68 protein-coding genes (1 of these 68 cut by a window edge) are annotated in these 56509 nt (G+C 41.8%); 16 read left to right on the top strand and 52 right to left on the bottom strand.

Translation table 11 applies throughout. From position 1 onward, the window contains the following. Nucleotides 1-141, bottom strand: the start of a protein-coding gene (gene dbpA, locus R7Z47_RS20695; RefSeq protein WP_262606785.1) for an ATP-dependent RNA helicase DbpA. Its footprint begins 1239 nt before the window's first position; the window shows 141 of its 1380 coding nt (coding positions 1-141); the start codon lies at nt 139-141; its stop codon lies beyond the left edge, outside the window. 142 nt (nt 142-283) lie between these two features. Here dbpA and R7Z47_RS20690 point away from each other — a divergent pair, with 142 nt between their 5' ends. Then, the gene (locus R7Z47_RS20690; RefSeq protein WP_017820295.1) at nt 284-745 is read left to right on the top strand and encodes a GNAT family N-acetyltransferase; all 462 of its coding nucleotides are present in this window, start codon (nt 284-286) and stop codon (nt 743-745) included. A 91-nt stretch (nt 746-836) separates the two neighbouring features. On the opposite strand, the gene R7Z47_RS20685 is transcribed toward R7Z47_RS20690, so the two are convergent. Further along, nucleotides 837-1433 (bottom strand): LysM-like peptidoglycan-binding domain-containing protein, encoded by a 597-nt coding sequence (locus R7Z47_RS20685; RefSeq protein WP_017820296.1) that lies wholly within the window; start codon nt 1431-1433, stop codon nt 837-839. 232 nt (nt 1434-1665) lie between these two features. Between R7Z47_RS20685 and R7Z47_RS20680 the strand changes: the two genes are divergently transcribed. Next, nucleotides 1666-2286 carry an FKBP-type peptidyl-prolyl cis-trans isomerase gene (locus R7Z47_RS20680; RefSeq protein WP_005383137.1) on the top strand — a complete coding sequence of 207 codons (621 nt, stop codon included), beginning with the start codon at nt 1666-1668 and terminating at the stop codon, nt 2284-2286. 153 nt (nt 2287-2439) lie between these two features. Further along, entirely contained in the window at nt 2440-2919 is a 480-nt protein-coding gene (locus tag R7Z47_RS20675) for a DUF2780 domain-containing protein (protein WP_017820297.1), read from the top strand. A gap of 135 nt (nt 2920-3054) precedes the next feature. Here the strand turns inward: R7Z47_RS20675 and rplQ are convergent, their stop codons facing one another. The 29 genes from rplQ to rpmE all read right to left on the bottom strand — a co-directional run bounded on the left by rplQ (nt 3055) and on the right by rpmE (nt 17392). Next, complete coding sequence (gene rplQ, locus R7Z47_RS20670; RefSeq protein WP_005383141.1) at nt 3055-3435, bottom strand: 50S ribosomal protein L17; 381 nt, start codon at nt 3433-3435, stop codon at nt 3055-3057. Between the two features lie 26 nt (nt 3436-3461). Then, the gene (locus R7Z47_RS20665) at nt 3462-4454 is read right to left on the bottom strand and encodes a DNA-directed RNA polymerase subunit alpha (protein ID WP_005383143.1); all 993 of its coding nucleotides are present in this window, start codon (nt 4452-4454) and stop codon (nt 3462-3464) included. 24 nt (nt 4455-4478) lie between these two features. Next, complete coding sequence (gene rpsD / locus R7Z47_RS20660; RefSeq protein WP_005383146.1) at nt 4479-5099, bottom strand: 30S ribosomal protein S4; 621 nt, start codon at nt 5097-5099, stop codon at nt 4479-4481. Nucleotides 5100-5126: 27 nt separating this feature from the next. Next, on the bottom strand, nt 5127-5516 hold the full coding sequence (gene rpsK / locus R7Z47_RS20655) for a 30S ribosomal protein S11 (protein ID WP_001118870.1): 390 nt from the start codon (nt 5514-5516) through the stop codon (nt 5127-5129). Nucleotides 5517-5534: 18 nt separating this feature from the next. After that, a complete protein-coding gene (gene rpsM / locus R7Z47_RS20650; RefSeq protein ID WP_005383154.1) occupies nt 5535-5891 on the bottom strand; it encodes a 30S ribosomal protein S13 in 357 nt (118 codons plus the stop codon). A gap of 149 nt (nt 5892-6040) precedes the next feature. Then, nucleotides 6041-6154: a 50S ribosomal protein L36 gene (rpmJ, locus tag R7Z47_RS20645; RefSeq protein ID WP_000868186.1), complete on the bottom strand. Its 114-nt coding sequence runs from the start codon at nt 6152-6154 to the stop codon at nt 6041-6043. A gap of 38 nt (nt 6155-6192) precedes the next feature. Next, nucleotides 6193-7527, bottom strand: coding sequence for a preprotein translocase subunit SecY (gene secY, locus R7Z47_RS20640; RefSeq protein WP_005379562.1), 1335 nt, complete (start codon nt 7525-7527; stop codon nt 6193-6195). 20 nt (nt 7528-7547) lie between these two features. Then, nucleotides 7548-7982 carry a 50S ribosomal protein L15 gene (gene rplO, locus R7Z47_RS20635; protein WP_005383155.1) on the bottom strand — a complete coding sequence of 145 codons (435 nt, stop codon included), beginning with the start codon at nt 7980-7982 and terminating at the stop codon, nt 7548-7550. 5 nt (nt 7983-7987) lie between these two features. Further along, on the bottom strand, nt 7988-8164 hold the full coding sequence (gene rpmD, locus R7Z47_RS20630) for a 50S ribosomal protein L30 (protein WP_005379565.1): 177 nt from the start codon (nt 8162-8164) through the stop codon (nt 7988-7990). Between the two features lie 7 nt (nt 8165-8171). After that, nucleotides 8172-8675, bottom strand: coding sequence for a 30S ribosomal protein S5 (rpsE, locus tag R7Z47_RS20625; protein ID WP_004745894.1), 504 nt, complete (start codon nt 8673-8675; stop codon nt 8172-8174). Between the two features lie 14 nt (nt 8676-8689). Next, complete coding sequence (rplR, locus tag R7Z47_RS20620; RefSeq protein WP_005379568.1) at nt 8690-9043, bottom strand: 50S ribosomal protein L18; 354 nt, start codon at nt 9041-9043, stop codon at nt 8690-8692. 9 nt (nt 9044-9052) lie between these two features. Next, a complete protein-coding gene (rplF, locus tag R7Z47_RS20615) occupies nt 9053-9586 on the bottom strand; it encodes a 50S ribosomal protein L6 (RefSeq protein WP_005379570.1) in 534 nt (177 codons plus the stop codon). Nucleotides 9587-9599: 13 nt separating this feature from the next. After that, nucleotides 9600-9992 (bottom strand): 30S ribosomal protein S8, encoded by a 393-nt coding sequence (gene rpsH, locus R7Z47_RS20610; RefSeq protein ID WP_005379572.1) that lies wholly within the window; start codon nt 9990-9992, stop codon nt 9600-9602. Nucleotides 9993-10021: 29 nt separating this feature from the next. Then, entirely contained in the window at nt 10022-10327 is a 306-nt protein-coding gene (gene rpsN, locus R7Z47_RS20605; protein WP_004410442.1) for a 30S ribosomal protein S14, read from the bottom strand. Nucleotides 10328-10344: 17 nt separating this feature from the next. Then, nucleotides 10345-10884 (bottom strand): 50S ribosomal protein L5, encoded by a 540-nt coding sequence (rplE, locus tag R7Z47_RS20600; protein ID WP_005379573.1) that lies wholly within the window; start codon nt 10882-10884, stop codon nt 10345-10347. A gap of 23 nt (nt 10885-10907) precedes the next feature. Continuing rightward, a complete protein-coding gene (rplX, locus tag R7Z47_RS20595) occupies nt 10908-11225 on the bottom strand; it encodes a 50S ribosomal protein L24 (RefSeq protein WP_005379574.1) in 318 nt (105 codons plus the stop codon). A 13-nt stretch (nt 11226-11238) separates the two neighbouring features. After that, entirely contained in the window at nt 11239-11610 is a 372-nt protein-coding gene (rplN, locus tag R7Z47_RS20590; RefSeq protein WP_004410450.1) for a 50S ribosomal protein L14, read from the bottom strand. A 162-nt stretch (nt 11611-11772) separates the two neighbouring features. Further along, nucleotides 11773-12027: a 30S ribosomal protein S17 gene (rpsQ, locus tag R7Z47_RS20585; protein ID WP_005379575.1), complete on the bottom strand. Its 255-nt coding sequence runs from the start codon at nt 12025-12027 to the stop codon at nt 11773-11775. Then, a complete protein-coding gene (gene rpmC, locus R7Z47_RS20580; protein ID WP_005379576.1) occupies nt 12027-12218 on the bottom strand; it encodes a 50S ribosomal protein L29 in 192 nt (63 codons plus the stop codon). Before rpmC ends, rpsQ begins: the two co-directional genes overlap by 1 nt. Continuing rightward, nucleotides 12218-12628, bottom strand: a complete 411-nt coding sequence (rplP, locus tag R7Z47_RS20575; RefSeq protein WP_005379577.1) for a 50S ribosomal protein L16 — start codon at nt 12626-12628, stop codon at nt 12218-12220. The genes rpmC and rplP overlap by 1 nt, the downstream gene beginning before the upstream one ends. A gap of 11 nt (nt 12629-12639) precedes the next feature. After that, the gene (gene rpsC, locus R7Z47_RS20570; protein WP_005383161.1) at nt 12640-13338 is read right to left on the bottom strand and encodes a 30S ribosomal protein S3; all 699 of its coding nucleotides are present in this window, start codon (nt 13336-13338) and stop codon (nt 12640-12642) included. A gap of 18 nt (nt 13339-13356) precedes the next feature. Continuing rightward, nucleotides 13357-13689, bottom strand: a complete 333-nt coding sequence (gene rplV, locus R7Z47_RS20565) for a 50S ribosomal protein L22 (protein ID WP_005383164.1) — start codon at nt 13687-13689, stop codon at nt 13357-13359. Between the two features lie 10 nt (nt 13690-13699). Continuing rightward, nucleotides 13700-13978 (bottom strand): 30S ribosomal protein S19, encoded by a 279-nt coding sequence (gene rpsS / locus R7Z47_RS20560; RefSeq protein WP_004394525.1) that lies wholly within the window; start codon nt 13976-13978, stop codon nt 13700-13702. 21 nt (nt 13979-13999) lie between these two features. After that, nucleotides 14000-14824: a 50S ribosomal protein L2 gene (gene rplB, locus R7Z47_RS20555; RefSeq protein ID WP_005383168.1), complete on the bottom strand. Its 825-nt coding sequence runs from the start codon at nt 14822-14824 to the stop codon at nt 14000-14002. Between the two features lie 15 nt (nt 14825-14839). Further along, a complete protein-coding gene (rplW, locus tag R7Z47_RS20550) occupies nt 14840-15142 on the bottom strand; it encodes a 50S ribosomal protein L23 (RefSeq protein ID WP_004398471.1) in 303 nt (100 codons plus the stop codon). Further along, on the bottom strand, nt 15139-15741 hold the full coding sequence (gene rplD, locus R7Z47_RS20545; RefSeq protein WP_005379556.1) for a 50S ribosomal protein L4: 603 nt from the start codon (nt 15739-15741) through the stop codon (nt 15139-15141). The genes rplW and rplD overlap by 4 nt, the downstream gene beginning before the upstream one ends. 17 nt (nt 15742-15758) lie before the next feature. Further along, complete coding sequence (gene rplC / locus R7Z47_RS20540; protein WP_005379555.1) at nt 15759-16388, bottom strand: 50S ribosomal protein L3; 630 nt, start codon at nt 16386-16388, stop codon at nt 15759-15761. A 14-nt stretch (nt 16389-16402) separates the two neighbouring features. Next, nucleotides 16403-16714: a 30S ribosomal protein S10 gene (gene rpsJ, locus R7Z47_RS20535; protein ID WP_004410492.1), complete on the bottom strand. Its 312-nt coding sequence runs from the start codon at nt 16712-16714 to the stop codon at nt 16403-16405. A gap of 456 nt (nt 16715-17170) precedes the next feature. Then, nucleotides 17171-17392, bottom strand: a complete 222-nt coding sequence (rpmE, locus tag R7Z47_RS20530) for a 50S ribosomal protein L31 (protein WP_005379546.1) — start codon at nt 17390-17392, stop codon at nt 17171-17173. A 296-nt stretch (nt 17393-17688) separates the two neighbouring features. Between rpmE and priA the strand changes: the two genes are divergently transcribed. The 7 genes from priA to rraA all read left to right on the top strand — a co-directional run bounded on the left by priA (nt 17689) and on the right by rraA (nt 25813). After that, nucleotides 17689-19893 carry a primosomal protein N' gene (priA, locus tag R7Z47_RS20525; protein WP_262606784.1) on the top strand — a complete coding sequence of 735 codons (2205 nt, stop codon included), beginning with the start codon at nt 17689-17691 and terminating at the stop codon, nt 19891-19893. Nucleotides 19894-20196: 303 nt separating this feature from the next. After that, nucleotides 20197-21225 (top strand): DNA-binding transcriptional regulator CytR, encoded by a 1029-nt coding sequence (gene cytR, locus R7Z47_RS20520; RefSeq protein WP_254901949.1) that lies wholly within the window; start codon nt 20197-20199, stop codon nt 21223-21225. Nucleotides 21226-21450: 225 nt separating this feature from the next. Continuing rightward, on the top strand, nt 21451-21999 hold the full coding sequence (gene ftsN / locus R7Z47_RS20515; protein WP_017820300.1) for a cell division protein FtsN: 549 nt from the start codon (nt 21451-21453) through the stop codon (nt 21997-21999). A 115-nt stretch (nt 22000-22114) separates the two neighbouring features. Next, entirely contained in the window at nt 22115-22666 is a 552-nt protein-coding gene (hslV, locus tag R7Z47_RS20510) for an ATP-dependent protease subunit HslV (RefSeq protein ID WP_005383176.1), read from the top strand. Nucleotides 22667-22689: 23 nt separating this feature from the next. Beyond that, on the top strand, nt 22690-24021 hold the full coding sequence (hslU, locus tag R7Z47_RS20505) for an HslU--HslV peptidase ATPase subunit (protein ID WP_047101881.1): 1332 nt from the start codon (nt 22690-22692) through the stop codon (nt 24019-24021). A 291-nt stretch (nt 24022-24312) separates the two neighbouring features. After that, entirely contained in the window at nt 24313-25230 is a 918-nt protein-coding gene (locus tag R7Z47_RS20500; RefSeq protein ID WP_005383178.1) for a 1,4-dihydroxy-2-naphthoate polyprenyltransferase, read from the top strand. 76 nt (nt 25231-25306) lie between these two features. Then, complete coding sequence (gene rraA, locus R7Z47_RS20495; RefSeq protein ID WP_005379537.1) at nt 25307-25813, top strand: ribonuclease E activity regulator RraA; 507 nt, start codon at nt 25307-25309, stop codon at nt 25811-25813. A 135-nt stretch (nt 25814-25948) separates the two neighbouring features. Here the strand turns inward: rraA and zapB are convergent, their stop codons facing one another. Continuing rightward, the gene (gene zapB, locus R7Z47_RS20490; RefSeq protein ID WP_005379536.1) at nt 25949-26191 is read right to left on the bottom strand and encodes a cell division protein ZapB; all 243 of its coding nucleotides are present in this window, start codon (nt 26189-26191) and stop codon (nt 25949-25951) included. Nucleotides 26192-26539: 348 nt separating this feature from the next. Here zapB and glpX point away from each other — a divergent pair, with 348 nt between their 5' ends. The 3 genes from glpX (at nt 26540) to R7Z47_RS20475 (ending at nt 29396) form a co-directional block, all read left to right on the top strand. Next, entirely contained in the window at nt 26540-27547 is a 1008-nt protein-coding gene (gene glpX, locus R7Z47_RS20485) for a class II fructose-bisphosphatase (RefSeq protein ID WP_262606783.1), read from the top strand. A 717-nt stretch (nt 27548-28264) separates the two neighbouring features. Beyond that, the gene (locus R7Z47_RS20480) at nt 28265-28885 is read left to right on the top strand and encodes a helix-turn-helix transcriptional regulator (RefSeq protein WP_005379532.1); all 621 of its coding nucleotides are present in this window, start codon (nt 28265-28267) and stop codon (nt 28883-28885) included. A gap of 160 nt (nt 28886-29045) precedes the next feature. Then, nucleotides 29046-29396: a DUF3135 domain-containing protein gene (locus R7Z47_RS20475; protein ID WP_262606782.1), complete on the top strand. Its 351-nt coding sequence runs from the start codon at nt 29046-29048 to the stop codon at nt 29394-29396. Here R7Z47_RS20475 and R7Z47_RS20470 read toward each other — a convergent pair. The 3 genes from R7Z47_RS20470 to R7Z47_RS20460 all read right to left on the bottom strand — a co-directional run bounded on the left by R7Z47_RS20470 (nt 29390) and on the right by R7Z47_RS20460 (nt 32007). Further along, complete coding sequence (locus R7Z47_RS20470; protein ID WP_395234884.1) at nt 29390-29656, bottom strand: GIY-YIG nuclease family protein; 267 nt, start codon at nt 29654-29656, stop codon at nt 29390-29392. The genes R7Z47_RS20475 and R7Z47_RS20470 overlap by 7 nt on opposite strands. Before the next feature lie 1418 nt (nt 29657-31074). After that, complete coding sequence (locus tag R7Z47_RS20465) at nt 31075-31497, bottom strand: DUF805 domain-containing protein (protein ID WP_213874569.1); 423 nt, start codon at nt 31495-31497, stop codon at nt 31075-31077. 162 nt (nt 31498-31659) lie between these two features. Beyond that, nucleotides 31660-32007, bottom strand: a complete 348-nt coding sequence (locus R7Z47_RS20460; RefSeq protein ID WP_017820736.1) for a 5-carboxymethyl-2-hydroxymuconate Delta-isomerase — start codon at nt 32005-32007, stop codon at nt 31660-31662. Between the two features lie 269 nt (nt 32008-32276). Between R7Z47_RS20460 and tpiA the strand changes: the two genes are divergently transcribed. Next, nucleotides 32277-33047 (top strand): triose-phosphate isomerase, encoded by a 771-nt coding sequence (gene tpiA, locus R7Z47_RS20455; protein ID WP_005384863.1) that lies wholly within the window; start codon nt 32277-32279, stop codon nt 33045-33047. Between the two features lie 95 nt (nt 33048-33142). Here the strand turns inward: tpiA and R7Z47_RS20450 are convergent, their stop codons facing one another. The 10 genes from R7Z47_RS20450 to wecA form a co-directional block, all read right to left on the bottom strand. Continuing rightward, the gene (locus R7Z47_RS20450) at nt 33143-34309 is read right to left on the bottom strand and encodes a nucleotide sugar dehydrogenase (RefSeq protein WP_262606873.1); all 1167 of its coding nucleotides are present in this window, start codon (nt 34307-34309) and stop codon (nt 33143-33145) included. A 145-nt stretch (nt 34310-34454) separates the two neighbouring features. Next, the gene (locus tag R7Z47_RS20445) at nt 34455-36560 is read right to left on the bottom strand and encodes a YjbH domain-containing protein (RefSeq protein ID WP_318130596.1); all 2106 of its coding nucleotides are present in this window, start codon (nt 36558-36560) and stop codon (nt 34455-34457) included. Between the two features lie 78 nt (nt 36561-36638). Further along, nucleotides 36639-37349: a WecB/TagA/CpsF family glycosyltransferase gene (locus tag R7Z47_RS20440; RefSeq protein ID WP_262606871.1), complete on the bottom strand. Its 711-nt coding sequence runs from the start codon at nt 37347-37349 to the stop codon at nt 36639-36641. Nucleotides 37350-37366: 17 nt separating this feature from the next. After that, nucleotides 37367-38410, bottom strand: coding sequence for a glycosyltransferase family 4 protein (locus R7Z47_RS20435; protein WP_262606869.1), 1044 nt, complete (start codon nt 38408-38410; stop codon nt 37367-37369). Continuing rightward, nucleotides 38403-39545 (bottom strand): hypothetical protein, encoded by a 1143-nt coding sequence (locus tag R7Z47_RS20430; protein ID WP_262606867.1) that lies wholly within the window; start codon nt 39543-39545, stop codon nt 38403-38405. Before R7Z47_RS20430 ends, R7Z47_RS20435 begins: the two co-directional genes overlap by 8 nt. Then, nucleotides 39542-40726, bottom strand: coding sequence for a hypothetical protein (locus R7Z47_RS20425; protein ID WP_262606866.1), 1185 nt, complete (start codon nt 40724-40726; stop codon nt 39542-39544). Before R7Z47_RS20425 ends, R7Z47_RS20430 begins: the two co-directional genes overlap by 4 nt. After that, nucleotides 40719-42008 (bottom strand): O-antigen polymerase, encoded by a 1290-nt coding sequence (locus R7Z47_RS20420; RefSeq protein ID WP_318130592.1) that lies wholly within the window; start codon nt 42006-42008, stop codon nt 40719-40721. The genes R7Z47_RS20425 and R7Z47_RS20420 overlap by 8 nt, the downstream gene beginning before the upstream one ends. 79 nt (nt 42009-42087) lie before the next feature. Then, nucleotides 42088-43353, bottom strand: a complete 1266-nt coding sequence (gene wecC / locus R7Z47_RS20415; RefSeq protein ID WP_262606864.1) for a UDP-N-acetyl-D-mannosamine dehydrogenase — start codon at nt 43351-43353, stop codon at nt 42088-42090. Nucleotides 43354-43374: 21 nt separating this feature from the next. Continuing rightward, the gene (gene wecB, locus R7Z47_RS20410; protein WP_318130590.1) at nt 43375-44499 is read right to left on the bottom strand and encodes a non-hydrolyzing UDP-N-acetylglucosamine 2-epimerase; all 1125 of its coding nucleotides are present in this window, start codon (nt 44497-44499) and stop codon (nt 43375-43377) included. A gap of 50 nt (nt 44500-44549) precedes the next feature. Then, nucleotides 44550-45629, bottom strand: coding sequence for a UDP-N-acetylglucosamine--undecaprenyl-phosphate N-acetylglucosaminephosphotransferase (gene wecA / locus R7Z47_RS20405; RefSeq protein WP_262606861.1), 1080 nt, complete (start codon nt 45627-45629; stop codon nt 44550-44552). Between the two features lie 1147 nt (nt 45630-46776). On the opposite strand from wecA, the gene R7Z47_RS20400 reads away from it, so the two are divergent. Beyond that, the gene (locus tag R7Z47_RS20400) at nt 46777-48093 is read left to right on the top strand and encodes an MBL fold metallo-hydrolase (protein ID WP_262606860.1); all 1317 of its coding nucleotides are present in this window, start codon (nt 46777-46779) and stop codon (nt 48091-48093) included. 239 nt (nt 48094-48332) lie between these two features. After that, on the top strand, nt 48333-49340 hold the full coding sequence (locus R7Z47_RS20395; RefSeq protein ID WP_318130587.1) for a sugar transferase: 1008 nt from the start codon (nt 48333-48335) through the stop codon (nt 49338-49340). A 111-nt stretch (nt 49341-49451) separates the two neighbouring features. Here R7Z47_RS20395 and R7Z47_RS20390 read toward each other — a convergent pair whose 3' ends face one another. The 7 genes from R7Z47_RS20390 to R7Z47_RS20360 form a co-directional block, all read right to left on the bottom strand. Then, nucleotides 49452-50198, bottom strand: coding sequence for a glycosyltransferase family 2 protein (locus R7Z47_RS20390; protein WP_318130613.1), 747 nt, complete (start codon nt 50196-50198; stop codon nt 49452-49454). Nucleotides 50199-50208: 10 nt separating this feature from the next. Next, the gene (locus R7Z47_RS20385) at nt 50209-50718 is read right to left on the bottom strand and encodes an acyltransferase (RefSeq protein ID WP_238844115.1); all 510 of its coding nucleotides are present in this window, start codon (nt 50716-50718) and stop codon (nt 50209-50211) included. A gap of 9 nt (nt 50719-50727) precedes the next feature. Further along, complete coding sequence (locus tag R7Z47_RS20380) at nt 50728-51882, bottom strand: glycosyltransferase (protein ID WP_256903163.1); 1155 nt, start codon at nt 51880-51882, stop codon at nt 50728-50730. 15 nt (nt 51883-51897) lie between these two features. Beyond that, nucleotides 51898-52929 carry a polysaccharide pyruvyl transferase family protein gene (locus tag R7Z47_RS20375; protein WP_262606858.1) on the bottom strand — a complete coding sequence of 344 codons (1032 nt, stop codon included), beginning with the start codon at nt 52927-52929 and terminating at the stop codon, nt 51898-51900. A 14-nt stretch (nt 52930-52943) separates the two neighbouring features. After that, nucleotides 52944-54050, bottom strand: coding sequence for an EpsG family protein (locus R7Z47_RS20370; RefSeq protein WP_262606857.1), 1107 nt, complete (start codon nt 54048-54050; stop codon nt 52944-52946). A gap of 146 nt (nt 54051-54196) precedes the next feature. Further along, entirely contained in the window at nt 54197-55075 is an 879-nt protein-coding gene (locus tag R7Z47_RS20365; RefSeq protein ID WP_238844111.1) for a glycosyltransferase family 2 protein, read from the bottom strand. A gap of 19 nt (nt 55076-55094) precedes the next feature. Then, nucleotides 55095-56348 (bottom strand): O-antigen translocase, encoded by a 1254-nt coding sequence (locus tag R7Z47_RS20360; protein WP_262606856.1) that lies wholly within the window; start codon nt 56346-56348, stop codon nt 55095-55097. Nucleotides 56349-56509: the final 161 nt, after the last annotated feature.

Here is a 56509-nt window from a genome sequence, read left to right as displayed (position 1 = left end):
CTGCCCGATGACATCACGATGTTTTAGGATTGCAGGCAAGCTCAAAGCTTGAATTGGCGTCATGTGGGTATAGTTCAGGGAATCAAGTGTGGCGAGTAACGCTGGATTCAGCCCAACTTGATCGAATGTTTGTTTGCTCACGGGGATATCCTCAGGTGAGATGGAAAGAGGGCACATTATCACCAGATTTGGTGGGAAAACCAGTGCTAATTAACCTTTGTTAATGAGTATGAGCTCAAAACAAAGTAAAGTCAGTCACTCTATTCTCATTACGGATGACAACATGCTCACTTGGATTACTTTGCCCTTTGCTCAGCTAACAACCACACAGCTGTATGAAATGATGAAATTGCGTGTGGATGTATTCGTTGTTGAACAAACCTGCCCTTATCCTGAACTTGATGGTAAGGACACACTCGAAGGCGTTTATCATCTAATAGGCTATCACGGTGATGAACTGGTTGCTTGCGCACGATTACTGCCCGCAGGCACTACGTATGACAATGTGAGTATTGGTCGAGTGGTGACAAAGCAGACCGCGCGAGGCGGTGGCTTAGGTCATAAGTTATTGGACAAGGCATTGGCACAATGCGAAACATTATGGCCAGGGCAGACAATAGATATAGGTGCTCAAGAACACCTCATCCAGTTTTATGCAAGTCATGGATTCAAGGTTATCTCAGAGTGCTACCTTGAAGATGGTATCCCTCATGTGGATATGCGGAAAGAATCCGTAGCGCTATAAGTTTCAATTCGATTGGTTACTATGAAAACTAATCGAATTAAAAAACTAACTAAAAAGACGCGATATATTCGCGTCTTTTCATTTGAAGCGTTTACTTGTTACGCCCAAAGGTCCCATCCGACAAACGGAAAAACATAACGGACCGCCCGCTTTTTTCCAGCTGTAGCATATCTAACTCGCCTTCGTCACTAAGCTTAAAGCGAATCAACTGTCCCTGCTTTATTTGGCTTAGCGGCTTATCACTGCCTTCTATTTTGACCAGAGCGCTAAGATCCGCCATAGAGAGCTGATTACTTCTGAAAACCTGCGCTAATGTATCACCATTTTTAACCGTGTACTCTTTCCAGTCTTCAGATTTCGGTCCAGAGTTCTGAGAGGTTCTCTGCTGGCTTAAACTCTGCGCGTTCAGCTCAATCGCTACGCGTTGATGATCGACCTCAGTCTGCTCAACTGGTTGATCTGTTTTATTTGGCAAAGGAATAACAAGGAGTACCAGAATCAATGGCACTAAGACCATCAAAGCACGCTGATGAAATTTAGGCAGACGCAACCAAAACTGCTTAACAGGCTGTATACGCTCCAACCATTGCTCTTTGTTGAACGGCTGCTTCCAGTCGATAGCAGCGAATTTTTGTTTAACCAATTCGACATAGTCGACTTGCTGCTTTTTCTTTCTGCGACGATTCATTGTAATGAGTCCCTTAATACTTCTACGGTCAGTATAAAAATACCGACGCGGAGAGTATATGTTTTTCACCAAACTAAAATGGAATTGGGATTAAATTAGCAGAAATTTCACTTGGAGTAAGAGATAAGTCACAACCTGGCCGCCTCAATTAAGCATTCAGTCGCAATCATTTAAACCTAAGCTCGAAACTGATATCCTGTTACCTTTATCACTCCTAATAAGAGCGACATTCATGTCTGAAATTAAATTTGAAACTGCAGAACAAAAAGCAAGCTACGGCATTGGTCTGCAAATGGGTCAGCAACTTGCAGGCTCTGGTCTTGAAGGTCTTAGCGTTGATGCTATCGCAGCGGGTATTGCAACAGCACTAACTGGTGACATGCCATCAATCGAAATTGATGAAATCAACAAAGCACTACAAGAACTTCACACTCGTGCAGAAACAGCTCGCCAAGAAGCAGCAAAAATTGCGGCAGCAGAAGGCGAAGCGTTCCTAAAAGACAACGCTCTACGACCTGAAGTTAACGTTCTAGACTCTGGTCTTCAGTACGAAATCATTTCTGAAGGTACTGGTGCAGTTCCTACAGCAGAAAGCTCAGTTCGCGTTCACTACCACGGTGAGCTAACTGACGGTACTGTATTCGATAGCTCTGTATCTCGCGGTCAACCTGCTGAATTCCCTGTTACAGGTGTAATCAAAGGTTGGGTAGAGGCACTACAACTAATGCCTGTTGGCTCTAAGTGGAAGCTATACGTACCACAAGATCTTGCGTACGGTGAGCGTGGCGCTGGTGCGGCTATCCCTCCATTTGCAGCTTTAGTTTTCGAAGTAGAACTGTTAGATATTATCTAATTGAAACCATTTTCAATTATGATTAAATAAAACGGCGCACTAGCGCCGTTTTTTTGTCTAAACTGAATAGACTTTCTCACCTCTGAACCTTTCACTCTGATAGCCTTTAAAAATAAAATCACTTTTAAAAAACGCTCAACCTTTGGAGGTACTATGCGTAAAACACTCCTAACTCTAGCACTCCTATCAATCAACATTGGTAGTGCGCACGCATTCTTAGATTCAGTCACTCAAAAAAGTAAAGAAAGTGGCCTGATGGACATGGTCGGCAGCAGCTTGAACACCGAGTCATCTCCATTAACAGACATGCTAACTAGCCAATTACCAGTATCCACTGAGCAAGCAGCCGGAGGCAGTGGTGCGCTACTCGCTTTGGCTCAAAGCCAGCTTTCGCAAGAAAATAGTAGTGAATTACAGTCTTTGATTCCTGGACTTTCAAACTTGCAAGGGGCACAAAGCTTACTAGGAAATATTGAGAATATCAGTGCAGTAAAAAGTGCATTCGATACGTTAGGTTTAGACCCATCTATGATCAGTCAGTTTGCTCCAGTAATCTTGGATTACTTGAACAAGCAAGGCGCTAGCGAAGGGCTTCTAAGTTCGTTGGGCGGGTTGTGGAATACTAGTAAATAAGCGCAAGTGATAATCACTTTTTAAATTGCCAGTCTGCATGGGTTGAAATAAATGCAGGCTGGATATAAAGGTTTACTGAATTACAGATACAAAAAAGCCGAGCTAATGCTCGGCTTTCTCGTTCTTACGAACTGATTACTCAGCAGCTTCTTCAGCAGCTGGGCGATCTACAAGCTCAATGTAAGCCATTGGAGCTTTATCACCAGCACGGAAGCCAGCTTTTAGGATACGAGTGTAACCGCCCTGACGAGCAGCAAAACGTGGACCTAGTTCGTTAAATAGTTTTGCAACTACTTCGTTGTCACGAGTACGTGCAAATGCTAGACGACGGTTAGCAACACTGTCAGTCTTAGCTAGTGTAATCAAAGGCTCAACTACGCGACGTAGCTCTTTTGCTTTTGGCAAAGTAGTCTTGATAACTTCATGACGTACTAGAGAGCTAGCCATGTTGCTGAACATCGCTTTGCGATGTGAGCTGTTGCGGTTGAGTTGACGACCACTCTTACGATGGCGCATGACCTAATCCTTCTAACTAGTATCGATTAATCTTCAGCGATTGATGCAGGTGGCCAGTTTTCTAAGCGCATGCCCAGAGACAGACCACGTGACGCAAGTACGTCTTTAATCTCAGTAAGAGATTTTTTACCAAGGTTAGGCGTTTTAAGTAGCTCAACCTCAGTACGTTGTACTAGATCACCGATGTAGTGAATCGCTTCTGCTTTCAGACAGTTAGCAGAGCGAACTGTTAGTTCAAGATCGTCTACAGGACGCAGTAGGATCGGATCGAATTCTGGCTTCTCTTCCTTCTCCTCAGGAACTCGTACATCACGAAGATCTACGAATGCATCCAATTGTTCAGCTAGGATTGTAGCTGCACGACGGATTGCTTCCTCAGGTTCTAGAGTACCGTTTGTTTCCATATCGATAACAAGCTTGTCTAGATCAGTACGCTGTTCTACACGAGCTGCTTCTACAGCGTAGGCAATTTTGTCTACTGGGCTGTAAGTAGCATCTACTAGTAGGCGACCGATAGGACGCTCGTCTTCTTCGTTATGGATACGCGCAGAAGCTGGAACATAACCACGACCACGTTCAACTTTGATACGCATTGCGATCTCAGCGTTGTCATCCGTTAGGTGACAAATTACGTGTTCAGGGTTAGCGATCTCTACATCACCATCATGGGTGATGTCACCTGCAACCACAGGGCCCGAGCCTGATTTGTTCAAAGTAATGAACACTTCATCTTTGCCTTCGGCAACGCGCACAGCCAAACCTTTAAGGTTTAGAAGAATTTCAAGAATATCTTCTTGAACGCCTTCTTTCGTGCTGTACTCATGAAGTACGCCTTCAATTTCTACTTCTGTTACAGCACAACCTGGCATAGAAGATAGAAGGATGCGGCGAAGTGCATTACCCAGAGTATGACCAAAGCCACGCTCTAATGGCTCAAGAGTTACTTTTGCGTGAGTCGAGCTGATTTGTTCGATGTCAACTAGACGTGGCTTAAGAAATTCTGTTACAGAACCCTGCATTGTGTCCTCTCTTTAGTTTAAACCTTACTTAGAGTAAAGCTCGACGATCAATTGTTCGTTGATGTCAGCTGATAGATCAGAACGCTCAGGCATACGCTTGAATGTACCTTCCATCTTGCCACCATCTACTTCAATCCAAGTTGGTTTTTCACGTTGTTCAGCAACTTCTAGAGCTGCTTTGATACGAGCTTGCTGTTTAGCTTTCTCGCGAATAGAAACAACGTCATTAGCCGCTACTTTGAAAGAAGGAACGTTTACAACTTTACCGTTTACTAGGATAGCTTTGTGGCTAACTAGCTGACGTGCTTCTGCGCGAGTTGCGCCAAAGCCCATGCGGTAAACTACGTTATCAAGACGACCTTCAAGAAGCTGAAGTAGGTTTTCACCAGTGTTGCCTTTTAGGCGAGCAGCTTCTTTGTAGTAGTTACGGAATTGTTTTTCTAGAACGCCGTACATACGACGTACTTTTTGCTTCTCACGAAGCTGAACGCCATACTCAGATAGACGACCGCGACGAGCGCCGTGTACACCTGGTGCGTTATCAATTTTACACTTGGTATCGATCGCGCGAACACCAGACTTAAGGAATAAGTCAGTGCCTTCACGACGGCTAAGCTTCAGCTTAGGACCCAAATATCTTGCCATGATTCTTCTCCAATTGTCCTAGAAACGTTATACGCGACGTTTCTTAGGTGGACGACAACCGTTATGAGGGATTGGTGTAGCATCAACGATGTTTGTGATGCGGAAACCAGCGGCGTTTAGTGCACGAACAGTAGATTCGCGACCTGGACCAGGACCCTTAACCATAACTTCCAAGTTCTTTAGGCCGTATTCTTTAGCCATTTCAGCACAACGCTCAGCAGCAACCTGTGCAGCGAACGGAGTAGACTTACGAGAACCACGGAAACCAGAACCACCTGCAGTAGCCCATGCAAGAGCGTTACCTTGACGGTCAGTAATGGTTACGATTGTGTTATTGAAAGAAGCATGGATGTGCGCAACGCCATCTGCAACTTGCTTGCGTACGCGCTTACGAGCGCGAGTTGGTTGTTTAGCCATTGTACTCTACCTTCCCGATTATTTCTTGATCGGCTTACGCGGACCCTTACGGGTGCGAGCGTTGGTTTTAGTACGCTGTCCACGTAGTGGTAGACTGCGACGATGACGAAGACCACGGTAACAGCCAAGGTCCATAAGACGCTTGATGTTCATAGATACTTCACGACGTAGATCACCTTCTACAGTGTACTTAGCTACACCATCACGCAGTTGATCGATCTGCTCTTCAGTTAGTTCACTGATCTTAACATTTTCAGCAATACCCACTTCAGCTAGGATAGCTTGAGAGCGAGTTTTACCGATGCCGTAGATCGCTGTTAGAGCGATTACTGCATGTTTCTGATCAGGAATGTTAATGCCTGCTATACGGGCCATTATTCACTCCTAAGTGTTTCTATAAAAGAATTAGCCGCAGCAAAGCCCGTTATGGATACGCTGCGGAATACTACTTCTTTTGCACGCAAAAGGTAGGCCGAGGAATATACTCGACCCAACCTTCATTTTCAAGTAAAAATTTCTGCTAATTAGCCTTGGCGCTGTTTGTGCTTTGGCTCACTGCAAATCACGCGAACGACACCGTTACGCTTGATTACTTTACAGTTACGGCAGATTTTTTTAACGGAAGCACGAACTTTCATTGCTAAACTCCGTAAATGAAACTGAGTCTACCGCCGGATTAACGGCCGTAGCCTTTCAGATTCGCTTTCTTCAACACAGAATCATACTGTTGAGACATCAGATGAGTCTGTACCTGTGCCATAAAGTCCATAATTACAACAACTACGATTAGTAGCGATGTACCGCCGAAGTAGAAACGTACGTTCCACGCGACCATCATGAACTCGGGAATCAGACAGATAAAGGTAATGTACAGTGCACCAGCAAGGGTTAAACGTGTCATTACTTTATCAATGTATTTCGCTGTCTGCTCACCTGGGCGGATACCGGGTACGAATGCACCAGACTTCTTCAAGTTATCTGCTGTTTCACGCGGGTTGAAAACCAACGCCGTGTAGAAGAAACAGAAGAAGATAATTGCTGCTGCATAAAGCATTACATACAACGGTTGACCTGGGCTAAGAGCCAAAGACACGTCAGTTAACCAACCGAACGCGCTGCTCTCACCGTTTTGACCAAACCACTGAGCCAATGTTCCTGGGAACAAGATAATACTTGATGCAAAAATCGCTGGAATTACACCTGCCATGTTAATTTTAAGAGGCAAATGCGAGCTTTGCGCAGCAAATACTTTACGACCTTGTTGACGTTTCGCATAGTTAACGACGATTCGGCGTTGACCACGTTCCATGAAAACAACGAAGTAAATTACTGCAAAAGCTAATACCGCGATTAGCAACAGAAGAAGTACATGCAATTCACCTTGACGCGCTTGCTCGATTGTTTGACCGATTGCAGAAGGCAATCCAGCAACAATACCTGCAAAAATCAGTATCGAAATACCGTTACCAATTCCGCGCTCTGTAATTTGTTCACCTAACCACATCAAGAACATGGTACCGGTTACTAAACTTACGGTAGCAATTAGCGTAAACATGGTTTGGTTGATAACAACCAGATTGTCGACCATGTTTGGTAGGCCAGTTGCAATACCTATAGCTTGGAAGGTTGCAAGTACAAGCGTGCCGTAGCGTGTGTATTGGCTTATCTTACGACGGCCTGCTTCACCCTCTTTTTTGAGTTCAGCTAACGCTGGATGAACTACAGTTAGCAATTGGACAACAATAGATGCCGAAATATACGGCATGATGCCCAATGCTAATATAGATGCACGCTCAAGAGCACCACCGGAGAACATGTTAAACATTTCAACGATGGTACCTTTTTGCTGTTCGAACAAATCGGCAAGTACAGCAGCGTCAATACCAGGAATCGGCACAAAAGAGCCGGCTCGGAATACTAAAAGTGCACCAATTACGAATAACAAGCGCGACTTTAGTTCACTTAAGCCGCTCTGAGCACTACGAAAATCTTGTCCTGGTTTCTTAGCCATCTGTACCTCGTTCCTCGAGATTATTCCTCGATTTTACCGCCTGCAGCTTCGATTGCAGCTTTAGCGCCTTTAGTCACACGTAGACCTTTAACAGTCACTGCTTTGTTGATTTCACCAGAAAGAACAACTTTTACAAATTCGATGTTCTTAGTGATGATGTTAGCAGCTTTAAGACTGTTTAGATCAACTACGTCACCAGAAACTTTCGCTAGCTCAGCTAGACGAACTTCAGCAGACACTAGGCTCTTACGAGAAGTGAAACCGAATTTTGGTAGACGTTGTTTCAGAGGCATCTGACCGCCTTCGAAACCTGGACGAACACTGCCGCCAGAACGTGATTTTTGACCTTTGTGACCACGGCCACCAGTTTTACCTAGGCCTGAACCGATACCACGACCTACTCGCTTCGCAGAAGTTTTCGCGCCAGCAGCCGGTGCTAGAGTATTCAAACGCATTCTGATTACTCCTCAACTTTAACCATGTAGTAAACCTTGTTGATCATACCGCGAATACACGGAGTATCTTCAAGTTCTACTGTGTGGTTGATTTTACGAAGACCTAGACCGCGCAAAGTAGCTTTGTGCTTTGGCAGACGACCAATTGAGCTTTTAGTTTGAGTTACTTTAATAGTTGCCATGGTGTTCTTACTCCGAAATAGATTCAACAGTTAGACCACGTTTAGCAGCAACCATTTCTGGTGACTTCATGCTACCTAGTGCATCGATCGTTGCACGAACGATGTTGATAGGGTTCGTAGAACCGTACGCTTTAGATAGTACGTTGTGTACACCAGCAACTTCTAGTACTGCACGCATCGCACCACCTGCGATAACACCAGTACCTTCTGCAGCAGGCTGCATGTAAACTTTAGAGCCCGAATGGCGACCTTTCACTGGGTGGTGAAGAGTGCCTTCGTTTAGAGCGATCGTAGTCATGTTACGACGCGCTTTTTCCATTGCTTTTTGAATCGCTGCAGGTACTTCACGAGCTTTGCCGTAACCGAAACCTACACGACCGTTACCGTCACCAACTACTGTTAGTGCAGTGAAGCTCATGATTCGACCACCTTTAACCGTTTTAGAAACACGGTTAACTGCGATTAGCTTTTCTTGCAAATCATTCGCTTGAACTTGTTGTTCTTTAGCCATCTTCCAACCCTACCTTAGAATTTCAGACCAGCTTCGCGAGCAGATTCTGCTAGCGCCGCTACTCGACCGTGGTATTGGAAACCAGAACGATCAAATGCAACTGCAGTTACGCCCTTCTCTAGAGCGCGCTCAGCAATAGCTTTACCCACTGCTTTAGCTGCATCAACGTTACCAGTGTATTTCACTTGCTCACGGATCGCTTTTTCTACAGTAGAAGCTGCTGCGATAACCTCAGAGCCGTTAGCCGCGATAACCTGTGCGTACACGTGACGAGGAGTACGGTGTACAACTAGGCGAGTCGCACCCAGTTCTGCAATCTTACGACGTGCACGTGTAGCACGACGGATGCGAGATGCTTTCTTATCCATAGTGTTACCTTACTTCTTCTTAGCTTCTTTAGTACGCACATTTTCATCTGCGTAACGAACACCTTTGCCTTTGTATGGCTCAGGCTCACGGTAAGAACGAATGTCAGCCGCAACTTGACCAACTAGTTGCTTGTCAGCACCAGTGATCACGATTTCAGTTTGGCTTGGACATTCAGCTTTAATACCCGCTGGCAACTCGTGCTCAACTGGGTGTGAGAAGCCTAGTGTTAGACCTACAGCGTTGCCTTTGATAGCAGCACGGTAACCTACACCTTTAAGAGTTAGCTTCTTAGTAAAGCCTTCAGTAACACCAACAACCATGTTGTTAACTAGAGCGCGAGCAGTACCTGCTTGAGCCCATGCGTTAGCAACACCTTCTTTAGGACCGAAAGTCAGGTTATTTTCTTCCTGAGCGATTACAACTGCGTTGTTAAGAACGCGAGTTAGTTCGCCTTTCGCACCTTTTACAGTGATTTCTTGGCCGTTTAGTTTCACCTCTACGCCAGCTGGAATAGCGACAGGTGCTTTTGCAACACGAGACATAGTCTACTCCTTATTAAGCTACGTAAGCGATGATTTCACCACCAAGACCTGCTTTACGTGCAGCGCGGTCTGACATAAGACCCTTGGAAGTAGAAACGATAGCAATACCAAGACCACCCATTACAGAAGGAAGTTCATCTTTCTTCTTGTAAACACGTAGACCTGGACGAGAAACACGTTTAAGTTGCTCGATTACTGGTTTAGCTTGGAAGTACTTAAGTGTAACTTCTAGCTCAGGTTTTGCTTCGCCTTCAACAGCGAAGTCAACGATGTAACCTTCAGCTTTTAGTAGTGCAGCAATTGCAACTTTAAGCTTTGAAGAAGGCATTTTTACAGCAACTTTGTTTGCTGCCTGACCGTTACGAACACGGGTCAGCATATCCGAAATCGGATCTTGCATGCTCATATGATTTACTCCAAATGATTAAGTGGCAATTACCAGCTAGCCTTACGAAGACCCGGAATCTCGCCTTTCATGCAAGCTTCACGAACCTTAATACGGCTTAGACCGAACTTACGTAGGTAACCGTGTGGACGACCAGTTTGGTTGCAACGGTTGCGCTGACGTGATGCACTTGAATCACGTGGAAGAGATTGCAGTGTAAGAACCGCGTTCCAACGATCTTCTTCAGATGCGTTTACATCGCTGATGATAGCTTTTAGCGCAGCACGCTTTTCAGCGAACTTAGCTACTAGCTTCGCACGTTTTGCTTCACGTGCTTTCATTGAATTTTTAGCCATAACAGTAACCCTTCACCTTACTTACGGAATGGGAAGTTAAAGGCAGCCAGCAGAGCACGGCCTTCCTCATCAGTACCAGCAGACGTCGTAATAGTGATGTCTAGACCGCGTACTCGATCAACTTTATCAAAGTCGATTTCCGGGAAGATGATTTGCTCGCGAACGCCCATGCTGTAGTTACCGCGACCGTCAAAAGACTTAGCGCTAACACCACGGAAGTCACGTACACGTGGAAGAGCGATGTTAATTAAACGCTCAAGAAAATCCCACATACGTTCGCCACGCAAGGTTACTTTACAACCGATAGGGTAGCCTTCACGGATTTTGAAACCTGCAACAGATTTGCGCGCTTTTGTGATAAGTGGCTTTTGACCAGAGATCGTTGCCATATCAGACGCTGCATTTTCTAGCAGTTTCTTATCGTTGATTGCTTCACCAACACCCATGTTTAGGGTGATTTTCTCGATTCTAGGGACTTGCATGACGCTTGTGTAACCGAACTGTTTGGTCAGTTCAGCGACTACAGACGACTTGTAGTAATCATGCAGTTTCGCCATAGTAGAACTCCAAATTACTTCTATTAGTTAGAAACGGTTTCGCCGTTAGACTTGAAGAAACGAACTTTTTTGCCGTCTTCAAAACGGAAACCGATACGGTCAGCTTTACCAGTAGCTGCGTTAAAGATAGCCACGTTAGAAACGTCGATAGCTGCTTCTTGCTCTACGATACCGCCTTGGATACCCATAGCTGGAACAGGTTTCTGATGTTTCTTAACTAGGTTGATACCTTCAACGATAACTTTACCAGTTGCTAGAACCTTAGTTACTTTACCTTTCTTGCCTTTGTCTTTACCAGCAAGAACGATTACTTCGTCATTACGACGGATTTTAGCTGCCATTTCTACGTGCTCCTTACAGAACTTCTGGAGCCAGTGAAACGATCTTCATGAACTTATCGCCACGAAGTTCGCGTGTCACAGGACCAAAGATACGTGTACCGATTGGTTGCTCAGTATTGTCGTTTAGCAATACGCAAGCATTTCGGTCGAAGCGAATGACAGAACCGTCAGGACGACGTACGCCTTTACGGGTGCGCACTACCACCGCCTTCAGAACATCACCTTTTTTAACTTTACCGCGAGGGATTGCTTCCTTCACAGTAACTTTGATGACGTCACCGATATGTGCATAACGGCGGTGAGAGCCACCCAGAACCTTAATACACATTACGCTGCGTGCGCCTGAGTTATCAGCTGCGTCCAGCATACTTTGCATTTGGATCATGTTAGTGCTCCGCTAAATATTAATAACTAGACCCATCACGGGTCGGGCTGCCTCTTTAAAAGGGACGCGAATTGTACCACCCTTTTTTGTGATTGGGTAGTCAAAAAATAAACGGCTCCAAAAATATTTTGGAGCCGCTTTAGTTTCATAGAATTAACGAGATTAAATCTTCGCCTTTTCTAGAACTTTTACCAAAGTCCAAGACTTAGTCTTAGACAGTGGACGACACTCTGCGATTTCAACTGTGTCGCCTAGGCCACACTCGTTGTTCTCGTCATGTGCGTGTACTTTAGTCGTACGTTTTACGTATTTACCGTAGATTGGGTGTTTTACGAAACGTTCGATAGCAACAGTGATAGACTTGTCCATCTTGTCGCTAACAACACGACCTTGTTGAGTACGTTTTACTTCGCTCATTATGCGCCTGCCTTCTCAGTCAAAACAGTTTTCACACGTGCGATATCACGGCGTACAGCTTTCAGAGTATGAGTTTGCTGTAGTTGACCAGTCGCAGCTTGCATGCGCAAGTTGAACTGTTCGCGTAGCAAATTCATTAGCTCAGCGTTAAGCTCTTCAACGCTTTTCTCGCGTAGATCTTGTGCTTTCATCACATCACCTGCTTAGTTACAAATGTAGTTTTGAAAGGCAGTTTACGTGCCGCAAGACGGAACGCTTCACGTGCCAATTCTTCAGGTACACCACCCATTTCGTACATAACCTTACCAGGTTGGATTTGGGCTACCCAGTACTCAACGTTACCTTTACCCTTACCTTGACGAACTTCAAGTGGTTTTTCTGTGATTGGTTTGTCTGGGAACACACGGATCCAGATTTTACCTTGACGCTTAACGTGACGTGTCATTGCACGACGTGCCGCTTCGATTTGACGAGCAGTTAGACGACCACGGCCAACAGCTTTAAGACCGAATTCGCCGAAGCTTACATCAGTACCTTTAGCTAGACCACGGTTACGACCAGTCTGAACCTTACGGAACTTAGTACGTTTAGGTTGTAGCATCTGTCGACTCCTTACTTACGGCCTTTACGCTGCTTCTTAGGCTTGTCGCCTTTAGGCTCTACAGCGTTAGCTGCTGGCATACCACCTAGGATTTCACCTTTGAAGATCCAAGTTTTAATGCCGATCACACCGTATTGAGTGTGAGCCGAAGAAGTTGCGTAATCAATGTCAGCACGTAGAGTGTGTAGAGGCACACGGCCTTCACGGTACCACTCTGAACGTGCGATTTCAGCGCCGCCTAGACGACCGCTTACTTCCACTTTGATACCTTTAGCGCCTAGGCGCATTGCGTTTTGTACTGCGCGCTTCATAGCACGACGGAACATAACACGACGCTCTAGCTGAGACGCGATGCTGTCACCAACAAGTTGTGCATCTAGTTCAGGCTTACGTACTTCAGCGATGTTAATTTGCGCTGGTACACCTGCAATTTTAGCTACAGCTGCGCGTAGCTTCTCAACGTCTTCACCTTTCTTACCGATAACAACGCCTGGACGAGCAGTGTGAATAGTCACACGGATGCTCTTAGCAGGACGCTCGATAACGATACGTGATAGAGACGCTTTTTTCAGTTCACTTGTAAGGAACTGACGTACCTTGAAGTCGCCGTCTAGGTTGTCAGCGAAATCTTTGGTGTTAGCAAACCATGTAGCATTCCAAGGCTTAACGATGCCTAGACGAATACCATTTGGATGTACTTTTTGACCCATTGCTTACTCTCCTAGTCTCTAGCGATCTGCTACAACAACAGTGATGTGGCTTGAACGCTTCAAGATACGATCCGCACGACCTTTAGCACGAGGCATAATACGCTTCATGGTTGGGCCTTCATCTACAAAGATTTTTGCGACATTCAGATCGTCAATATCTGCACCTTCGTTGTGCTCCGCGTTAGCGATAGCAGACTCTAGAACTTTCTTAACTAGTGCAGCAGCTTTTTTGTTGCTGAACGTTAGGATTTCTAGAGCTTGGTCAACAGATTTACCACGGATTAGATCCGCAACTAAGCGAGCTTTCTGAGGCGAAATGCGAGCAAAGTTATGTTTAGCAATTGCTTCCATTATCTACTCCTTAGCGCTTCTTAGCTTTCTTATCCGCAGCGTGACCGCGGTAAGTACGTGTTGGTGCGAATTCACCCAGTTTGTGACCGATCATTTCATCAGTTACAAATACTGGTACGTGCTGACGACCATTATGGACAGCGATGGTCAAACCGATCATCGTAGGGATGATCATTGAACGACGGGACCAAGTCTTAATAGGCTTTTTGTCTCCGCTTTCCACCGCTTTCTCTACCTTCTTCAGCAAGTGTAGGTCAATAAAAGGACCTTTCTTGAGAGAACGTGGCATGGCGATTCCTCTTTATATAGATTACTTGTTACGACGACGTACGATGTACTTGTCAGTGCGTTTGTTCTTACGAGTCTTGAAGCCTTTAGTAGGCATACCCCAAGGAGATACTGGGTGACGACCACCAGAAGTACGACCTTCACCACCACCATGTGGGTGGTCAATCGGGTTCATTACAACACCACGAACCGTTGGACGGATACCGCGATGACGTGATGCACCTGCTTTACCAAGTTCACGTAGCATGTGCTCAGAGTTACCAACTTCACCGATTGTTGCACGGCCTTCAGAAAGAACTTTGCGCATCTCGCCAGAACGTAGACGGATAGTTACGTACGCACCGTCGCGAGCAACGATTTGAGCGTAAGCACCAGCCGAACGAGCTAGCTGACCACCTTTACCAGGCTTAAGTTCAACGTTATGTACTGTTGAACCTACTGGGATATTACGCATTGGTAGAGTGTTACCAGCTTTGATTGGTGCATCAACACCAGACTGAATAACATCACCAGCTACAACACCTTTAGGTGCTAGGATGTAGCGACGCTCACCGTCTTTGTAAAGAACTAGAGCAATGTTTGCGCTACGGTTTGGATCGTATTCAAGACGCTCAACTGTCGCTGGAATACCATCTTTAGTACGTTTGAAGTCAACTACACGGTAGTGATGCTTGTGACCACCGCCGATGTGACGTACTGTGATACGACCCTTGTTGTTACGACCACCGTTCTTAGAGTTTTTCTCTAGAAGAGGTGCGTATGGCTTGCCCTTGTGTAGGTCAGCGTTAACAACTTTAACAACGTGACGACGACCAGGGGAAGTCGGCTTACATTTAACAATAGCCATTTTTAACTACTCCTGTTATTCCGCGCCGCCAACGAAGTCAAGATCTTGACCTTCTTTCAAAGTAACGTACGCTTTCTTAACGTCGCTGCGGCGACCTTGGCGTAGACCTTGACGTTTGGTCTTACCCTTAGTGATAAGAGTATTTACAGACTTAACTTCAACTTCAAATAGCTTTTCTACAGCTGCTTTGATCTCTTTTTTAGTCGCATCTTTAGCTACTTTGAAAACGATAGTGTTCGCTTTCTCAGCTGCCATAGTTGCTTTTTCAGAGATGTGCGGTGCACGTAGAACTTTTAGGATACGCTCTTCAGTGATCATGCTAGCATTTCCTCTACTTGCTTAACTGCTTCTGCAGTCATTACAACTTTGTCAAACGCGATTAGAGATACTGGATCGATACCAGCAACATCACGTGCGTCAACTTTGTATAGGTTACGAGCAGCTAGGAATAGATTCTCATCTACTTCGCTAGTCACGATTAGAGCGTCAGTTAGCTCAAGCTCTTTAAGCTTAGCAACTAGCTCTTTAGTCTTTGGTGCTTCAACTGAGAAGTTATCAACAACGATTAGACGCTCTTGACGAACAAGCTCAGAAAGAATGCTCTTCATAGCACCACGGTACATTTTTTTGTTTACTTTTTGGCTGTGATCTTGTGGTTTCGCAGCAAAAGTAACACCACCTGTACGCCAGATTGGGCTACGGATTGTACCAGCACGCGCACGGCCAGTACCTTTTTGACGCCATGGCTTAGCGCCACCGCCAGAAACTTCTGAACGTGTTTTTTGAGCACGAGTACCTTGACGAGCACCTGCTGCGTACGCAACAACTACTTGGTGTACAAGAGCTTCGTTAAACTCACGTCCGAAAGTAGTTTCGGAAACAGTTAGTGCATCGGCACCTTTAACCATTAGTTCCATTACTTACTCCTGAGACGTTATGCTTTAACAGCTGGTTTAACGATCACGTTGCCGCCAGTTGCGCCTGGGACTGCACCTTTAATAAGAAGCAGGTTGCGCTCAGCGTCAACACGTACGATCTCTAGGTTTTGAGTCGTTACACGCTCAGCACCCATGTGACCTGCCATTTTCTTGCCTTTAAATACGCGACCTGGAGTCTGACATTGACCGATAGAACCAGGAGCACGGTGAGACAATGAGTTACCGTGAGTCATATCTTGAGTACGGAAGTTCCAACGCTTAACAGCGCCTTGGAAACCTTTACCCTTAGATGTACCAGTAACGTCTACTTTCTTAGTTTCGTTGAATAGTTCAACAGTTAGTTCTGAACCAACTTCGAACTCTTCGCCGTTTTCTAAACGGAATTCCCAAAGACCGCGACCAGCTTCAACGCCAGCTTTAGCAAAGTGACCTGCTTCAGCTTTGTTTACACGGTTAGCTTTCTTAGAACCAGCTGTAACCTGGATTGCTGCGTAGCCGTCAGTTTCAAGAGTTTTCACTTGAGAAACACGGTTAGCTTCAACCTCAACAACTGTTACTGGGATAGAAACGCCTTCTTCAGTAAATACGCGGGTCATGCCCACTTTACGACCGATTAGACCAATCATACTTCTAATCTCCCTTAACCTAGGCTAATTTGAACGTCAACGCCCGCAGCAAGGTCTAGACGCATTAGAGCATCAACAGTCTTGTCTGTTGGCTCAACGATGTCGATTAGACGCTTGTGAGTACGGATTTCGTACTGGTCACGTGCTTTCTTGTTAACGTGTGGAGAGATAAGAACTGTGAAACGCTCTTTACGAGTTGGCAGTGGGATTGGACCACGAACCTGTGCGCCAGTGCGCTTAGCTGTTTCAACGATTTCCGCTGTAGAAGCATCGATTAGTTTGTAATCGAAAGCTTTTAGGCGGATACGGATACGTTGGTTCTGCATGAGACAGAGCTCCAAATTTAATAAATTACACAAACAATATCGCCACTCAAACTCGTCAAGACGAGAGAATGCCGATTGATTTATGTGAAACCGTAGCATCCAAGATTAGGACGCATTGTCAGTTAATTTTCGATTAACTATCCCTATATGCCAAAGTCACCTTTGAGGATAGTTTTTCCGAAGAAAAGATAGCTAATTGTATTAACCGCGAACATAAGCTGAGTATACATTACCTCGCAAATCCTTAGATTTGCTCGCTCCTCACTGCTCATTGGTTCACAACTGGCTTAACCAGTGCGCTGCATTATACAGATCACACTTTAGGTTGCAAGCGCTGAGTGAAAAATAATCGGGAATATTCCAAACCCCATACATTCCTCTTCGCTTGGTAGCCATTAAAACAAAAAGGACGCCGAAGCGTCCTTTTCTAAACTGTAATCGTAATAGCGGCTGCTATTATTTCTTACCGCTTGATAGTGCACCGAAACGCTTGTTGAAGCGATCAACACGGCCGCCTGTATCAACGATACGTTGCTTACCAGTGTAGAATGGGTGACACTTGTCACATACGTCTAGATGGATAGACTCTTTACCTAGAGTAGAGTTGAACTCAAAAGAGTTGCCGCAAGAACAAGTCGCTTTTACTGCTTTGTATTCTGGGTGGATACCAGCTTTCATGGGATAACCTCAATAGTAGGCCGTGTCGCTATACGAATCTAAGCCGCACACCACACGCAATTAATAATAAAATGGGATACCGCATCAACTAATTGCCGAAGCCATATCTCAAGGCGCGATATAGTAAAGAATCACATTGCTCGGATCAACACATTTGGCAACTTTTTCGCCACTTTTTTAGCCAGACTAATCATAGAGGCACGATTCACGCTGAATCGCATTGCTTTACTCGAATTTCCATACCGATTTTAATAGACTCTCATTTCCTTTCCCTCTTTTTTAATAGCTAAGAATTTATGCGTCCAACCATTGCTAGAGTGGCATTACCCGTTCCGCTCGACAAACAATTTGATTACGCCATTCCGGGGCACCTGTTTCCGATCATTGGTGGACGCGTTTCCGTACCTTTTGGACGCCAAACGTTAGTTGGCATCGTCACCGCGATGGTTAATCAATCGGACTTTCCCAAAGATCAACTCAAGCCAATCAAAGCAGTTCTTGATTCTCAGCCGGTATGGTCTGAAAAGCTTTATTCGTTGCTGACTTGGTGCAGCCAGTTCTACCAATACCCACTTGGAGATACGCTACACAATGCGATGCCAGCAGCTCTACGTAAAGGAAAGCCTGCAGATTTTGCGACGCTACAAGAGTGGCAAATTACCGAATCCGGTAAAGACAAGCTGATGCAAGGGCTTGATCGTCGAGCGGTCAAACAACAGAAGGTCTTGCAAATGTTGGTTAACGGCGCTTTGCCTCACCAGGAATTTGTCGACCAAGAGATAGCCTCAACAGTACTAAAGTCTTTAGAAGAGAAAGGCTGGATTGAACGTATCGAGAAGAAGCCTGTAATCACCCAGTGGGGACAGCACGTTGAATGCGACGTCGAAAAGCCAAAGCTCAACCACGAACAAGCGCTGGCTATTGCGAGTGTAAATAGCCAAACAGGCTTTGCTTGCTATTTATTAGAGGGAGTAACTGGCTCTGGTAAAACCGAAGTTTACTTAAACCTTATCAAGCCAGTTTTAGAGCAAGGGAAACAAGCCTTGGTTTTAGTACCAGAGATTGGCTTAACGCCCCAAACCATCAACCGCTTTAAACACCGTTTTAATGTGCCAGTTGACGTCATCCACTCCGGGTTAAACGAGACGGAGCGTCTGAATGCGTGGCTTTCTGCACGCGACAAAGCGGCCGGAATCATTATCGGCACACGCTCTGCCCTACTCGCGCCTTTTGCTGATCTCGGGATTATCATTGTGGACGAGGAGCATGACACCTCTTACAAACAACAAGATAGCTTGCGTTATCATGCACGCGATGTTGCTGTAATGCGCGCCCATAAAGAGCAAGTACCGATTATCCTCGGCTCAGCGACGCCAGCATTAGAAACTTTGCATAATGCGCTGTCTGGTAAATATCACCATTTAACACTAACCCAACGAGCTGGCTCTGCCGTACCAACCACCAATAAAGTGTTAGATGTAAAAGGTCAGTATTTAGAAAGTGGCTTATCTGCCCAACTGATTGCCGAAATGCGCAAGCATTTAAAAGCGGGCAATCAAGTAATGTTGTTTCTTAACCGTCGAGGCTTTTCGCCCGCTTTGATGTGCCATGAATGCGGTTGGATTGCAGAATGTAAACGCTGTGATGCGTACTATACGTTCCACCATTACAGCAACGAAATACGCTGCCATCACTGCGGCTCACAACAACCGGTGATTCATCAATGTCAGGGGTGTGGTTCAACCCAATTGGTTACCGTCGGCGTAGGAACGGAACAACTCGAACAACAATTGGCTCAGTTATTTCCAGAATACAACGCCATTCGCATCGACAGAGACAGCACACGTCGCAAAGGTAGTTTGGAAGATGCCCTTGAATCGATTCGTAAAGGTGAACATCAAATTCTGATTGGCACCCAAATGCTGGCTAAGGGGCACCATTTTCCAAATGTAACGCTCGTTGCTCTTTTGGATGTTGATGGCTCTCTTTATAGTAGTGACTTCCGCGCTTCCGAGCGACTAGCGCAGTTGTTTATTCAGGTCGCAGGTCGTGCCGGCCGCGCAAGTAAACCTGGCGAGGTTATCCTACAAACCCACCATCCTGAGCACAGCTTGCTGCAGGCCCTGCTTCAAAAAGACTATCGCCACTTTGCTATGACTGCTCTGGAAGAACGCAAACTGGCTCAGCTTCCGCCTTATAGTTTCTTGACTCTGTTTAAAGCAGAGGCGAACCAAAGTGAGGTAGTTGAAGACTTCCTGCGTCAGGTTCGCTTTACGTTAGAGTCACACCCTCTGTTCGATGATTCCTGCATGGTGTTAGGCCCTACTCCTTCACCTTTGGCCAAGCGGGCTGGTAAATACCGTTGGCAACTATTACTGCAAACTCAGCATCGTTCATTGATGCAAAAGTTATTAACCAGTGCCAAACCTGCTATTGAGTTGTTGCCAAATGCTAAGAAAGTACGCTGGAATTTAGATATAGAACCACAAGATCTCAGCTAGCAAACGTTTAACTATGTAATGAATTACCATTTAATGTGACCAGAATCACACCAAGATTACAATTTTTGTTAAACAGACCGTAACTTTCACTTTAGAAATGAATAGACTATCCAAATTAGAAAAGTCTAAAGTGACTTGTTTGCACAGGCTTAGATTAAAACAATGACTATTCCCACAAATTGATATCGCGGTGAAGAATCCATTTTCCCACTCGTTAACACGAACTGAGCGAAGAGCAAACACAGCTCTAACTCGGTTTGATTACTCTGATTTCAAACCGGAATAACGTCATCTTGGCAAAAAATAAATGAGAGGTTAAAAACTATGGCGACAATGAAGGATGTTGCCCAGCTTGCGGGAGTGTCTACGGCTACGGTATCTCGAGCCTTAATGAATCCAGAGAAAGTCTCTTCTTCTACAAGAAAGAGAGTAGAAGATGCCGTACTTGAAGCGGGTTATTCTCCAAACTCATTAGCGCGTAACTTACGTAGAAACGAATCAAAAACCATTGTTACTATCGTTCCCGACATCTGTGATCCTTATTTTTCTGAAATTATTCGCGGTATTGAAGATGCAGCCATGGAACATGGCTATCTAGTCCTGCTGGGCGATAGCGGACAACAGAAGAAACGCGAAAGCTCTTTCGTTAACCTCGTATTTACTAAGCAGGCAGATGGAATGCTACTGCTTGGTACAGATCTACCATTCGATGTCAGTAAGCCAGAGCAAAAGAACTTACCTCCGATGGTAATGGCGTGTGAATTTGCGCCTGAACTCGAGCTTCCGACAGTACATATTGATAACCTGACCTCTGCATTTGAAGCGGTGAATTACCTGACTCAATTAGGTCATAAACGCATTGCTCAAATCTCTGGACCAGATACAGCAATATTGTGTCAGTTCCGCCAGCAAGGCTACCAACAAGCCCTGCGCCGTGCCGGCATCAATAAAGATCCACAATATAGTGTCATTACTGAGTTCTCTTTTGATGGCGGAGCAAAAGCCGTTCGTAAACTGCTCGAATTGCCAGAACCACCAACGGCTATTTTCTGTCACTGTGACACAATGGCCATCGGCGCAATTCAAGAAGCGAAAAAGCTTGGCTTACGAGTACCGCAAGATCTCTCTGTTGTGGGCTTTGATGACATTAACTTCGCTCAGTACTGCGATCCACCGTTGACCACCATCTCTCAACCTCGCTATGAGATTGGTCGACAAGCGATGCTAATGATGCTCGAGATGTTAAAAGGCCACGACGTGCATTCAGGCTCGCGTCTGCTTGAAACTAATCTCGTCATTCGTGGAAGTGCAGCGCCACCACAGCGCCCTTAACCTAAAGATTAGGTATTCATCCCCAAAGCGGTGCTAAGGCGCCGCTTTTTTATTTACCCCTCCTGCTTTTTGTATATCCCCGAATAAATATAAGCGAGAACAGACACACACTCCTACACTCGGGCGTTGTCGCGCTTTAGCTATCAAGATTCTATCAATAGGGTGTTTTCTCAACTCGTTCTGGATTAACATATTTGCAAGAATCCTTGATGACCAGAAATAACCGTGGCAAATAGAGATTATGTAAGACGGGGGCGAGGCGCCCCAAAAAAGTCGACAAAAAAACAGCCGCCGAGAAGAAAAAAACCTTGGCGCAGTGGCCTGCTCGCTATCTTGCTCGTGGGCGGTTTTGGCTATGGTCTTTACCTTTTGAGTAGCGACCCAGAACCTAAACAACCAGTCGTGAAGCAGCCAACAACCACTGTAAGCAAACCAAAGCCGAAAAAAGACTTGCCGCCACCACCAGAAGAAAAATGGGAATATGTTGAGTCACTACCGAAACGTGAAGTTGAAGTTGTGGCTAAAGAAATTGAAGTTTCTAAAATTCCTTACATCATGCAGTGTGGCGCGTACAAAACTCAGGCACAAGCGGAAGAGCGCAAGCTTGCAATCGCGTTCCAAGGGATGTCGAGCAAGATTCGTAAGAAAGAAGGCAGTTCATGGTATCGCGTGGTGCTAGGTCCGTATAAGTTCAAACGTGATGCAGAACGTGACCGCCATAAACTGCAACGCGCGAAAATCGAGCCGTGTGCGATTTGGAAAGAAAATCTTTAAACTCAGGCCCTAGGAGCTAAGATCCTAGGGCCTTTCTTTTTGCCCCCTTGAATCCCCATTTCTCCTCCCCCATATACTGAATTAAATCCAAAGAGAAATAATCAAGAGGTCGACTGTGACTACCATTGTATCTGTACGTCGAAATAATAAAGTCGTCATCGCGGGTGATGGCCAAGTATCTCTAGGCAATACCGTAATGAAAGGTAATGCGCGCAAAGTTCGCCGCCTATACAACAACCAAGTACTAGCGGGCTTTGCCGGCGGTACTGCGGATGCCTTCACCCTTTTTGAGCGCTTCGAAAGCAAACTGCAAATGCACCAAGGTCACCTAACCAAAGCGGCAGTTGAGCTAGCCAAAGACTGGCGTAGCGATCGTGCTTTGCGCAAGCTCGAAGCCTTACTTGCCGTTGCCGACGAAACCGCATCGTTAATCATTACCGGTAATGGTGATGTCGTACAGCCAGAACATGACCTGATTGCGATTGGCTCTGGTGGTGCTTACGCACAAGCTGCCGCAACCGCCCTACTAGAAAACACAGATCTAGATGCTCGTGAGATCGCGGAAAAAGCTCTCAATATCGCGGGTGATATTTGTGTCTTCACTAACCATCACCACACGGTAGAAGAGCTAGACTCAACAGTAGAGCCTGAAAAACCAACCGCGTAATCGTAACGAAGTAAGGAAAGAATATGTCTGAAATGACGCCTCGCGAAATCGTTCATGAATTGAACCGCCACATTATCGGTCAAGAAAAAGCCAAACGTTCGGTTGCGATTGCACTGCGTAACCGCTGGCGCCGCATGCAGCTTGAAGAAAGCTTGCGTGCCGAAGTGACGCCAAAAAACATCTTGATGATTGGCCCTACTGGTGTTGGTAAGACTGAAATCGCACGACGCCTAGCAAAACTGGCAAATGCCCCTTTCATCAAAGTTGAAGCGACAAAATTCACCGAAGTGGGTTACGTTGGTAAAGAAGTTGAAACCATCATCCGTGACCTAACCGATGTCGCTGTGAAAATGACGCATCAACAAGCGATGGAGAAAGTGAAATTCCGCGCAGAAGAGCAAGCGGAAGAACGCATTCTTGATGCGCTACTACCACCAGCACGTGATAGCTGGGGTCAAGCAGAGCAAACGGAAGAGTCTTCTCACACTCGCCAGATCTTCCGTAAGAAACTGCGTGAAGGCCAACTAGACGATAAAGAAATTGAAATCGACGTAGCCGCACCGCAGATGGGCGTAGAGATCATGGCGCCTCCTGGTATGGAAGAGATGACTAACCAGCTGCAAGGCATGTTCCAAAACCTGGCAGGCGACACTAAGAAAAAACGTAAGCTGAAAATCAAAGACGCAATGAAAGCGTTAGCGGAAGAAGAAGCGGCGAAACTGGTAAACCAAGAAGAGCTAAAAGAAGCAGCGATTTTCAACGTTGAAAACAACGGCATCGTATTTATCGATGAGATCGACAAGATCTGTAAACGCGGCGAGAGCTCAGGCCCAGACGTTTCACGCGAAGGTGTTCAGCGCGACCTACTTCCATTGATTGAAGGCAGCACGGTATCAACCAAGCACGGCATGGTAAAAACAGACCACATTCTGTTTGTTGCATCTGGTGCATTCCAAGTGGCAAAACCATCTGACTTGATCCCAGAATTGCAAGGCCGTCTACCAATTCGTGTTGAGCTAGAAGCACTAAGCAGCAACGACTTCAAACGCATTCTGACAGAACCAAAAGCCTCTCTAACAGAGCAGTACGTTGCATTGATGAAAACGGAAGATGTGGACATCGAATTCACAGAAGACGGCATCACGCAAATCGCGGAAGCGGCATGGACGGTCAACGAAAGCACAGAAAACATCGGTGCTCGTCGCTTACACACCGTTATGGAACGCTTAATGGATGAAATCTCTTACGACGCAGCGGAGCAATCTGGCGCTAAATTCGTTATTAATTCCGCTTATGTGAAAGAGCGCCTAGGCGACACGATTGAAGATGAAGATCTAAGCCGCTTTATTCTTTAACCGCAATCTATCCCACCAAAGCCCAGAACCTTGTTTCTGGGCTTTTTGTATAGAATGACGACCACTGTGACAACACCTAAATCAAAAGATCTCGTCATTCTAGCGAGCTTAAGCGAGACTAAGAATCTGCTAACAGCAAACGCCTATTCTTTCTCTCTCACCGTAACACTTCACAATCGGATGATCGATTCTGAATCGCCCTTTGACTTCTAGTTGAGTTGTTTTAGGTCAATAGCGTATCTGCCTCTTTGTGCTTATACTGGGCACATTGGTTACTAGCACGAAATTTCCATGAAACAATCTCTACAGATCTGGCTTGAAGCCGCTCGTCCAAAAACATTACCTCTGGCATTGGTTTCTATCTTAACAGGTAGCGTGCTCGCCTACTCGGCGGGTCATTTCTCACTGACGATTGCCATCATGGCTTTCGTAACCGCGACATTGCTGCAAATTCTATCCAACCTGGCAAACGACTATGGCGATGCCGTTCAAGGTACAGATAACGACAAACGCCTCGGCCCATTACGAGCGATGCAGTCAGGCGCGGTAAGTGCTAAACAGATGAAACAAGCGATTATCTTTAACATCGTTCTGACCGCCATTTCAGGCTTGGTGTTAGTTTTCTATTCACTAAGTTCACTGGAAAGCATTGTTACTTTTATCGGGCTGGGAATTTTGGCCATTCTCGCAGCCATTGCTTATACCATGGGTAGCAAACCATACGGTTACGTGGGGCTTGGCGATATATCAGTGTTCTTGTTTTTTGGTTTACTCGGCGTATCCGGTACCTACTTCTTGCATACCGGTCACGTAGACACCACGCTATTCTTACCTGCTTTAGGCTGCGGTTTACTCGCTGTTGCAGTACTCAATATCAACAATATGCGTGATATAGAGAACGACCGAGAGTGTGGTAAACGCACGGTGGCGGTACGCTTAGGTCAACGTAAAGCCAAGCAGTACCACTTTATCTTACTTGGCGGAGCTATCCTTGCCTTTGCGGCTTACTTGTTAATTCAAGACAAACCCGTTTGGATTAGCTTGCCATTTTTACTTAGTATTTATTTCGTGGCCGATCATGGTAAAGCGGTTTGGCATACACAAAAGCCCGCTCAGATAGCACCAATGATGCCAGTCATCGTGAAATGCTCTTTAGTCACCAACGTTTTGTTTGCAACAATTGTGGTAGCTCAAACTCTAGTAAGTTAAAAAAGGATTGTCATTGCATTGACTTAATGCCTAGATATACTCAAAGACAACCAATTTCTGTTTAGAAAGGTACGCTATGGAATACAATACCTCAGCACTCTGTGATATCTACCTCGATCAGGTAGATGTGGTTGAACCAATGTTCAGTAATTTTGGCGGTCGCGCTTCATTTGCCGGGCAAATCACCACCATCAAGTGTTTTGAAGATAATTCGTTGATCCGCGAGACATTAGAGCAAGATGGACTTGGTCGCGTTTTGTTAATTGACGGTGGCGGTTCCCTACGTAAAGCCCTTATCGATGCAGAAATCGCAACCATTGCGGAAGAAAACGAGTGGGAAGGCATTGTCGTTTACGGCTGTGTTCGTGAAGTAGATGAACTTGAAGATATGAACTTAGGCATTCAAGCCCTCGCTTCTATTCCTGTTGGAGCGACCAGTCAGGGTATTGGCGAATTGGATGTACCAGTCAACTTTGGCGGCGTTAGCTTCCTTCCAGAAGATTACATTTATGCTGATAGCACCGGAATTATCCTGTCGCCAGAACCATTGAATATTGATTTAGAGTTGGATGAAGAAGCATAACGAGTCTTAGGCGCCTAAGTTATAGGGCCTTCTCTTGGCTCTTAGCGCCTAGCCTTGTCTCAACATTTTCTACTTCCCTAAAACACAAACACCCGCTTAACGCGGGTGTTTTTAATTTGGAATGAAAAAGCCGAATTATTCCACTTCGTCCATTTTGCCAAGTAGTGCACGAATGCGCTCTTGCCATTGTGCGTGCTCTTGCTGTGCTTGTTGTGCTTTTTGCTCTAGCTCTTCACGTTGAGAGCGAAGCTCGTTCGCTTCTTCCGCAAGTTTAGCTTTATCTTCTTTCAGCTCTTCGACTTCCATCTGAAGAAGAGTGATTGTGTCAACTGCAGTTTGAATTTTAGATTCTAGTTGTTCTAGTACTTCAAAAGACATCTTGGCCTACCTATGTTATTCCGTTGGGACGATGTGCGAGATTGATGCACACCTAACCTATATAAGGTTCATTCTACTCAGCGTCGCGATGAGAAACACTCACTATATTCGATATTTTGCATCATTCGGTCAAAAAATCAGCGCAATCTCACTAAACGCTGACTTTTCTTGTCGCCGAAGCATTTTTGAGCAAGGATTTTGCGTCCCGCCACGCTGAAAATCGCCCTAAGTATTGATCAAATTCAAGTTAGATAAAGTAAAAGCCTCGCAAAAAGGCAAACGTTTACTCGACCTTGTGATAGAATCGCCGCGCAAATTCTTCTTCCCTCTTGCTTACTTGGAGACATCATGAAACGCGATTTAGCAATGGCATTTTCCCGTGTGACTGAAGGTGCAGCTCTGGCTGGTTACAAATGGCTTGGCCGTGGCGATAAAAACGCAGCCGATGGCGCAGCTGTTGAAGTTATGCGCACGCTACTGAACAAAACAGATATCAGTGGTGAAATTGTCATTGGTGAAGGTGAAATCGATGATGCGCCAATGCTGTACATTGGTGAGCAAGTTGGTATTGGTGGTGATGAAGTGGATATTGCAGTCGACCCGATTGAAGGAACGCGTATGACGGCAATGGGACAATCGAACGCACTAGCCGTACTTGCCGCAGGTGAGAAAGGCAGCTTTCTTAAAGCGCCAGATATGTACATGGAAAAACTGGTTGTTGGCCCTGGTGCAAAAGGCGTAATTGACTTAGAAAAGCCGTTAAAAGAGAACCTAGAGAACGTAGCAAAAGCACTGAACAAGCCACTTGATACCCTAGTCGTTATTACCCTTGCGAAACCTCGCCACGATGACGTTATTGCAGAAATGCAAGCAATGGGCGTACGTGTCTTTGCGGTGCCTGATGGTGACGTCGCTGCCTCTATTCTGACTTGTATGCCAGACAGTGAAGTGGACATGATGTACTGTATTGGCGGTGCGCCAGAAGGGGTTGTATCAGCAGCAGTAATTCGAGCGCTAGACGGTGACATGCACGGTCGCCTGCTTCCTCGTCATGAGGTAAAAGGCGATACTGAAGAAAACCGCATTTACGGTGCAGGTGAACTAAAACGCTGCGATGAAATGGGCGTAAAAGCGAATGTTGTCCTCAAAATGGAAGACATGGCTCGTAGCGACAATGTGGTATTTTCAGCTACAGGCATCACTAAAGGTGACTTGCTGGAAGGTATCTCTCGTCAAGGCAATATAGCGACCACAGAAACGCTGCTCGTGCGCGGTCGATGCCGAACTATTCGCCGCATCAAATCGACTCACTACTTAGATCGTAAAGATCCAGAAGTACGCGATTTTATTCTTTAAGCATTTCTCGAGGCTCTCGCTCAATCTGAGTTTGAGCCTTTCTTTCCGCACAACGGGCAATAGATTCTGAATCACCGTCATTCCTCGTTGTTCTGAATGACGGTGACTTTAATAAGCTCTAAATCAAAAGAACTCGTCATTCTAGCAAGCTCCAGCGAGACTAAGAATCTGGTAACAGCAGGCTCCTATTCTTTGCTGGTCACCTTAACCACTGCTCAACCGGACGATAGATTCTGAATCACCTCGTTCCTCGCTGTTCAGAATGACGGCTACCATAGCAAGCTCTAAATCGAAAAAACTCGTCATTCTAGCGAGCTCCAGCGAGACTAAGAATCTGGTAACAGCAAACTCCGCTTCTTTCCCGCTCAACTAAGCCACTGCACAGCCGGACAGTAGATTCTGAATCACACTCGTTCCTCGTTGTTCAGAATGACGGTGACTTTAATAAGCTCTAAATTAAAAGAACTCGTCATTCTAGCGAGCTCCAGCGAGACTAAGAATCTAATAGTAACAAGCTCCTATTCTTTCCTGACCACCTTAACCACTGCTCAACCAAAAGATAGATTCTGAATCACCTCGTCCCTCGCCGTTCAGAATGACGACATATATTGGCTCATATGAACATAGCCCCTACAAATCCACACTCAAATTAAGTCAACACTTTTCTTTACTAACCCTATCGCGCATAATATGTACTGACGTATAAATGGTGGGTATATGAAGACCGTAGATAGGATATTGCAAATCGTTAAGCGTGATGGCTCCGTCACTGCAAAACAACTCTCCTCTGAGCTAGGTATGACAACCATGGGGGCTCGTCAGCACCTACAAAGTTTAGAAGATGATGGCATTCTTTCTATCCATGACGTAAAAGTAAAAGTTGGTCGCCCTGCTCGTCATTGGTCTCTCACTCAAAAAGGTCATGAGCAATTTGCTGACCGTCACGGTGAGTTGACCATTCAGTTTATAGAAGCTGTCGAACATATCTTTGGCAAAGATGGACTGGAAAAAGTCACATCAGAGAGGGAAAAACTCACGTTACAAAGTTATCGTCAGCACCTTGAGCAATGCGACTCTCTGCAAAGCAAACTAGAAACACTCGTCACATTAAGAGAGCAAGAAGGCTATATGGCCGAGCTCGAGAAAGATGAGAACGGATTCATCTTGATCGAAAATCACTGTCCGATTTGTAAAGCCGCAACTCGCTGCCCAAGCTTGTGCCAGTCAGAATTAAGTGTCTTTCAGTCTTTACTTGGACGTGACACCAAAGTAGAGCGTACCGAACACATCATTAGCGGCCAAAGACGCTGCGTTTACCGCATCCAACAACTACAGTAACCACCACAACCAAACATCGACATGCCGCACTTATTCAATCTCAAGCTTGAAAGCTTCTCTTATAAGTGAGACGGCTGAAGAATTCATCCTCTCTCCTCTTTCTAGTGGTATAGGCTTTTAGTAACTAAAGGCAATTTCCATAAGGATTTGGAGAGCATCGATGTCTAATCTACGTCATATCCCGTCCCAAACGCTTCCTTCATTCGATGAAATGGTTCGAATGGCAGAGCGAGACCCAGAAGCTTTTGAGCAATTTCGTCATGAGATGGCGAAAGAGATGATCGAAAGCGCATCAGAAGATATGAAAGAAAGATTGTGGGCTCAACAAAGCCACATTGATAGAGTCATCAGCACGTGTAAAAACCCTCATCACACCAATGTGGTATTGATGAACGAGTTGCGAAAACAGGTCGTAAAGTTCAAAGCAGCGCTAGAAGGGGAAGCGGTACCGACACAAAAAGCGGATGTGGTTAGCTTAAATGCGTTTAAAGATAGGAATGACTTTTACTGATACTCAGTAGATAGATCGAGAAAGTTAGGGTTCGTTTCTCTTACCAAGGCTAACTTCCACTCACGCTTCCACTGCTTGAGCTGCTTTTCTCGGTTTATAGCATTAGCCATATCGTCGAATAACTCAAAGTAAACGAGCTTATGAACGTTGTATTTGTTAGTAAATCCTTCCACTACTCCATTTTTATGTTGCCATAATCTTTGGGGCAGCTGACTGGTAACACCTATGTAGAGAACAGCGTTGTTATTTGACGTTAGGATATAAACGCAAGGTGTCTTATCGATGATTCATTCTCCTTCATTATTCGCTGTTACTTTTCCATTGTAATTCGCGAGCTCAGTCAGTTTATTTCAAGCTCGGAGCACTCTGCGCCTAGATTCTGAATCACACTCGTTCCTCGCTGTTCAGAATGACAGTGGCTTTAACAGCCTCTACATCAAAAGAGTTCGTCATTCTAGCGAGCTCAAACGAGACTAAAAATCTGGTAACAGCAAGCTCCTATTCTTTTGCTCTCACCTTAGCCACTGCTCAACCGGATGATAGATTCTGGACCACGCTCATTCCTCGCTGTTCAGAATGACAGTGGCTTTAACAGCCTCCAAACCAAAAAGGATCGTCATTCTAGCGAGCCTTAGCAAGGCTAAAGATCTGGTAACAGCAAGCCCCTATTCTTTCCCGCTCACCTTGGCCACTGTTCAATCGGACGATAGATTCTGAATCACCTCGTTCCTCGCTGTTCAGAATGACAGTGGCTTTCCAGACTCTAAATCAAAGGAGCTCGTCACTCAATCGAGCCTTAGCGAGACTAAGAATCTCGTAACAGTAAGCTCCTATTCTTTCCCGCTCACCTTAGCCACTGCTTAACCGGATGATAGACTCTGAATCACCTCGTTCTTCGCTGTTCAGAATAACGATGGCTTTCACAGTCTCTAAATCAAAAGAGTTCGTCATTCTAGCGAGCCTTAGCGAGACTAAGGATCTGGTAACAGCAAACTCCTACTCTTTCACACACAGCTTAACCAGGGCTCAAGCGGACGATAGATTCTGAATCACACTCGTCCCTCGCTGTTCAGAATGATGATGACTTTAACAGCCTCCAAACCAAAAAGGATCGTCATTCTAGCGAGCCTTAGCGAGACTAAGGATCTGGTAACAGCAAACTCCTACTCTTTCACACACAGCTTAACCAGGGCTCAAGCGGACGATAGATTCTGAATCACACTCGTCCCTCGTTGTTCAGAATGACGATGACTTTAAGAGCCTCTAAATAAAAAGAGCTCGTCATTCTAGCGAGCCTTAGCGAGACTAAGAATCTGGTATCAGCAAGCTCCTACTCTTTCACACTCAGCTTAACCATTGCTCAACCGGACGATAGATTCTGGATCACGCTCATTCCTCGCAGTTCAGAATGACGGTGAGTTTAACAGTCTCTATATCAAAAGAGTTCGTCATTCTAGCGAGCCTCAGCGAGACTAAGAATCTAGTAACAGCAAGCTCCTATTCTTTCCCGCTCAGCTTAAACACTGCTCAAGCGGACGATAGATTCTGAATCACGCTCGTCCCTCGCAGTTCAGAATGACGGTGAGTTTAACAGACTCTAAATCAAAAGAATTCGTCATTCTAGCGAGCCTTAGCGAGACTAAGAATCTACTTTCAGCACGCACGATACTTGAAGCAATTACTCCGGCTCAGGGCCATATAGGTTTGGTCCTGATGTTCCCTTTAAGAAACCACATTCAATTAGAATCCATAAACCACAAATCAGAGAAATGGAAGCAACGAACATCTGTGGGGTCGACGGCTCTTGCGCGGCAGGGCTGGTCATTGGCGTGGCAATTCGTCCGATAATCAGCGGAATATTCAGTGCTAGCCAATAGATCGATTTGTTGCGGTCGTGCCAACGCTTGGTGGTGATCGCCAAATCAGGGAGCAACAGAACCACCAAGAAAACAGGAAGAAGCACATAGGAGAGAGTAGGAAGCAGCTGGCTGATACCGGCACCAAAGCCTAGAATGGACACATAGTAAATGACGTTCCAAATCCAGTAGGTTTTACGGTCTATACGTCCTTGAAAAGAAAACAGTAACTCTTTAGTCGACATCAAATTTTACCCCAAAGTAGAAAGGTTATAGATTAGCCGAGTCGATATAGTTTGGAAAGGACACCGAAAGCTTGGGTGCCCACAACGCCCATATAACAAGCAGAGCCAGGCTGAGAATTCGTAACAATAACCCCTCGCTATTCTCGGGCAATTTAGCGCAACCTAGTTCACTACCTTTTGGAAGCTATCTATATCCATGTCTCGGATATTGACCGTTAAACTGTGCACGTGACTGGCTTGCTCTTGAAGAGTCGCCATCAAGGCTCGTGACAGTTCTCGCTTTTGTTCTTGGGAGCGACCAGATAACAAATCAAAGTTGATATGGATAAAGTCGAGGCTATCTCCCTCCTCTCCTATTAACCAATTGTGGCACCGGAGCGTTCTAGATTTCACTGACGCGAGTTCAAAAAGGCCACTTTCTAACGCCGTTTTATGTAAATCCTCCAGTAACCCCTGAACATTGACGCGTTCTTCCACCGAGTTTGAATACTCTAAAACGAGATTTGGCATTTTGATTCCTTTCTACAACAATTAATTCCAGCGCGTAGTAATACCAATCTCAGCAGCAATTTCCGAGGAATGAACTATCATTCTGTCTACGCGATCACCAATCGGTTGCTTTTGACAAAAATAACAGGATCGATGCTTGGTCGAATCAACAAAGAAAGCCGGACAAGACATGACGCCAATCATGATCTGTTCACATTATTCTGTTATATTCCTACGTAGATTTTTTACATTAATTGACTATTTACATTAAAGATAAGGGAGATATTCCTATGCGTCGTCCTGTAGTGATGGGTAACTGGAAACTAAACGGCAGCAAAGCAATGGTAACTGAGCTGCTAACTGGTCTTAACGCTGAACTTGAAGGCGTTGAAGGTGTTGACGTAGCAGTCGCTCCACCAGCACTTTACATCGACCTAGCAGAGCGCGTAATCGCTGAAGGCGGTAACAAGATCATCCTAGGTGCTCAAAACACTGACCTAAACAACAGCGGTGCGTTCACTGGCGATATGTCTCCAGAAATGCTGAAAGATTTCGGTGCTACTCACATCATCATCGGTCACTCAGAGCGTCGTGAATACCACAACGAATCTGACGAGTTCATCGCTAAGAAATTCAACTTCCTAAAAGAAAACGGCCTAACACCTGTTTTCTGTATCGGTGAATCTGAAGCGCAAAATGAAGCTGGCGAAACTGAAGCTGTATGTGCACGTCAAATCAACGCAGTTATCGACACTTACGGTGTTGAAGCTCTAAACGGCGCAATCATCGCTTACGAACCAATCTGGGCTATCGGTACTGGTAAAGCAGCAACAGCTGAAGATGCACAACGCATCCACGCTTCTATCCGCGCACTAATCGCAGCGAAAGACGAAGCAGTTGCAGCACAAGTAATCATCCAATACGGCGGTTCTGTTAAGCCAGAAAACGCTGAAGCTTACTTCTCACAACCAGACATCGACGGCGCTCTCGTTGGCGGCGCTTCTCTAGACGCGAAAAGCTTCGCAGCAATCGCTAAAGCAGCGGCTAAAGCAAAAGCGTAATCTCGTTTTTACTGAGAGTAGAAATAACAAAGGGATGCATCATGCATCCCTTTTTGTTTGTGTATTAGATTACACACGATCATCTTAACTAAAGTCTAATCACTACCAAATAGGTCTCGCGTGTACACCTTATCAGCCACATCAGTAAGTTCTTCAACCATACGGTTAGAGACAATCACATCGGCGCTTTGTTTAAACTCATTCAGGTCGTTGATTACACGTGAGTTAAAGAACTCGTCTTCCTGAAGTACTGGTTCATACACCACCACTTTAATACCCTTTGCCTTGATACGCTTCATAATACCTTGAATAGACGAAGCGCGGAAATTATCTGAGCCAGCTTTCATTATCAAACGGTATATCCCAACCACTTTAGGTTCTCGTTTGAGAATAGACTCAGCAATAAAGTCTTTACGAGTTCGATTAGCTTCCACTATGGCTCCAATGATGTTATTAGGAACTTCCTGGTAATTTGCCAACAACTGCTTTGTATCTTTAGGTAAGCAGTAACCACCGTAACCAAATGAAGGATTGTTGTAGTGGTTACCAATACGTGGATCTAAGCCTACGCCTTCAATAATTTGACGAGAGTCTAGATTGTGCGCTTCCGCATAGGAATCTAGCTCATTAAAGTAAGCCACACGCATTGCAAGGTAGGTATTTGAGAACAGTTTCACTGCTTCAGCTTCTGTTGAATCAGTAAACAAAATTGAAATACCTTCTTTTACCGCGCCCTCTACGAGAAGGTTTGCAAATGTTTCCGCACGCTCGCTACGCTCACCTACGATAATACGAGATGGATGCAAATTGTCGTAGAGCGCTTTACCTTCACGAAGGAACTCTGGAGAAAAAATGACGTTCTCACAGTTCAATTCATCTTTTATACGCGCGGTATAACCTACAGGCACAGTGGATTTGATTACCATTACGGCTTCTGAGTTAATTGCCATCACATCTTTAATGACCGCCTCAACTGAAGAAGTATTAAAGTAGTTGGTTTGCGGGTCATAATCTGTAGGTGTTGCGATAATAACAAATTCAGCATCTTTATAGGCGAGCTCTTTGTCTAGCGTTGCCACAAAATTGAGTTTCTTCGTTTCAAGAAAGCTCTCGATCTCAGAATCAACAATTGGAGATTGCTTTTTATTTAGCATCTCAACTTTCTCTTGGATGATGTCTACCGCAACGACTTCATGATTCTGAGCCAAAAGCATGGCGTTTGACAGACCTACATATCCTGTACCTGCAACTGCAATTTTCATTCTTTTATCCCATATATAAAACTGGCGTAAGAATACCAAAACCTCGCGGTATGCGGTAGAAGCAGGTGCTTTTTAGCTCTTTTTTTACGCTGAATTTACGTATACAAAAAAGCGGCCATTTGGCCGCTTTTCAACTCGATTGCAGTTAATCTAACTGGGTTGTAAGGTACCTTAAGTAAGCATTACGCATACGAACCTTGTTCTCTTCAAAGTAATCGCTACCATAACGACCACGGTTAAAGTAACGGCGTAGCATACTGTTATCCATCGCAAGTTCATCACCTTGACCCGTAGTCAAGTAGTTAAACTCATTCCCTACACGAGTGCTGACGTTAAAGTCGTACGCTTCATTACCACGAACCTGCAGGAGGCCAGGAGACATATCACGCCATGGCGTCAAAGGTAATTTTACTGATAGCGTAACAAACTGCTCTTCATCGGTGTTATGAAACTGCGTCACTTGATAACTTGCGGACAACTCTATGTCGTCAAACCAATGTGAGGTTGTGAGCTTCGCACCAACATCGCCTTTCCAAAACTCTCCCACAGTTGCGTTAAACTGCCAATCCCACTCAGGCATGCTGAAAGTATAACGAGTTAAAAACGTTTGGCGATCCGGGTTCACATAGCCATTTTTATCTTTCTCATCCGAGTGTTGGAAGTAACTCATTTCTAAACCAACCGCATGTGCACCTGATGGAGAAAACCAAGCGGACTCACTGTGCACCCCAACATAATCTGCTTTTACTAAACCAAGCGATACTTGGTTCGCCACATCGACATATGGCAATCGGAAGAATTGATGCACCATGGCACGATCGATTTCATTTTCATAGGCGCTATCTTCAAAATAACCGCCGTCTTCAAAATCATCGCTTTCCGCTAATGGCAAAATATGGCGAACATCCACTGCAGCTCCAGACCACAAGAAGGTATAGAGGTTGCTCGACATAGCAAAAGAGTAATCATATACACCATACTCAGTCGCTACACCATGACGCACCATTGGCGACAACACCAATTGTGAATCTAACGTCCCACTATTTACGCGCTCTGTTTTCCATTCTACTAGCTCAAGCATATCGGATAGGTCTGTCGTATTGAACTGGATGTCATCACATACTGCAGAACCATTCATAAAGTTCTGATAACAAGTCGCATCCGTTTTCACTCTCACTATTGGTTTTTGGTTTGCCAATAGTAATAGTTCAATGCGGTCAGAACTTAAGCCCATTTCTTGCGCAGTGTTTGTTCCGAAATGACTTGAAATAATTCCCATGGCAACACCCAAACCATCCACCTGGCTGTGATTATAGCGGCGATTCTCTAGTGCCACGACAACCGATTGATTCAAGGTACCAACTTGAATATTCAGAAAACCTTCGTTGCGCAGCGCACTGACCAAGGCAGAGATTGACGCATTATCAGCTTTACTTTGCTCTAGAGAAACCTTTTCCATCAGTGACACATTGTTACGAGCATACTCACGAGAGCGGGCGTAATCGGTGATGAGCGGGATAGACAATGCGGCATTCCACATATTCTGTTCATCCGTGTCATGACCAGAGTAAATTTGGTAGCTCAAAGAAGCAGTCATGTCGTAAGGTAGCAGTTCTTCTGGCGTGAAAACTTTCACTGATGAGTTAAAATCGACAGCATCGTATTCACCGGTGAGCTGAACAAAATCAAATGGCTGATATTCAATACCACCGAAAGGTCCATCCATTACCCCTAATGCGATGTCAGAACGCCCGTAGCCTAATGAAACTCTGATAGGAAGTTGCTTAACGTTGTAATCAGCAACCACATAATTTGTGTTGAAGTAGTTTGAAGCCCCTCCGAGATCTTGTACCCCAATTGCAAAGCTCAAATTATCAATATCCCACAGTTCTGGGAGCTGATATTTAAAAGACGCAGATAAATCTCTTACAGGGCCACATCCGTTCTCTATAAAGCTACGGCAGTTGTAAGTTTCCGTAACAATTCTGCCGTGAGCTTCAAGTCCTTCAAACAAACCGATAGAAAACTTTATTGAATCCAAATCTTGAATACTGCTTTCGTATGGCAAACCTTGAGAGAAAGTTGTTGCTGAAACACCGTAGCTTAACACTTGAGCGTTTGGGGTTAGCGTTAAGCCTGAGAAGCTTTGATTAGAGGATAGAGTCTTTAGAGCTTGTGCAGAAATAGGTAAACTGAAAGTTAGTGACAGCAAGGACATAACCATTACTGCTTTATTAATTTTATGTGCCATCCATTTGCCATTATAAATAAATCGATATATAAAAGATCCAGAGCTGAATCTTTCTCGCTTTACAATTTTTGATAAACATTAAATTTTTCTAGTGATAGCTAGCCAAAGAAACTTTAGCAATCTCACTTGCCTAAATATTCGACTAGGCTCTTTTATAAGTCGATATAGCCACTCTAAATTCACCTTACACCAAGATTTTGGTGCCCTTTCAACAGCACCGACAAACACATTATATGTCCCACCGACACCCATCATAAAAGCGTCAACCCCGGCATCACGACATTTTTGTATAAATATCTCTTGTCTGGGAGAACCCATTGCGACAGTTACTATATCAGGAGTAAGTGATAAGATTTTTTTTATCATTACATCGTCATCTTGAAAATAGCCATCTGCGAAGCCAACTACATTTACATCAAATTCGTTCTTAAGCTTTGAACTTGTTTGAGTGACAACATCTAAACTGGCACCAAGTAAAAACACTGATTTTTTTTCTTGAGAAGAGGCTTTCATTAGTTCCTCCCAAAGTTCGCATCCAGGAATTCTCTCAAGTTTCATCGAAAGTTTTCTTTCAGCAACCTTTACAGCACCGATACCATCTAGATAACAAATGTCAGCTTTATCTAATACTTCACGAGTTTTCGAACATCTCATAGCGGTCAAAATTTTTTCGGGATTGATAGCAACACCGGTCTTACCTTTCCCATTGTCCAGTATATATTTGACTGCTTCGTTCATATTTTCAAAACAACTAACAACAATCCCAGATATATCTACTTGTTTCAACATAAAAATAAAAGCCTTGATTAGTGGGATAAAACACTATCGTATTTTTTAATAATTTCGGAAGCCACGTTTGAAATTTTATACTTTTCAGATGAACTTATACTAAATGATGACATGACTTTATAGTCGCTCACTGACATTTCGAAAGCCTTTGTTAGTACAGTGTTTAATCCTTCTTGAGAGAAGTCAAATATAAATCCATTTTTACCATCCTCAATTTGTTCTATGCTTCCGTCTGTTTTCGTTGCTATAACTGGGGTTCCCAAGCTTAGGGATTCAGAAATAGTCAAACCAAAAGATTCTACGATAGAACAACTAATCGTAAAGTAAGATGAAAGGTAAATATCTTTAATCTCAGATATTTCTTTTTCTCCGAGGTAGGATACATCATGCTCAGATATATCAATAGATGAGTTAAGGTCTCGTAGGTCACCACCTCCAACAATTACTATCTTTAAACAGCGTTTAGAGTAAGAAGAAATCAGATCAATAAACTCCGAGACACGCTTGTTTTTATTTATAGTTCCAATAATACAGAGGTCGTAAATTTTATCATAAGCTGTACAATAATCATCACGTAACAATGGTAATACTCCTGCGCTCAGAATACTATAATTTTCATTATTACAAGAAAGTGAAAACTTTTCCTTTAAGCCCTTTGATACAAAGAATGAGTGGTCAACAAAATCATAAAAATACTTATATAAAAATGGGGCGACTCGATAATTAAAAACATCGCTACCATGAAATGTCACAATTATTTTCACATTGTTATTAAATAAAAACTTATATAATACTGCAAAAAATATTGTTGGATAGTAATAATGAACATGTAATAGATCAAATCTTTTATTAGAAAAAGAAAATTTAATAAATCTGAATAGATATATAACGTATTTTATTAAACTAAAAGCTTTACCCGTTCCATTTGGAGACATAAAAAACAAAGAGTAATTATTATTCAAGTCTTTTAAAATATATTGATACTGATTGAAAACAAATCTACCCGAGTATGAGTTACCTTTATAAGGCCCCATATTTGTCATAATAAGAATGTTATTCATTAAACACCGACATTAATTGCTTAGACTGTTCTTTCCTAGAAAATCTAACTTTGAGGTTGTCATTTTGAGAGAGATCATTCTTAGCAAGAAAAACCAATGATTCAAGAATCTCATCTCTAGAATTTTTACATATCCGACTTGAACTGTCATCGTTTAATGATTCATATAAAAAACCTTTATTAATATTATCAGTAACTACGAGTTTTTTTAATCCAAGAGCGATATAGTCGAATATCTTTGTCGTCGGTTCATATGGGTGACCACCACTAATAATAAGGCCAATATCGGCACTTCTCATAGCTTCAACTGCATTCGCGTAACTAACATAGCCAGTACAGGTGTATATATCCTGAATATCATATTTTTTAACAAGTTCTATTACAGAATCTTCTTGCAATCCAACATGCAAGAAATCGAAACTTTCTTTAACATTAGATAATGCACGAATAAACTCTTCAGGGTTTCTAAAGTCAGAAAACTTCCCGCTATATACAACTCTTAATTTATCATCTCTTTTTTTGAAAGGTGTCAAAAAATTAAAATCATCGTCATCAAACCCATTTTCTATCGTCTTGAATTTTTCAATATAGTCAGAGTACTTTTCCTTGTGCATTTGAGTTGCACTTTGAGTAACATTTATCAAAAAACTTGAAAGATTAACTGTGATTTTTTCTAAGCATGAAATTACCCCCCCTTTTAATCCATCAAACTTCCTATATGGCGACAGCAACCAAGGATCTCTATAGTCAACAATTACCTTTACGTTAAACAACCTTCCCAAAATAACAACAAATGGAATATGAAAAAAAGGGTTACCATTAACGTAAATTGCATCATACTTATTATTGAATAACATTTTTATTAACTTAGGAAATAAATATGGGGACCAGAAAACCCCCTCTTCATTTATGAAGTTTTTTAAAACTGACGATACTTTTGTCTTAATCACATTGACGTTGCTACCGACATCTAGTTTATCACTGCACACTCTATCATAATACTTATCGTCGACAGTAATAACATCTAAATTTTCAATATTTTCATCTTTAGATAAAAACTTCAGAAACTTTGCTGCTCGAAATTGCCCTACACCCGCAAATGGAGGGAGGTAGTATGCAATAAAAAGTATTTTCAACGTTCACTCCTCATATAAAAAATTAATAAAGATAAGCCTGTAACGTTATAGAAAACTGCTGAAGAAACGAATGTATATACTAATTCAAACACTTCATCAGGGCTAATCAAAAGGTAAAGAATAACTTTAAATAAAACTGAAGATATAGCAAAAAAAATTAAATACCCATATAGCTTCAACGAAATAAATATTGATGTACTAATACAGCCAATATAGGAGAAAAACGTCGCTATAGAGAACCAAGCTATATATCTAAAACCATTAGCATACTGCTCTCCGGCCAAGTTAACTAAGAAAGGTGAAGCTATTGCAAATGAAATTGAGATTAACAGAGATATAAAAATCAATTTTTGTGGAAATCTTTCATTAACAAATAACAAGTCAGACATTTTTTCAATATTTGCAGTATATACCCTCAGAGAGGATACAATTGATGGTACTAACAATATTGATAGCGAATAAAATCTAAATATTACGGCATACTCAGATGTAACATCATTATCCAAATTATAACTTGCGTATATAATATCCATCTGCGTGTATATGGCTATAATTGAGTAATATAAAAAAAGGTGTATATTTTCTGAAACATTAAACTCTCTAAAAATATCTCTTGTAACTCCAACTCCTACACCTTCTCTCCTTTGTTTTACGATAAAAGCAAACAATATGAACAAAAAGGAAAAAAATAATATATATATATAATCTTCGACCGTAATATGATTACATATAAGATATAAGGTGCAAATAAGTAAAAATGGGATGAGACTTTTTATTGAAGATGTTATTGCGTAAAATACAACATCTTTCTTGGCTTGTAAGAAAGATGCGATAAGCTGGAAACCTATCAGAGAAACGCTTAGAATCGCAACTAAAAAAATACTAGTTGAGTTATATGAAAAAATAATAAATAGGACGATAAAAGAAATGCTAGCAAAAGCAATAAGCATAGTTGAGTAAAATAAGCTCAGGTTACTCATACCATATTTCGCAACTTTTCTTAATAAAGAAATATTAAGTCCAGAGGTAAAACTCGCAGCTAACATAGACCAAGCGAGCACTCCTGCATATATAGCATAATCATTTTTACTTAAAATTCTAATCAGCAATAAGGTTAAAATAATCTGACAAAACTTAGAAATTAAGTCTGCTGCCAAAACCTTTTTTATAAAATTAATCATTAGCGCTTTTTTGTCTATAAATAAATGATATAAGAAGGAGAACAAACAACGTTTTCACAAAGGTATTAAATGCGAAAGAGAACTCCATTTGAAAACCAGAAAAAGCGAAAGTAAATAATGACGTATATATTATAACTCCGGTACTTTTCTTGAGATCTATTGTCTTATATAGTATCTTAATGAATGCAGTAACAAGAAGAAAAAATGGGAATACACCTAAAATACCATAACTATAAATAACCTCAGCCGGCCAGCCTGGGTTTATTTTCGTAATATTGTTATAACTTGATATTAAACTAAGTTCTTTACCAAATTCATTCCCTATAGAAACTTGACCTTTTTCTGAATAAAGAGCCCTAGGAATAAGCGATAGTAGTGCATGTTCTCCGACTTGGTAAAATGGCTCATCATCAGAATAATAACGTTTATATATGGTATGGTTAGTCATGATAAAAGGATTACCAATTCTGCTTATTATCGATTGTGATATACCTGTAAGGCTATCAGAGTTAATCTTCTGTATAGCTTCTAAAGAGCTTATTGATTCTCCATGACCAGATAAATGTTTTGCCTGTGTAATCCGAACAGATGTCATAATAAAAAAACAAAAGAACAACATCGAGCCTAATAAAAACATTTTCTTTAAATTTATTTTATTAAAAATACAATAAATAAGACAGCAAACTATAACAGGGTATATTATTCCAAACCTTCTACCTTGAAAAATTGCATATGAAATCATAATAACAAGAGATAGCAAAAAAACACTTCTAATTAAAAATGTTTTGTTATCTCTCCCAAAATATAAAGCACATAAAATAGGAAATATAGAAATATCAAAATTTGAAAAATATTTTGTAATAGAAGAGACTGCTGTGACCTCTGCATACTTATCCTCTATGACAGCAGCTCCAGACAAAATCATTTGAAACTTTGAAATATAGCTAATAAAAAGAAGAATAAGTAGTAGGTATATTACACTTGGTTTTATATCCCAACCATTTTTTTTAAATTTAAAGAAGTCTAAAAAAAAAGTTGAACATATAACAGAAATCAATACTATTGTGACAACAATATTGCTAATGAGGATTTCTTCTGGATATATATAATAGTAATTATTACTGGAATATAATATTGATATGTATATGCTTGGCAAAACAAAAAACACCATAAGACCAAACATATAAATCTTATCAATGTGTATTAATTCTTTTTTTATATTTATTAGATAAAGAAAAATTGAAAGTGAAAAATTTACCAATATTAGCAGTTTAATTTCCATTCATAACTCAATCTATATTGAATGCACAATTTATATTCGCAGGATGGATAATTAATACATCCTGCGAATCGTAATAAGGTTACCACACCCCTTTAGTATCTACTTTAATACCTGTAGTAATACAAGCTTCTTTGAACTCTTTATGATCAACCAAAAGTACATGAACATCACTTTCTAGTTTGGCGATATCAAAGTCTAGTAGCTCAACACTTTGAAGGTTTAAAGGTAGTTTCTTAATATTAGGTTCAACGGCTATTACTCTACCAGAATGCATCGCTGCAATTTCTTTAGTAATGTCCATGGCAGGGCTCTCACGTAGATCATCAATATCCGGTTTAAATGCTAGCCCGTAACATGCAACAGTGACTTCCCTAGCCGTCTTATCCGGATTCGCTTGCAGAAACTCTGCAATCGCCAGTTTAACTTTATTGATAACCCACTCTGGCTTGTTATCATTTACTTTGCGAGCAGTATGAATAAGCTGAGCTTCTTTTGGAGTGTTGGATACAATAAACCATGGGTCCACCGCTATACAATGTCCACCCACACCAGGTCCAGGCTGTAAAATATTCACGCGAGGGTGACGGTTTGCCAGTTCAATCAGTTCCCAAACATTAATATCTAACTTGTCACAAATAATGGAGAGCTCGTTGGCAAAAGCAATTTGAACATCACGTGAACTATTTTCTGTTAATTTTGCCATTTCGGCAGTGCGCGCATTCGTTACTACACACTCCCCTTGAACAAATGTTTTGTAAAGTTCGACAGAGCGCTCAGAACAACGGTCTGACATACCACCAATGACTCGATCATTTTCGACCAGCTCACGAACCACGTGGCCTGGTAAAACTCGCTCAGGACAATGGGCTATATTTACATCAGCATCATTGCCATGGGTCTGAGGAAAAGTAAGGTCAGGACGCGTTTCCGCTAACCATGCAGACATTTTTTCTGTCGCACCAACCGGAGATGTTGACTCTAGAATTACTAGATCCCCCTTCTTTAGCACCGGAGCTAAAGCTTTACTCGCAGCTTCGATGTATGATAGGTCTGGGGCGGGAACATCCCCTTCGTCACATGGTAAAAAAGGTGTTGGAACAGCAATTAAAAAAGCATCTGCCGGTTCAGGTGTAAGACTCGCTTTGAGGTAACCTTCTGTCACCGCAGCACTCACAATCATATCTAGCTCAGGCTCTACAATATGAATTTTACCTTGATTAATGGTCTCAACTGCTTTTGAATTTACATCAACGCCAATGACGTTTTTCTTACGAGAAGCGAACATTGCCGCTGTTGGTAGACCAATATATCCTAAGCCAATTACTGAAATTGTTTCAAATGACATAATTTATTCCGATATTAAATTTTATTTTGCTAATGTGTTTAAAATTCTTTGGCAAGCTTTGCCATCACCATATGGGTTATGTGCATAACTCATTTCTTTGTACGTCGCTTCATCTTTTAATAAGACTTCTAATGCGGTAATTATCTTGTCCGTACTTGTGCCAACTAATTTTACCGTACCTGCCTCAACCGCTTCTGGTCTTTCTGTTGTATCACGCATCACTAAAACTGGCTTGCCTAACGATGGCGCTTCTTCTTGGATGCCGCCAGAATCGGTTAAAATGATATTGGCTCGGTCCATCAAATAAATAAATGGCAGATATTGTTGTGGTTCTATCAATAAAACATTGTCAATATCACCCAATATTCTGTTAACTGGTTCACGCACGTTCGGGTTTAAGTGCATTGGGTATAAGATTTGAACATCTGGATTACTTTTCGCAGTTTGTGCTAAAGCTTCACAAATTCTTTCAAAGCCCCCCCCAAAACTTTCTCGTCGGTGTCCTGTAACTAAAATCAACTTTTTATTTTCGTCTAAGAACGGAAATTGTTCCTCTAGCTGAGATTTTATCCCTGTATTGGTTTCAATTTTTTCTCTAACCATTAGTAATGCATCGATTACTGTATTACCTGTTACATATATATCTTCTGGACAAAAATTTTCTTGAAGTAAGTTATCTCTCGATGTTTCAGTAGGAGCAAAATGATATTTCGTCAAAACACCAGTTAGACGTCGATTGGCCTCTTCTGGCCAAGGAGAGTATATGTTTCCAGTGCGAAGACCTGCTTCAACATGGCCTACTTCTATTTGCTCATAATACGCAGCTAAACTCGCAGCAAACGTGGTAGCCGTATCCCCATGCACTAATACCACATCGGGCTTAAAATCTTGAAGAACAGGTTTTAATTCTTGAATAATTTTGGCCGAGACATCATTTAAAGTTTGTCCTGCCTTCATCAAATTAAGATCATAATCAGGATTTATCTCAAATAGTTCTAATACTTGATCTAACATCTCTCTATGTTGCGCGGTAACGCAACATTTAGAATCATAACGTGGATCGTTTGATAGAGCATGAACTAAAGGTGCCATTTTTATAGCTTCAGGACGCGTTCCAAAAACTGTTAAAATCTTTTTCATTGTCATTCTTTTTTCCTAGCCAAATATAAAATAAAAATAATTTTCCTATATGTAACTTATAATTGCTCAGTGGTAATTCTATGACGCTTTTTCCAAACATTTAACCAAGAAGAGATGCGCCAAATATGGCTGATAACAGAGAAGTAGCATATAAAGAGAATTAAAAATGCCACAAACATTATTGATTCACTAATATTATGAAAATCAGCCCATAAGCCTACCGCAGCACAAATCGATGCCATCGAACAGATGAAAATTAACGTTGCACCTGGAGAAAGCCCAATACGCTGACAAATATGGTGTAGATGTTCTCTATCTGGCTGGAATGGTGACTGGCCTTTACGAATACGACGGATCATAATGGTTGCCATGTCCATCAAAGGTAACGCTATCAACCACAGTGCTGTGACTGGCTTGAAGGCTACCGCTCCTGGTTCTTGCGTGCCGCGAATCAGCATCCAGACCACGGTAAAGCCGATAAACATACTGCCAGCATCACCCATAAAGATCTTAAAGCGACGACCAAGTGGAAATCCTAAGTTCAGGAAGATGTAAGGAAGCATCGCAGTCACGATCATTAAACAGATCGTGGCTAAATATTCGTTTCCGTTGTAAGCAAATACAATACCTAATGCTGTAAAGGTTACCGAGGCTAACCCGCCTAGCAAGCCGTCTATACCATCAACCATATTGAATGCGTTAATTGCGCCTATTACCGCAATAACGGTGACCATTGCGCCAGCTACTTCATTAAGGGCAATGGTTTCGCTCCCCATTAGGAAGCCTAAATCGTGTAAGCTATGGCCTCCGATGTAAATCATCGCAAGGGATATTCCGGCTTGGATAATAAGACGAATTTTGAAACTTACATCGTAGTAGTCATCTAATGCGCCGAGCACTATAAGCACAGCCGAACAAGATAAGTAGAGTGATAGGTTGTCATTCATTGGTAGGAACAGAAGGAACCCGACCAGTATAGTAGAGAAAATGGAGATGCCTCCTACAAGGGGTACTACTCCTTGGTGGAGCTTTCTTGCATTGGGTTTATCTACTAGACCTACGCGCTTAGCAACTTTGCGCATAACAAAAAGTAGAACGAACGACAAAATAAATACAAATAAATATGCATTATTCATGGTAGCCAACTGTGTTATTAAATAAGTTTGAGGTAAATCTATAACGCATCCGACTGATTCCCTTTACGGATTCCATTGCATCACAGGTCCGATCCTGCTGATTCTTGCTTCGCTCGTATCTAGACACGCCGAACTCTAAGAATGAGCAGGTGATTTTTTGGCGTGACAAAACCACATTAGCCAACGTGGGTTGTAACGCATTGCAAACGCTAATTTCTAATATTGAATATGTAAGTAACTGAGTTCCACCGACACTAGCTCGTGACGGTCATCGGCTCTCAGCCTTTTATAGGCAGGCCAAATACAAAGCTGAATACACTAACTAACGGTTTGGGCCGGTAGTTATGTACTTCTATAAACCTAGTATTTGGTTTTGATAGGTATGAGAAATGGAGATTTAAATTGTAACCTATGCCTAACCAACATTTGCTCGCCACTTTGTTAGCTTTGAGCGTCCCTCTGACAAAAGGGAATTACATAAATTTGTAATAGTTCTCGTTTTTTATAAATCAATCTTGCCAGAAATGCACTTAGGTGCTTATTATTATTAAAAATTATCTTGCTTGGTCTCTCTTCTGTTAGGAAAGAGACTAACAGAAGATTTGGGCACGCTACCGCCCCTAGGTCTGGCTCCTAGAAGCAAGTTTTAGACGTAGTGTTTAATGGTTGCGTTTCCAAACAGGAGACGAATTGTATAGTAAACACGTTGCAACTAAAAGTAGAACGTGTAAAAAGCTTGCAAAAAAATGTCTTTTTTCTGACACTTAACTCGCCATAAACGTGACGCTTTTTTTGTTGGCTTACTAATTATTAAACTCCTTCCGGCATAGCTGATGTTTGTATAGCTAGCGCGTTAATCTCAGAAGTCTAAGTGAAAATAGTTGCAATAATATGAATTGCATCACAACAGGTTGCAATGCTACACAGTCAAATTTATGACGAATATCTAAGTCTCTCTAAACTTTCGGTTTTGCTGTTTTCTTACTCTCATTATCCTTGCCTACAATACGCTCACTTATTCACCACTTTCTGCTTACCTTGTTCATTGCGCGATTGACTGAGCCGTCTTTACGTCGCGAGGTGTCGCTATATATAAAAGCAAATACTCGTAAGCGTGGGTTAACAAAGGAAAAGACGTCGTTTCGTTATGAAAGTACTGCACCACGGTGGGAAAAATACGGTTACTGGCTCTTGTCACGAGCTCGTATTACAAAATGGAAGTGTGCTGATCGACTGTGGTTTGCTACAAGGTCAAGATAATGCTCAGCAGGAGAGTTTGAATATCGACTGTTCTATCTCTGATCTCAAAGCGGTTGTTCTAACCCATTCTCATATCGATCATGTTGGTCGGCTACCTTGGCTATTGGCTGCAGGTTATAAGGGGCCTATCTACTGTACGGAAGCCACCGCTGAGCTCGTACCGCTTATGTTAGAAGATGGATTAAAGCTCCAGTTAGGCATGAGGCGTCATCAAAGGGACAGCTTGCTCGATTTTATTCGAACGCTTATTCGCCCTTGCTCTTACTCCCAATGGATAGAGATAGAAGAACATACCTATCTTCGCTTTCAACCAGCAGGACACATTTTAGGGTCTGCATATATTGAGTTTCATTTATCAAACAATGAAGTTGTTGTGTTCTCAGGGGATTTGGGACCTCGTAACACGCCTCTCCTACCTGACCCGGTATCGCCTGAAAAAGCTGACTATTTGTTTATCGAGTCAACATACGGCAATAAAGTTCACGAAGATGTTGAGTCTCGCAGTAGGCGATTGCTTTCTATTATTGAGCATGCACTTCAGGATGGTGGCGTAATTGTTATACCTGCTTTTAGCGTCGGGAGAACTCAAGAGTTACTGTTTGATATAGAACAGCTTATTCATGAGCACGCCTTGCAAGATTCTCTGCCTATTATTCTCGATTCTCCTTTGGCTAAAAAGGTAACTACTACCTATCGGCAATTTAAAAAGCTTTGGGGAGCTGAAGCGAAAGAGCGAATCGAGCATCACCGACACCCTCTTGCGTTTGATCAATGTATTACCGTCGAAAGCCACACTGACCATTTAAAGCTCGTCAATCGACTCGCAAGCACGGCAGAAGCTGCTATCGTGGTTGCGGCCTCTGGTATGTGTGAAGGTGGACGTGTCGTCAATTATTTAGAAGCATTGCTGCCAGATAAAAGAAATGATGTGCTATTTGCAGGCTATCAAGCAGAAGGGACGTTAGGTCGGCGAATTCAGGATGGAGAAGAGAACATATTGATTGAAGGAAGGCGCGTTAGAGTGGAGGCTCAAGTACATACCATGTCAGGTTACTCTGCACATGCGGATAGGGACGATTTAATACAGTTTGTTTCTGGTATTCCTACTCCTCCGAAAGAAGTTCACCTTATTCATGGTGAACAAGCGTCGAAAAGATCGCTTTATCAACAACTGATAACCCTCGGATATAACTGCGTTATATAGTGAAATGAACAATCATTTAATTTCGAGGCAATATAATATATCGCAAACATAGTTTTTCGAATTCATTGATATAATTTCGTTAAGATTCAAAAACAAGTCATAGACAAGGACTCAGGTTCAAGAAAATTAACAAAGTTATGAGCATGTTCTGGATTAAGGGATATAATTTCTATACGAAATAAATTATAATCGCCGACTTGTAAGCAATTGGCTAGTCGATAACAACTTATTCCATTCCTATGACAGACAGTATGAGCGACACGCTTCAAGAACGAGAAGCTTCTGAATTAACTAAGCATAATTCTATCAGCATAACATCAGCATTGGACGAGTTATCCGCAAGTGAATCAAATACTTGCCTTTATATCTACTGTCCAAAAGAAGACGAAGCAAAAATTGCTCAAGTGCTTAAGAGGCATCCTGAGATTAACGCTCAGGTTAATAACTATGCTCTTAGAGACTTCAAGAGCAAAACGCTTTGCCACTTCAAAAGCTCGCATCTAGATCCTGAACAGCAAGCATTTCTTGTCGCGGCGACAGAGCTAGGTGCTTGGGTTGAGCCATTAGTGAGCTATTTTGACCGTTCACTCGGATATACTGAAACGGAGCTTTTGCACAGCGGCTACTTCTTACACCAAAAAGCTTTTTCTATCCTTTCTAATCGCAAGAACAGCTGGCAAAAACGCTTCATCGATCTGTTGTTTGTTTTCATGCTGTCATGGGTTGCTATTCCTGTAGGGCTTATTACGGCACTACTCATTAAGCTTGAATCGCCAGGTCCGGTATTCTTTAAACAGCGTCGTACTGGCCAGTATAATGAAGAGTTTGAAGTGATTAAGTTTCGCTCGATGCGAAACGATGCAGAAAAGAACGGAGCCCAATGGGCAACCAAAAATGACGCGCGCGTAACGAAAGTCGGCTGTTTTATTCGTAAAACTCGCATAGATGAGCTCCCTCAGTTAATCAATGTACTAAAGGGAGAGATGTCGATGGTTGGTCCTCGCCCAGAACGCGAGGTGTTCATCTCTGAATTGGAAAAAGCCATTCCTTACTACCGCTTTCGTCACGCCGTTAAACCTGGGGTAACTGGTCTAGCCCAAGTAAAATACCCTTACGGCGCATCGGTAGAAGATGCTATTTGGAAGCATAAATACGATGTCTATTACATCAAACACCAAAACTGGATAATGGAAGTGAAAATTCTTTTCCTTACAGTCAAAACGGTGTTATTTGGGATGGGTCGCTAAAACACGGCGAATTTAATCGAACGGATCATAGATATGAAAAAAGAGCAGCGCCTTACGGTCGCTGCTCTTTTTGTGTGCATATTTGGTCGGCTCTATCTAGGGTTAACGAAACTAAGATTTGCGCTTAGTTCGGTGTTTCATCGTACCTTTAACGGCATAGACAGAAAATGTAAATAGGCTTCTTGGCAAGCTCAAGCCTACTACGTCTCTATAGAACTTCCATTGATATGACAAAACGCTAAATTTGTTAGCTGTCATACCACTATCCATCCTATACTTTGCTAACGGCTTAGGTAAACAGTAAGCTTTTGGGGTCTCTTTCAATATATCTAACCACAATCCCATATCCTGACGTTTACGAATTAGAGGCATATATCGCTTACCTAGTTTCTGTGTATCGTAAACGGCAGTTAGGCATCCTATAACGTTACTGTACATGAGTTTTTTGTACGTTGTATATTCTGGCGCAGTTACAACGCTTAGCTCTTCTTCACTATTAAAACGGCTATAGTGGGTGTATGTGAGTGGATAGTTATTCTCTAGCATGAATGGAATCTGCTCTGCTAGTTTATTTTCCAGCCATAAGTCATCAGAATCTAAAAATGCAATGAAGCGACCTTTTGCTTGTTCTATAGCGAAGTTACGACTTGCACCAGCCCCTTGGTTTTCTTTGTTCTGATATACACGAATATTGTCGTACTTATCAGCGTATGTTTGAATAACTTGCCAAGTGTTATCGACAGAAAGGTCATCTACTATTACAAGTTCCCAGTTTTTGTACGTTTGGGATAGTACACTTTGAATACTTTCTACAACTGTTTGCTCAGAGTTGTAAGTTGGCATGATTATCGAAACCATAGAAGTCAATTTAGAGTTCCTCTTTGATCAATCTAACCGGACTACCTGCGTAGAGGCCTACTGAAGTAAGCTTCTTGTTAACGTATGAGTTTGCTCCAATCAAGCTACTATGGGGAATATTCGCACCTGCGCCGACAACAACATTACCAGCAACCCAAGTTCCTTGGCCGATAATAATCGGGGAACCTGTCGGTTTTCCAAACCTGTAAGATCCGTTCTTCTTAGTGTGGTTTGACGAAACAAGCAAAGTATTAATACCTATTAGCACTTCATCATGCAAAGTTATTCTTTCGCGAGCATTTATAACAACGCCTGTTGCTAGAAATACATTCTCTCCAACACTTAAATTCGCCAAGCCTAATATTCTGACGCTAGAAGCAACCTGAAAGTTCTTACCACAACTAGGCATGAACAAAGAGTATAACCACCCTCTGAACCTCATTATAATAGGAGCATCAGGAAAGAAAAAAGTCCCCCCCCAAACAAACCAACTATACAAAAAGTTTAGTCTTTTCTTCATACTTAACCCTTAGCCTTTCTTGAGAACATTACTAATAAATGAGTCCAATGTGTAACCTTCAATCAAGTTTCGTCTATTAATACTATTGATATCAGATAGGTCGAAGTTTTGGACCACTGACTTCAATGAAGCCTCCAGCGCTTTTTTACAATTAGGCTCGACTAAAACCCCTAACGAATCATTTCCATCGATCACATCACGGACATAACCAACATCAGTAGATATACAATATAAATTGTTATATAAAGCTTCAATTAATGTTCTAGGTCCAGTTTCAGAAATGGATGGATTTACAAAAATGTTATGCTCCTGATACACCTGATTGAGTTCAGGACCATTTGGAATAAAACCTAGAAACTTAACATCATCTTCAATATGCAATTTTTTAGTTAAACATACTAATGATTCTAAAGTTGGACCATTGCCAACAATAGACAAAGAAAAAGACTGGCTTGCATTTTCTTTTTTTAATTCGGAGAAAGCCTCAATCAATAACTCTAAACCTTTACCTTCTTGAAGACGAGAAACACAAATAAAGTTAAAGCTTTCATTTGGCAATAGATTAGGTGAAGAAAATTCATCAGTAGATAAAATACTACTTTCTACCAAAACATCAATTTTATCTCTGATAAAAAAAGGAACATTTTTTAGTACAGAACTACCATTAGCAGAGCAGGAGTTAAAATAAGCACTAAGTGAAATAAGAAAATACTCTGGATAAAAAATTAATATTTTAAATAGATTTTTAAGGAAATCATCTTTCATTCTACCCCTAAGCACCTCTAAAGGATTTGAAGTAAAATGATAATTTAGAACTTGATCTTTTTTGAGTATAGCTGCAAACCAGCTAAATGGTTCTGGTGTTCTTAAGTAAACAAAGTCTGAAACAGAAAGGAGTTCTTTCATCCCATTCCAAATTGAATGGCTTTTTTTTAAGGCCCCTAAATAAGAATTAAAATCAGGTAACTGTATGAGTTTTACATCTTGAGTAGAAACAAATTCAAAGTTTTTTGGAATATCATGATTCCTAGATGAGGAACATAGTAATGTAACCTGTGCTGTTTTTTCAACGAACTGATCAAGATACTTTTTATGTATTCCTTCGACATAAAAGCCATCTTCAGCTAGAAATATATTCCAGTTGGCATAAACACCTAATTTCACATCAACCTCACAAAATTACAAATGACTATTAATGAATTTTCTAGTTTCTTTTCTAGTTCGTTCTCTAAATTCAACAAGATCTTCGGAGTTAATAATATCATCAAAAGAATTAAGTTTATTAGAAATAGGAAATGTAATGACTCTACAGCCACTATTTATAGCCAAAATCAAACCATGCATACGCCCAGAAACGACAAGAGACACTGCCTCTAAATTACTCTTATAATCATCCAAAGTTTTATTATAGAGAATATCAAGATCAACATTATACACTCTCTTTATATATTCTTTGAAAAGCTCACATTCGACGCTATCTTCTTGAGTAGTATAGGTCAATACGACATTGGAGATTGATATGTTGTTCTTCCTTAAAAGCTCCAACCATAAATTGTAATATTCATCCCGTTCAAGTTTGGAGTTATACATATTATATACAGAGTGCGCAGTAATGCCCAAAGCGATAAGAGTTTGTTTTTCAGGACAAAATGTTAAGACTTTTTCAGTAAATACGACATCTCCAGAAACAACTGATTTCACACTATATAAATCATCTATCATCTTAGATGACCTGTTATCTCTGACGTTTATACCATCTGCATTATTTACAGCCCAACAAATAAGTTTATCTTCTAACCAAGAATAACTTCCTCCATAGCCCACATTAGAAAAAACTATTTTCCTATTGAGTTTCTTTGCAAGATAGACCCAAGTGAAAGCAGCAATACTAAATCTGCCATGAAGCAGTAACTGTCCCCCACCAACGACTATTAAGTCAGGCAAGTTCTTATCGATACATTTCTTGATTCGACTATAGTTTCTAAAAAACCAAATTAGGTTCAGAGGAAGAATTTTTTTAAGCAATCCTTTTAAAGGACTTACATCTTGACCAGCGTTAATGGTATTCACATTTTGAGACTTAGAAGTATAGTCTTCAAACACAACATCACAGCCAATTTCATTATTAAGAAACTTTTCAAAAGCAACATTAATAGCTTGGTCTCCCAAATTATTGCAAGTCCCCCTGTTAACTAATAATATTTTTTTCATTATTGTCTCATGTTTTATAATTTGTTTTCATTTTCTTTATTTGAAACCTTAGGTAACGAAAACCTATCGACCTTAAAAGCTCTGTCTTCAAATAGTGATGGAATAAAATAGAACGGTTGCGTATCAAACATTGTGTATCTTTCATAGTTCAACTTTGAGAAATATGTCGAGTTAAATAGACTGAAGACGAGTATAGGGAAAACTAACCCCAAACATAGCTTAGTTCTACCCAAATAGTTAAAGTATAAAAAACCAGTTAATAATGCATAGATAGGCATTGTAACGCGAAAAGACAGGCTTGGCAGGTAGGATGTACTCATAACAAAGACTGTCATAGCTAAAAATGGGTAAAAGGTCTTATCTAACTTTCTTCGAACAAACAACACTACAAATGGCACCAAAAAGAACAGAAGACCTTTAATGTTTGTTATTATCGATTGAAACATCATTCCAGAGTCAAGCATTCCTGATAAAGCATATGTAAGCTTTGTCAGAATCACATTATTAAAATTAATAGATGTGAGTATTTTTACGTTTACCAAAATAAAAGCACTCACAAGAACACTAGTCAGAATGAACAATTTTAATTTTTTAGAGCTTTTATTTTTAATTACAAAGATAGAAAGTGGATATATTACTATGCTAGACAGATGAAATGTACATGCAATGGCCAGAAATACATACCTAAACTTCCCTAAAGAGAATATTGCCAATGCTATGAATAAGCTTGCATAACCCTGCCTCATTATCAAAAACACATAGTTAAGTTTGAAAAGTATTAAAGAAAGACCAAGTATAAAGAAAAAATCGCGAGCCTTAAGATTATAATACTTAACAATTTTAAGGCAAACAAAAACCAGTAGAGAAAGAATAAAACCAACATGAAACAGCTTAAACATGTAGGGAAGTGGCTCCCCCACTATACTATAAATGAGTAAATTTAGTAATGGGACACCAACTTCGATACCCCCAGAAAATTGAAATATTGCATCACTGTAGTGACCATTATAAATTTCCAAGTAGTTATTATAATACGTAGTGAAGTCATCGCCTCGTACAGCAAAGTGTTCATTACTCATCGCTGTTACAACGATTCCTAGAAACGCAAAGGCACTACTCACTAGCATTGACCTAAATTCAGCATTAAAGCTATAACTCTGAATAAGAAGAAGAGTAACGGACAAATAAAATAAAAAGAATGGCGAGAATGCAAAAACTGCAACTAGTAGTAAGCAATAGAATAGGAATAGTAACTTATTTGTCATTTTTACTGAAATAATTTGTTTAAGAAAACTCGATTCGTTATCAGCTTAAAGTATATGGCTATTTTTTTTATTCCTTTACTTGCAGCTTTATCCTTTACTAAACTGATATAATCAATCCATTCATTCACTAACTTTGTGTCTATATCTGATATAAGGCCTAACTTTATCGCTTTCTCCATATCTTGAAGATATTGTTTTTTTATTCTTTCATGCTTCATTTTAACTAAATTTGCAGGAGCAGATAATGAACTATCATGAATTCGATAGTAAATGCCAGGATAATTGATAATCATCCCCTCTCCCAAATATAAGCCTCTAAGCAGGAAGGGGGTATCTTCCGTAGGGCATGTTGGCTCTAATGCATCAAATGAGTCTATAATGCTTCGTCTAAACACTCTTGACGCACCACTAGTAACGATTTTTTTTCCTGAAGTGTAGTCTGCAAGCGTAAAACGCTGATCACTCTCTAAATCACTCAAGCGCCCAATTTTTTCTCCGCTCTCATCAATCTTCTCATCATTAAAAGATAAAAACGAAACTTGTTCATTTCTAACAAAGCACTCTACGGCTTGGCTGACTCTTGATGGTAAAGACAAATCATCACCCGCAGCGATGGCAATTATTTCTCCTGTAGCCTTGCTCAAAGCAATATTTACATGTTGAGAAATGCCTGAATTTTTTTCATTTCTATTTAAAATGATGTTTTTATGTGGATATTGAGCACAAACTCTCTCAATAATTTCGAATGTATCATCATTCGAACAATCGTCGGAAAAAACATATTCAATATTTTCATAATCTTGTTCAAGTGCAGCTCTTATAGCCGACTCAATAAAATCTGATTGGTTGTAAGCAAGTAAAACAAAAGAAACCTTTTTCATATTTTATACCTAGTTCTATTTATATTTTTTTTCTGATAATCCGACTCATCCAAAACATCATTATAAAGAAATAAATCAAGTAGTTTAGGAAGTAAGCAAAGCTTAGCCCCTCCATTCCCATATTGTTAACAAAATAGAAGCACAAGAATGTATATGATGCAGAGAATGCTATTTCGGAGATAACAAACTCTTTCGTCATTGATTTAGAAAGCATCAAATATGAAATGAGCCATGAAGACATTTTTAATACGTTGCCTATTAACTGCCACTTAAATAGCACTAACATAGGATAAAAGTCTTTTGTAAAAAGAACCCAGATAATAAAGTCTTTCAATAGATAAACAAAAATTGAAATAATAGACACAAGTGGGACTATTACTAGAAAGCCTATCTGTAACTCTTTTCTCAACTCACTTTCTAATTTTATTTCAGACAACCTTGGAAGATAATAAGTAGCAAGAGCTGTAGTAATCACTAATAAGTAAGTTGAAGAAATATAGTTCATTGCTTGCCAATACCCTGCGGCATCCCAAGATATATTTTCACCTACATAATTTCGAATAACTATCATAGACATTGGAACTGCCAATGTCGATGCAAGCGTCATCAATGTATAGTTTAATAACCTTCTACTACTTTTCTTGTCAAACTTTGATGTGAAGTTTTTTATTATAATTTTGTTGTGCTTTCTTAACTTAATTAATAAGACAAAGCTTACTAAAGATTGATTTGTCACCAATGCAATGAGAGCACCATCCAACCCATAAAGATATACCAGAACCAGCGTTAAAATTAAGCCAAAGATACTTTGTGTAATATTTATGGAAATATAAGTTCTAATTTCCTTCAAACCATTTAGTATGGATAGTACCAATTGATTTAGCGAAAACAATGTTATTGTGATAGCAAACAAAGAAAAAACATAACTATATTCTTCTGTATCAAAAACATACTTCGACATTTCACTAGAGAATGTCATCATTAGAATACTAGTTATAATTGAACAAAGTAATGTAATTTTAAGAGCAGTGCTCCAAATCACCTTTGTATTGTCTGTATCGTCTGCATATTCAGCAGTATATTTAGTTACTCCTGAATTGATCCCCCCTTGCGCAAAAGCGCGGATCAAGCCTTGACTATTCTGCAATTGGCCAATTAATGCAAGACCGGAAGGCCCGATTAATACAGAAACAGCTTTGTTGATAACTAGGCCGGAGAGCATTTTTATGCCAGTAGCAAGAAAGCTAAGCATAGACGTTTTGAGTAAGTTCACTTAAAACCTAATTTTTTGTTTTTCTTAACTCAAAAACCAGCCCCCCCTTAGGTTGGCCTGGTTTTATAATTAATTTAAAGAGAGAAAGAGTTCACTGCATCGACCACAACACTTCTCTCTTGCTCACTCAAGTAAGGCGACATCGGTAATGACAGCACTTC

Origin of the sequence: Vibrio sp. 1641 (genome assembly GCF_033339995.1) — a bacterium.
GTDB lineage: Bacteria > Pseudomonadota > Gammaproteobacteria > Enterobacterales > Vibrionaceae > Vibrio > Vibrio alginolyticus.
The sequence above is the reverse complement of the archived record's forward strand: the minus strand, read 5'-3'. Positions and strand labels throughout refer to the sequence as shown.

Coding starts and splice junctions, on each gene's coding strand:
- R7Z47_RS20690 (WP_017820295.1), top strand. CDS start 284: ATGCTCACTTGGATTACTTTGCCCTTTGCTCAGCTAACAACCACACAG.
- R7Z47_RS20685 (WP_017820296.1), bottom strand. CDS start 1,433: ATGAATCGTCGCAGAAAGAAAAAGCAGCAAGTCGACTATGTCGAATTG.
- R7Z47_RS20680 (WP_005383137.1), top strand. CDS start 1,666: ATGTCTGAAATTAAATTTGAAACTGCAGAACAAAAAGCAAGCTACGGC.
- R7Z47_RS20675 (WP_017820297.1), top strand. CDS start 2,440: ATGCGTAAAACACTCCTAACTCTAGCACTCCTATCAATCAACATTGGT.
- rplQ (WP_005383141.1), bottom strand. CDS start 3,435: ATGCGCCATCGTAAGAGTGGTCGTCAACTCAACCGCAACAGCTCACAT.
- R7Z47_RS20665 (WP_005383143.1), bottom strand. CDS start 4,454: ATGCAGGGTTCTGTAACAGAATTTCTTAAGCCACGTCTAGTTGACATC.
- rpsD (WP_005383146.1), bottom strand. CDS start 5,099: ATGGCAAGATATTTGGGTCCTAAGCTGAAGCTTAGCCGTCGTGAAGGC.
- rpsK (WP_001118870.1), bottom strand. CDS start 5,516: ATGGCTAAACAACCAACTCGCGCTCGTAAGCGCGTACGCAAGCAAGTT.
- rpsM (WP_005383154.1), bottom strand. CDS start 5,891: ATGGCCCGTATAGCAGGCATTAACATTCCTGATCAGAAACATGCAGTA.
- rpmJ (WP_000868186.1), bottom strand. CDS start 6,154: ATGAAAGTTCGTGCTTCCGTTAAAAAAATCTGCCGTAACTGTAAAGTA.
- secY (WP_005379562.1), bottom strand. CDS start 7,527: ATGGCTAAGAAACCAGGACAAGATTTTCGTAGTGCTCAGAGCGGCTTA.
- rplO (WP_005383155.1), bottom strand. CDS start 7,982: ATGCGTTTGAATACTCTAGCACCGGCTGCTGGCGCGAAAACTTCTGCG.
- rpmD (WP_005379565.1), bottom strand. CDS start 8,164: ATGGCAACTATTAAAGTAACTCAAACTAAAAGCTCAATTGGTCGTCTG.
- rpsE (WP_004745894.1), bottom strand. CDS start 8,675: ATGGCTAAAGAACAACAAGTTCAAGCGAATGATTTGCAAGAAAAGCTA.
- rplR (WP_005379568.1), bottom strand. CDS start 9,043: ATGGATAAGAAAGCATCTCGCATCCGTCGTGCTACACGTGCACGTCGT.
- rplF (WP_005379570.1), bottom strand. CDS start 9,586: ATGTCTCGTGTTGCAAAAGCACCTGTCGCTATTCCAGCTGGCGTAGAG.
- rpsH (WP_005379572.1), bottom strand. CDS start 9,992: ATGAGCATGCAAGATCCGATTTCGGATATGCTGACCCGTGTTCGTAAC.
- rpsN (WP_004410442.1), bottom strand. CDS start 10,327: ATGGCTAAAAATTCAATGAAAGCACGTGAAGCAAAACGTGCGAAGCTA.
- rplE (WP_005379573.1), bottom strand. CDS start 10,884: ATGGCGAAACTGCATGATTACTACAAGTCGTCTGTAGTCGCTGAACTG.
- rplX (WP_005379574.1), bottom strand. CDS start 11,225: ATGGCAGCTAAAATCCGTCGTAATGACGAAGTAATCGTTCTTGCTGGT.
- rplN (WP_004410450.1), bottom strand. CDS start 11,610: ATGATCCAAATGCAAAGTATGCTGGACGCAGCTGATAACTCAGGCGCA.
- rpsQ (WP_005379575.1), bottom strand. CDS start 12,027: ATGAGCGAAGTAAAACGTACTCAACAAGGTCGTGTTGTTAGCGACAAG.
- rpmC (WP_005379576.1), bottom strand. CDS start 12,218: ATGAAAGCACAAGATCTACGCGAGAAAAGCGTTGAAGAGCTTAACGCT.
- rplP (WP_005379577.1), bottom strand. CDS start 12,628: ATGCTACAACCTAAACGTACTAAGTTCCGTAAGGTTCAGACTGGTCGT.
- rpsC (WP_005383161.1), bottom strand. CDS start 13,338: ATGGGTCAAAAAGTACATCCAAATGGTATTCGTCTAGGCATCGTTAAG.
- rplV (WP_005383164.1), bottom strand. CDS start 13,689: ATGGAAGCAATTGCTAAACATAACTTTGCTCGCATTTCGCCTCAGAAA.
- rpsS (WP_004394525.1), bottom strand. CDS start 13,978: ATGCCACGTTCTCTCAAGAAAGGTCCTTTTATTGACCTACACTTGCTG.
- rplB (WP_005383168.1), bottom strand. CDS start 14,824: ATGGCTATTGTTAAATGTAAGCCGACTTCCCCTGGTCGTCGTCACGTT.
- rplW (WP_004398471.1), bottom strand. CDS start 15,142: ATGATCACTGAAGAGCGTATCCTAAAAGTTCTACGTGCACCGCACATC.
- rplD (WP_005379556.1), bottom strand. CDS start 15,741: ATGGAACTAATGGTTAAAGGTGCCGATGCACTAACTGTTTCCGAAACT.
- rplC (WP_005379555.1), bottom strand. CDS start 16,388: ATGATTGGTCTAATCGGTCGTAAAGTGGGCATGACCCGCGTATTTACT.
- rpsJ (WP_004410492.1), bottom strand. CDS start 16,714: ATGCAGAACCAACGTATCCGTATCCGCCTAAAAGCTTTCGATTACAAA.
- rpmE (WP_005379546.1), bottom strand. CDS start 17,392: ATGAAAGCTGGTATCCACCCAGAATACAAAGCAGTAAAAGCGACTTGT.
- priA (WP_262606784.1), top strand. CDS start 17,689: ATGCGTCCAACCATTGCTAGAGTGGCATTACCCGTTCCGCTCGACAAA.
- hslU (WP_047101881.1), top strand. CDS start 22,690: ATGTCTGAAATGACGCCTCGCGAAATCGTTCATGAATTGAACCGCCAC.
- R7Z47_RS20500 (WP_005383178.1), top strand. CDS start 24,313: ATGAAACAATCTCTACAGATCTGGCTTGAAGCCGCTCGTCCAAAAACA.
- rraA (WP_005379537.1), top strand. CDS start 25,307: ATGGAATACAATACCTCAGCACTCTGTGATATCTACCTCGATCAGGTA.
- zapB (WP_005379536.1), bottom strand. CDS start 26,191: ATGTCTTTTGAAGTACTAGAACAACTAGAATCTAAAATTCAAACTGCA.
- glpX (WP_262606783.1), top strand. CDS start 26,540: ATGAAACGCGATTTAGCAATGGCATTTTCCCGTGTGACTGAAGGTGCA.
- R7Z47_RS20480 (WP_005379532.1), top strand. CDS start 28,265: ATGAAGACCGTAGATAGGATATTGCAAATCGTTAAGCGTGATGGCTCC.
- R7Z47_RS20475 (WP_262606782.1), top strand. CDS start 29,046: ATGTCTAATCTACGTCATATCCCGTCCCAAACGCTTCCTTCATTCGAT.
- R7Z47_RS20465 (WP_213874569.1), bottom strand. CDS start 31,497: ATGTCGACTAAAGAGTTACTGTTTTCTTTTCAAGGACGTATAGACCGT.
- R7Z47_RS20460 (WP_017820736.1), bottom strand. CDS start 32,007: ATGCCAAATCTCGTTTTAGAGTATTCAAACTCGGTGGAAGAACGCGTC.
- tpiA (WP_005384863.1), top strand. CDS start 32,277: ATGCGTCGTCCTGTAGTGATGGGTAACTGGAAACTAAACGGCAGCAAA.
- R7Z47_RS20450 (WP_262606873.1), bottom strand. CDS start 34,309: ATGAAAATTGCAGTTGCAGGTACAGGATATGTAGGTCTGTCAAACGCC.
- R7Z47_RS20445 (WP_318130596.1), bottom strand. CDS start 36,560: ATGGCACATAAAATTAATAAAGCAGTAATGGTTATGTCCTTGCTGTCA.
- R7Z47_RS20440 (WP_262606871.1), bottom strand. CDS start 37,349: ATGTTGAAACAAGTAGATATATCTGGGATTGTTGTTAGTTGTTTTGAA.
- R7Z47_RS20435 (WP_262606869.1), bottom strand. CDS start 38,410: ATGAATAACATTCTTATTATGACAAATATGGGGCCTTATAAAGGTAAC.
- R7Z47_RS20425 (WP_262606866.1), bottom strand. CDS start 40,726: ATGATTAATTTTATAAAAAAGGTTTTGGCAGCAGACTTAATTTCTAAG.
- R7Z47_RS20420 (WP_318130592.1), bottom strand. CDS start 42,008: ATGGAAATTAAACTGCTAATATTGGTAAATTTTTCACTTTCAATTTTT.
- wecC (WP_262606864.1), bottom strand. CDS start 43,353: ATGTCATTTGAAACAATTTCAGTAATTGGCTTAGGATATATTGGTCTA.
- wecB (WP_318130590.1), bottom strand. CDS start 44,499: ATGACAATGAAAAAGATTTTAACAGTTTTTGGAACGCGTCCTGAAGCT.
- wecA (WP_262606861.1), bottom strand. CDS start 45,629: ATGAATAATGCATATTTATTTGTATTTATTTTGTCGTTCGTTCTACTT.
- R7Z47_RS20400 (WP_262606860.1), top strand. CDS start 46,777: ATGAAAGTACTGCACCACGGTGGGAAAAATACGGTTACTGGCTCTTGT.
- R7Z47_RS20395 (WP_318130587.1), top strand. CDS start 48,333: ATGACAGACAGTATGAGCGACACGCTTCAAGAACGAGAAGCTTCTGAA.
- R7Z47_RS20390 (WP_318130613.1), bottom strand. CDS start 50,198: ATGGTTTCGATAATCATGCCAACTTACAACTCTGAGCAAACAGTTGTA.
- R7Z47_RS20385 (WP_238844115.1), bottom strand. CDS start 50,718: ATGAAGAAAAGACTAAACTTTTTGTATAGTTGGTTTGTTTGGGGGGGG.
- R7Z47_RS20375 (WP_262606858.1), bottom strand. CDS start 52,929: ATGAAAAAAATATTATTAGTTAACAGGGGGACTTGCAATAATTTGGGA.
- R7Z47_RS20365 (WP_238844111.1), bottom strand. CDS start 55,075: ATGAAAAAGGTTTCTTTTGTTTTACTTGCTTACAACCAATCAGATTTT.